Below are 56830 nucleotides of genomic sequence, written 5' to 3'. Positions count from 1 at the left end.
GCCGGGTAGTTCGCATCCAGCCCCATGACCGCAGTATGGGGCCGGGGCCAGAGGGCGTCTAGGAGCTCTGCGCCGTAGCGAGCCGCCGAGCGCCGCGCAGTAGGCGCAGAGCTCCTAGACGCCCTCTCAGGACGCGGCCAGGCCTCGCAGCTTGAGGTCGACGACGGTCGGCGCGTCGGCCTGCGAATGCTTGTCGCCGGCCGCGACGACGGTCGCGACCTCCTGGTCGATCTTGTCGAGGCGCTGGTCGATCTTGTCCAGCCGGCGCTGCATCAGGTCGACGAACTCCGCGTTCTCGACGACCCGGGCGCTGGTGATCCGCGAGTACTCCTGCGCGACCTGCGCGCGCTCGTCGGAGTGCGCCAGCCGCTCCACCAGCAACTGGTGACGGAACAGGAAGGCAGCGGCGATCGCGACCAGAACGGCCCCACCTGCGGCGGCCCGGAGAATCCAGGCATTCTGCGAGAAGAGCGCGACACTCACGCCCAGGCAGACAACGATCAGCAAACCGTTGGCGACGGTGAGAACTGTGGTCCTGGTTCGACGGCGGCTACCCCTGGAACCCATGGACCGCATGTTAGGGGGTCTTGTCGGGGTCCTCGGGCACACGACACGCACGTTCGAGCAACAATCCGGCCGTGACGACCAGCACTGAGACCACCGCCGCGGCACCGGCCATGATCACACGGTTACGAGGCCCCGAGGAGCCCATCGCCTGCAGGAAGCTTAACGCGAACCCTGCGTAAACACCGGTGCACAACGCGCCGACGAAGGCGCTCGCCTTCCCGATCATCAACAGGAAGACCGCGCGCGACGGTTCGATCCGTTCCCGGCGTACCTGGACCCGCTGGTGGGTGTTGCGGGCCGCGGCGAACAGCAGCGCGGCCAGGAACGCCCAGGCGATCAGCGTCAGCCAGGACACCGTGGGCGCGACACCCCCGCCGGCCTCGATCGCCTTCACCATCGTCAGGCCGACCGCGACCCCGAGGACGGCGATCGCGACCAGCAACCGCCGGGACGTCGGCCGCACCGAGCCCGGACGCGGCGGCTCCGGTTCGTCGCCGTTCCTGGGCGCCCGATCGGGCTCGGTACCGCCGGACACCACTACTGCAACTCGATGTCGAGCTTGGTCACGCCGTCGGTCCCGACCTTGGCGAGCAGGTCCGCGACCGGACCGTGGCCCGGCAGTACGGCGTCCCGCTCGATGTCGAGCCACGGCGCCAGTACGAACGCGCGCTCGTGCGCCCGCGGGTGCGGAATCGTCAGTTCCTCGGTCTCGATCGTCTTCTGCCCGTAGGTGATCAGGTCGACGTCGAGGGTCCGCGGCGCGCCCGGCACGCTGCGCTCCCGGCCGAACGCCTGCTCGACCGCGTGCGCACGCTCCAGCAACAGGTCGACGCCCAGCGTGGAATCGGCGAGCAGGACGATGTTCAGGTACGGACCGGACTCGTCCGGGCCGCCGACCGGCTGGGTCTCGTAGACCGGCGAGACATCGACCACCACGACGTCCGGGGTGTCCCGCAGTGCGTCGACCGCGCCCTGCAGATTCGCCTCACGGTCGCCGAGATTGCTGCCGAGCGACAGGATCACCTGGCGGATCGGCTTCAGGCCTCCGCTCAGGGTGTCCGCGTCGATGACGTGGGGACTAGGGGTCTCAGTCACGAGGATTCTCCGGCTCTGCGCTGCACGGTCAGGACAACGTCGTCGAACGGCACCGTGATCGGCGCCGAGGGTTTGTGGATGGTCACGGCCGTCGCTGTCACCCGGTGGTCGGCGAGACAGAGATCGGCGATGCGCTGGGCGAGGGTCTCGATCAGGTCCACCGGGTCGGTCTCGATCGCCTGGTGCACCTGCTCGGCCACCACCCCGTAGTTCACGGTGTCGGCCAGGTCGTCGGAAGCCGCAGCGGCCCGGGTGTCCAGCTCCAGCCGGACGTCCACGACGAACTCCTGTCCGTCGGCGCGCTCGTGATCGAACACCCCGTGGCGCCCGAACCCGCGGATGCCCCGGATCTCGATCACATCAGGAGGCGATACGGGACCGCTCATTCCGCCTCCTCCTGTCGGCCCCCAGACGACAGTACCGGTGAGGCATGGTGGATCCACAACCGCCAGCCGGAGGAAGTTCTGCGGAAAACGTTCGTGGCGAGCGCCTTTCCGCCCGCGAATCCGTCCTCCGGGGCGCCCTCACCCGACGACAGGACATTCTCCGTACACGTGACGTAGGCCACGTCTTCATCCACCCGCACCTGCACGTCGGTGAGGAAGAACTGGATGTACGGCGTGTTCGCGAAGATCATCGCCCAGGCCCGCATCATCTCGGCGTACCCGGAGATCGCCGCGTTCCCCGGATGGATGCAGACCGGATCGGGTTCCGGCAGCCAGACAGCCGCCATCAGGTCCAGGTCCCCGGCCTCGAACGCGTTGTAGAACGCGGTGTTGGCATTCAGTACGACGTCCTCGACCGTGGCGCCACGGGTACCGTCCTGCCGCGGTCCGTCCGTCATACAGTTCCCCATCTCTTGGCCACCCGGACCGCGTCCGCGCTCGGTGCCACCGCGTGCGCCCGGACACACCAGGCACCCGCGGCGGCGGCCAAGGCGGATACGGCCACGCTCGCGTCGTCTCGTCGTACGGCCGGTCTGGGTTCACCGGTCTGCTCGTCGGCGAGCAGCCTACCGAGGAACGTCTTCCGGGACGCACCGATCAGTAACGGTCTTTCCAGTACGGCGAATTCCCGCAACCGGCGCAGAATCTCCCAGTTGTGGTCCGCGTTCTTCGCGAAACCGAGGCCGGGGTCGAGAGCGACCCGGTTCAGGTCGATCCCCGCCTGGCGGATCACCTCGAGGCGTTCGCCGAGCTCGGCGATCACCTCGGCCACGACGTCGCCGTACTCCGCCTTGTTCTGCATGTCGATCGAGTGGCCGCGCCAGTGCATGCACAGGTACGGCGCTCCGCGCTCGGCGATCAGCGGGAGCATGTCCGGATCGGCCAGGCCGCCGGACACGTCGTTGATCATCGTGGCGCCGGCGTCCAGCACGAGCTCCGCGACCGGGGCCCGCATCGTGTCGACGGAGATGATCGCGCCTTCCGCGGCGAGAGCCTCGACGACCGGGATCACCCGGCGGAGCTCCTCCTCCTGCGACGGCCGGACGGCGCGCGGGCGGGTCGACTCACCGCCGACGTCCAGCAGGTCGGCGCCCTCGGCCAGCAGCTCCCGGCCGTGCTTGATCGCGGCACTCGGCTCGAACCACTCACCGCCGTCCGAGAACGAGTCCGGTGTCACGTTCACGACACCCATGACGAGGCACCGGTCCAGCACCGGCAACCCGTCCACGTGACCCCACGGCTCAGATCTCACCCACACACCGTAGTAGCCCCCACCCCCAAGTGGGCGGTTGGGCTCAGTTCGCGAGGATCAGGCGGGACTTCGTCGACTGCAGCGCCGGGGCGATCGGCTGGGCGTACGACTCGTTGGTCTGGCCGTACTTCTCCAGGCACTTCCCGTCGATCAGCGCCGCCCCGCTGGTGATGCCCTGCGCATAGTTCCCGGTCATGCTGGCGCCGCCGGAGTCACCCGTCTCGACGCAGGCGGTGTGCTGGAACAGCCCGCGGACGACGCGGTTGTTCCCGTAGTTCACCGTCACGTTCCGGGCGACGATCCGTCCGCAGGTCCAGCCGGTGCTCTTCCCCGACTTGCACAGCGTGGAGCCGACGGTGGCGTCCGCGATCCCCTTGACCGCGACGTTCCCGTTGCCCCAGCCCTCGACGTACCCCTGCTGGTCCCAGCCCTCGATCACGCCGACCGACCCGAAGTCGTGGCCCGGGAAGCTCGACGTGGACGTGTTGCCGAGGACGTACCCGTTGCGGGAGAACGACGGCCTGCCGGACGTGCAGTGCCCGGCGGTCAGGAAGATCCGGTTGCCTTTGCGGGTCTTGGCATTGAACCCGAGCGAGCACACGTACCCGGTGTTCTTGTCGACCTGTACGCCGCCGCGCAGGCTGAAATCGTCCGCGGTCGGCCGGACCGTCCCGGACACCTCGCGCAGCGTCACCCGCTCGCCGTTCGCCAGCGCGCGGGACAGGAACCGGTTGGTGATCGAGTCGTGCGCGCCGCGCTGCACCGAAACCACCACGGTCCCCGACATCGGGTCGACGTACCACGAGCGCACCTTGCCGGCGCTCGACGTGACCGCCAGCCGGTTCAGCTCGCCCTGTACGGCGTTCAGTTGCTTGGCGGTGAACTTGACCAGCCGCGGGACCGCGCCGATCCGGCGGACCAGGGCGGCCGTCGAGAGGTCCGACACCGCGACGATCAGCTCGCCGGAGTCGTCGTAGTAGCTGCCCACGACGCCCGAGTCGGTGCCGAGCTCCGACTCCAGGGTCTCCGCGACCAGCGGGTCCACCGCCGTCTTCGCGGCCTGCTTGTGGGGTGCGGTCTGGGATCCGGTCTTGTTCCGCGTGTCCGCGGTGGCCCAGTTCGCCGCGACCAGCCCGCCGGCCGTCAGGACGACGACCCCGGTAAGTGCGGCGCCGACCCGGAAACGCCCCGACATCCTGTCCTCCTCACACCGGCACCTGGTCCCCGTTGGCCAAGCACCACTACGGAAAGTAAACGCTCAGCGACAGAATGTCCATAGTGCTGGACTCTCAAACTTCAACGACCACAGCCCGCCCCGGGCTACGGGTGGGTCACCCAACGATCAGACTCATCGCCTCGGCGCGGGTCACAGGGTTGCGGAGCTGGCCCCGGACGGCCGAGGTGATCGTCTTGGCGCCCGGTTTCCGGACGCCGCGCATGGTCATGCACAGGTGCTCGCACTCGATCACCACGATCACGCCGCGCGGCTGCAGGATCTCGACCAGGGACTCGGCGACCTGCGTGGTCAGCCGCTCCTGGACCTGCGGGCGTTTCGCGTACACGTCGACCAGCCGGGCGAGTTTCGACAACCCGGTCACGCGGCCGTCCCGGCTCGGGATGTACCCGACGTGCGCGACCCCCGTGAACGGGACCAGGTGGTGCTCGCACAGGCTCCAGACCTCGATGTCCTTCACCAGGATCATCTCGTCGTGCTCGAGCGCGAACGTGGTCGTCAGCACGTCCTCGGCGCCCTGACCGAGCCCGGCCGTGATCTCGGCGTACGAGCGGGCCACCCGCGCCGGAGTGTCCCGCAAACCCTCGCGGTCCGGGTCCTCGCCGATCGCGTACAGCAGCTCGCGCACGGCCCGCTCGGCGCGCTCGTGGTCGAAGTTCGGTGACACCATCCCGGCACGCTACCCCGCAGGCGAACGAAAACGCCGCCACCCGGTCGGGTGGCGGCGTTCGTCGAGCTAGGTCCTGTCTGGTGATCCAGCGCCGTAGCGAGGAGGTGCTCGGTGCGGTGGCTCGGCGTGCGGGGGCGAAGGTCTCGATGCGGAGCATCGTGGCCTTTGCACCCGTGCGGCGAGGTGCCGTGCCGAGTGCCCCGCAGTAGGCGATGGATCGCCAGACAGGACCTTGGTCAGCTCACTGGTGGCTCGGCGGGGTCGGGCCGCTGCCGTAGTCCGGCGGGCGGATCGCCTCGTCCGGGCCGACGGAACCGCCCGGCAGCACGTCGTGCAGCGAACCGTTCTGCTCGGCGCGGCCCGGAACCGGCATCACCGGCGGCTGGTCGGACGGGACCCGGGTCGACGACCCGGTCCAGGCCGGCCGGCGCTCCTTCATGATCACCGGCTCGAAGACCCGGGCGATCTGGTGCTTGTCCAGGGTCTCCTTCTCCAGCAGCTCCTCGACCAGGTGGTCCAGGACGGCCCGGTTCTCGACCAGGATGTCGAAGGCCTCCTGGTGCGCGTTCAGGATCAGCTTGCCGACCTCCTCGTCGACCGCGGCCGCGATCTCCTCGGAGTAGTTCCGCTGGCTGCCCAGGTCGCGACCCAGGAACGGCTCGCCGTTGTCCTGACCGAACTTGATCGCCCCGAGCCGCTCGGTCATGCCGTACTGCGTGACCATCGCGCGGGCCAGTGCGGTGGCCTTCTCGATGTCGTTGCTGGCGCCCGTGGTCGGGTCGTGGAAGACCATCTCCTCGGCCGCGCGGCCGCCGAGCATGTAGGCCAGCTTGTCGAGCATCTCGGACCGGGTGGTCGAGTACTTGTCCTCGTCCGGCATCACCATCGTGTAGCCGAGCGCACGGCCACGCGGCAGGATCGTCACCTTCTGCACCGGGTCGGAGTGCGGCAGCGCCGCGGCGACCAGCGCGTGACCACCTTCGTGGTACGCGGTGAGCACCTTCTCCTTGTCCGACATCAGCCGGGTCCGGCGCTGCGGGCCGGCGATGACGCGGTCGATCGCCTCGTCCAGCATGTTGTTGTCGATCATCTGCAGGTTCGACCGGGCGGTCAGCAGGGCCGCCTCGTTCAGCACGTTGGCCAGGTCGGCACCGGTCATCCCCGGCGTCCGGCGGGCGACCGCGGTGAGGTCGACGTCCTGCGCCATCGGCTTGCCGCGCGCGTGCACCTTGAGGATCTTCTGCCGGCCGGGCATGTCCGGCGCGTCGACGGCGATCTGCCGGTCGAAGCGGCCGGGCCGCAGCAGCGCCGGGTCAAGGACGTCGGGCCGGTTGGTGGCCGCGATCAGGATCACGCCGCCGCGGACGTCGAAGCCGTCCATCTCGACCAGCAGCTGGTTCAGCGTCTGCTCGCGCTCGTCGTGACCGCCGCCGAGGCCTGCGCCGCGGTGCCGGCCGACGGCGTCGATCTCGTCGATGAACACGATCGCCGGGGCGTTCGTCTTGGCCTGCTCGAACAGGTCCCGGACCCGGGAGGCGCCGACACCGACGAACATCTCGACGAAGTCCGAACCGGAGATCGAGTAGAACGGCACGCCGGCCTCACCCGCGACCGCACGGGCCAGCAGGGTCTTACCGGTACCGGGCTGGCCGTAGAGCAGGACGCCCTTCGGGATCTTGGCGCCGACCGCCTGGAACTTGCCCGGCTCCTGCAGGAACTCCTTGATCTCCTGCAGCTCCTCGATCGCCTCGTCGACCCCCGCGACGTCGGCGAACGTGGTCTTCGGGGTGTCCTTGGTGACCAGCTTGGCCTTCGACTTGGCGAAGCTCATCACCCGCGACCCGCCGCCCTGCATGGAGTTCATCAAGAAGATGAACACCACGGCGATCAGCAGGAACGGGATCAGCGTGGAGAACACCTGGCCGATGAAGCTCGGCTTCGGGTTCTCGACGTCGTACCGCTCCACCTTGCCGCTGTCGTACAGCGACTGCAGGTCGTTGCCGAGGTTCTCCGCCTGGCCGTCGACCCAGTGCGCCCGGAGCTTGGTGCCGTCGGTCTTCTCGATCCGGATCTCCTGATCCGGGTCGATCAGCGTCACCGTCTTGATCGTCTTGTCGCTCGACGACTTGGCCTGCTGGATGAGCTGGACGACCTGGCCGGTGGGCTCGGTCTTGTAGCCGGTCGAGCCGGTCAGGAGCTGCCCGATCACCAGGACGCCCAGGAAGGCGACGACGATCCAGAACAGGGGTCCGCGGAAGATGCGCTTCACGTCCATGATCGAGGCCTAGGCCCCGTCCCTCCTAGCTCGGCAGGCCCGGGTATGGCGGGCTTGTGACGGTAATACCAGTCCAAGTGTCTCGTGTCGCACAAGACAACACAGCACGAGGGTCACCAAAGGACGGTACGACCCGTTGTACAGGCCGTCACCAAGTCTGCCCTGAAGCGCGGATCAGGAGTAGACGTGCGGGGCCAGAGTCGCCACGCAGCGCAGGTTCCGGTACTTCTCCGCGTAGTCCAGCCCGTACCCGACGACGAACTCGTCCGGCAGCTCCAGGCCGACGTACTTCACCGGGACCTGCATCTTCGCGGCGTCCGGCTTCACGAAGGCCGTGCACAGCTCCAGCGAGGCGGGCTTGCGTGACTCCAGGTTGCTGACCAGCCAGCTGAGCGTGAGGCCGGTGTCGATGATGTCCTCGACGATCAGCACGTGCCGGTTGGTGATGTCGGTGTCCAGGTCCTTCTGGATCCGCACCACACCCGACGACTTGGTCCCGGAGCCGTACGACGAGATGGCCATCCAGTCCATCTCCACGTGCCGGCTGAACGACCTGGCCAGGTCGGCCATCACCATCACCGCGCCGCGCAGGACGCCGACCAGCAGCAGGTCCTTGCCCTCGTAGTCGGCCTCGATCCGCGCTGCCAGCTCCCGCAGCTTCGCGAGGATCTGGTCCTCGGTGTAATGGATCTTGCTCAGGTCCTTCTCGATGTCCGCCGCATCCACGGCCCTCAGCCTGTCACATCCGGACCGAGGATGATGAATCCGCCGCTGCGGATCGCCCGGATGCCTTGCGGCAGATCGATCCAGCGCTGCCCGCGCCAGTCGGTCACGAGCGCGTCGACGGACGCCACGTGACCGGCGGTGAGGTCGGTGGCCCGGCAACCGGCTTCCAGGGCTGCCTGCCGCAGGACCCGCGTGCGGATCGCGGCGGGCTGCTCATCGAGTACGCCGATGTCGCTGCGGACCTGTCCCTCGGCGCGGCTCAGTGTGGTCTCCGCAACATCCGCAGCGAGCTGATCGAGCGCATCCGCGTCCGCCCGGAGCAGACCCGCCGTACGGGCCAGCGCCTCGACCACACCGGGCCCCAGCGCCTCCTCCAGCACCGGCAGTACTTCGTGCCGTACGCGGACCCGCGTGTACTGCGGATCGTCGTTGTGCGGGTCGTGCCACGGCCGCAACCCGGACGCGATACACGCAGCAGCCGTAGTGGCTCGCGGGACCTCCAGGAACGGCCGCCGCAGCAGCCCCACAGCCGGAGCCATCCCAGCCAGCGACCTGGCCCCCGAGCCACGCCCCAACCCGAGCAAAACGGTCTCAGCCTGGTCATCACGGGTGTGAGCGAGCAGTACGACGTCCGCCGCCAGCTCATCCGCCGCGTCCCGCAGAGCGTCGTACCGCGCCGTCCGCGCAGCGCCCTCCGGACCGCCCTCAGTGCCGACCTCGACCTCACGGACCTGCACGGGGTCCAGACCGAGCGTCTGGCACTGCTCGGCAGCAGTCGCCGCGACATGTCCCGAGTCGGCCTGCAGACCGTGGTCGACGACGACCGCACCGGCCCGTAGACCGAGCTTGGGCGCCTCGAAGGCGGTAGCGGCCGCCAGCGCGAGCGAGTCGGTTCCGCCGGAGCAGGCGACCAGGACGGTGGTGCCCCGCGGCAGCTCGCTCAGCGTCGCCCGGACCGCTTCCCGGGTGCGAGCGACGGCGGGGTGAAGTTTCCCCCGCCGCTCTCCCACCAGGCGCTCAGCCGTGGAGTCGGGCGACCCAGGCATCGGGGTTCGCGATCTCGTTCTTCGTCGGCAACGTGTTCGGACCGGTCCAGACCCGGTTGAAGCCCTCCATGCCGACCCGGTCGACCACCCGGCGGACGAACGCGGCACCGTCCTTGTACTGCCGCAGCTTCGCGTCCAGCCCGAGCAGCCGCTTCAGCAGCTGGTCCACCGGGTTGCCGCTCGCCCGCCGCGACGAGAACTTGGAGCGGATGGTGTCCACCGTCGGAATGACCGACGGCCCGACCCCGTCCATCACGAAGTCGGCATGACCTTCCAGCAACGACATGACCGCGGTCAGCCGGTCCAGCACGGCGCGCTGCTCCGGCGACTGCATCAGGTCCACCAGGCTCAGTTCGGCCTCACCGCGGACCGACCGCCCCAGCCGCTGCACGGCCTCGCGGAACATCGCGGCGTACGCCGAAGCGTCCAGCTCGGCCTGGTCGAGGAACAGGGCGATCTCTGACCGCAGGTGGTCCCGCAGCCACGGCACCGCGGTGAACTGCACCCGGTGCGTCTCCTCGTGCAGACACACCCACAGCCGGAAGTCCCGCGGTACGACGCCCAGCTCGGACTCGACCTGCATGACGTTGGGCGCCACCAGCAGCAGACGACCGGTCAGACCGGGACGGTCCGGGTCAGGCTGTGCGGGGTAGAACGGGTCGAACTGACCGAGCACCCGCGACGACAGGAACGCCAGCAGCGCGCCGGCCTCGATACCTGTCACCCGGGAGCCGACCGCGGAGGACAGGCCCGCAGTGCGGTCCGCCTTCTCGCGCAGCTTGTCCGCCAGCGGCTGCAGCACGGTCCGGAAGCCGTCCGCGTTCGCCTGAACCCAGCCGGGCCGGTCGACGATCATCACCGGCGCAGTGGCCGACGTGGCCTTCAGCCCGGTGAACTCGCGCACGTGCCCCTCGGAGTCAGCCGCGAACTGACGCAGCTCGGCGACCACCTGGTCCGCCTCCGCGCGGCTGACCGCAGGGCCGGGTCGGAGCAGTTTCCGCGCCACGCCGGTCGCCAGCTGCCAGTCGACCATCTCGGTCGTGGTCCCGCCTTCCGCCGTACTCATACAACGACCCTAGTGGTATGTCCCAACATGTGCCGCCTGATCAGCAGCCGCAGTTGGCCAGCGCAGCGGTGGCACGGTCCAGCGCGGCGCGGGCGTCGAGCGTCTTCGGGACCGGCACGCTGTCACTGGCGATCGCGAACACCAGGAGCGTGCCGGAGCGGTCACGGGCATATCCGGCCAGGCTGTGGACCCCTGTGAGCGTTCCGGTCTTCGCACGGACCAGTCCGGTCCCGGTGCCGGTACCAGCTGAGCTGAACCGCTCCCTGAGGCTCCCGTTGAAGCCGGCCACCGGCAGACCGCTCAGCAGGTGCCGCAGCTCCGGGTGGTCCTTCGACACGGCCACGCGGACCGCACCGGCGAGCAGGTCGAGCGGGACCTTGTTGCTGCGGGTCAGACCGCTGCCGTCGTAGATGCGGGCCTTGCTGACGTCCAGGCCGAGCTTGGTCAGCGTGGCCCGGAGACCCTTGACGCCACCCGCGTACGAGCCGCCGTTGCCGGTCGCGATGCCGACCTGCCGCAGGAGCACTTCGGCGCCGTCGTTGTCGCTGTGCAGGTTGACGTACTCGACGATCTGGCCGAGCGTCGGCGACTTGACCTGCGCCAGCGGCTTGGCGGCGGCGGGTGCCGCAGCAGCCTTGGCAGCACCCACCTTGATGCCGTACTGCGTCAGCAGCTTCTGGAACGACGTGGCCGCGGCCAGCGCCGGAGAGGTCGCCCGCTTGGCCATGCCCGGTGACAGGCGCCCCTCGTTGACCCAGAGCGCGGAGGTGGGAGCGGCGATGCCTTCGGGGACGTAGTTCGCCTCCCAGTTCGCGTTGATGGCCGGGCCGCTGAACAGCGAGGCGTCGTACCCGAGGGTCACGGAGGCGACGCCCTGTGCCTTCAAAGCCTTCGCCGTGCTCTGAGCGAGCGCCTGGAGGGTGGCACGGGCCGGGTAATCGCTCGCCTGCTGCACAGCAAGCAGCGGGTCGCCGCCGCCGACCAGCACGATCGACCCCTTGCCGGCGCTCACGACCTTGGTGGCGAACGTGTGGTCCGGGCCAAGCGTGGCGAGAGCGGAGACCGTGGTGAGCAGCTTCAAGGTGGAGGCAGGCGTGTACGGCGTGGCGGCACCGACCGAGAACACCGGCTTGCCGCGTGAGGCGTCGTACACGTAGATGCCGTGGTGCGGGCCGAGAGACGGGTCCTTGAGGATCGCCGCGAGCGCCGTACCGACGCCGGCCGCGGTCGGGGCAGCGCCCTCGGTGGTCGCCGGCGGCAGAACGGCCGGAGCCTGCTGGGTGCTCCGGTCAGCTGTCTGCACTGAACCGGGTACGGCGCGTGCGCTGCTCACCAGGCCGGCGCCCGTGCTTGTGCACAGCGCCGTGGCGAGGAGCGTGACGAATGCCGCACGGGCAGGTCGGGCCACCGGGCTGCTCCTGTCATTCGGTCGGTCGGAACCGTGACAGTATCTGCCGTATGGAGTTCGACGTCTTCATCGAGATCCCCAAGGGCACTCGCAACAAGTACGAGCTGGACCACAAGACGAACCGTCTGCGGCTGGACCGGACGCTGTTCACGGCGACCCAGTATCCGTCCGACTACGGGTTCATCGAGGACACCCTGGGCCAGGACGGCGACCCGCTGGACGCGCTCGTGCTGTTGCCGGAGCCGACGTTCCCGGGCTGCCTGATCCGCGCTCGCGCGATCGGCATGTTCCGGATGACCGACGAGAAGGGGCCGGACGACAAGGTCCTCTGCGTCCCGGCCGGCGACCCGCGGCAGGAGCACCTGCGCGACATCCACCACGTGCCGGAGTTCGACCGGCTGGAGATCCAGCACTTCTTCGAGGTCTACAAGGACCTCGAGCCCGGCAAGTCGGTCGAGGGCGCCACCTGGGTCGGCCGCGCCGACGCCGAGACCGAGATCACCGCCTCCTTCGCCCGCCTGAAGACCGAAGGCCACTAATCGCCTGATACGCGGCGGAGCAACGCGAGCAGCGTCTTGCGCTCCGCCGCGGTCAGCGGCTCCAGCAGGTCCGCCTCCGCGGCGCGGATCAGCTCGTCCATCGCGTCGAGCTGCCGCTCACCCGCCGGGGTGATCGCGACGATCTTCCGTCGCCGGTCGGCGGGATCGACCCGCCGCGCCAGGAACTTCAGCTCCTCGAGCTCGTCCAGCAGCGTCACCAGATCGCTGCGGTCGAACCCGATCCGGTCCGCGAGCGCCGCCTGCACGGCCTCACCGTCGTCCGCGAGACTCGCGAGCACGTGATAGTGCTGCGTCCGGACGCCGCCGTCGATCATGTGCTGCCGGACCAGCCGCTGGGCGTACTGACTCGACCGCCCGAGCGCGAACAGCACGTGGTCGGACAGCCGGTGGTTCGGCGACTTCTTCACCGCACCAACTCTATTGGCAAGGCCGCCGTGTCGAGTTATCGTGGGAATCTCCCATTATTTATACATCCCACAATATGGAGATCCCACCATGCGCGCAGTGCGCTTCCACCACCACGGCGGTCCCGACGTACTCCAGCTCGACGAGGTCGCCGTCCCCGAGCCCGCCGCCGGCCAGGTCCTGATCCAGGCCGAGGCGATCGGCGCCAACGCGATCGACACCGTCCTCCGTCGCGGCGGCTCCCCCTGGGACCGTCCGCTCCCCGGCACGCTCACGGGCGACGTCGTCGGCCGCGTCGTCAAACTCGGCCCCGGCACGCCGCCCGGCCTCCTCGGCCAACGGGTCAGCGCCCTGTCCGAGGACGCCTTCGCCGATTACGCGGTCGCCGACGCAGGCTTCCTCGCACCGGTCCCCGACGACGCCGACGCGGGCGAGGCGACGATGATGTCGATGACCGCCCCACTCGCCTATCGACTGCTCGAAACCGGCCAGGTCGCCCCCGGGAGCACCGTCCTGATCCAGTCCGCCGCCGGCACCGTCGGCCACCTCGCCGTCCAGCTGGCCCGCTCCTACGACCCGAAGACGATCATCGGTACGGCGTCCTCGGCGCAACGGCTCGACTTCATCCGCGAACTCGGCGCCGAGCCCGTCGACCTGACCGACCCCGCGTGGACGGCCCGCGTCCGCGAGCTCGCTCCCGACGGCGTCGACACCGTCCTCGACTCGGTCGGCGGCACCGTCTTCGACCAGGGTCTCGACCTGCTCGCACCGCTCGGCCGGATGATCACGTACGGCGCGATCACCACCGAGGTCCCGGTCGTCTCCGTACTCAAGCTGTTCGGCCTCAAGTCGGTCACCGGCGTCTCGCTCGGCGGCTGGCAGCAGACCCGCCCGGACGAGGCCCGCGCCGACATCGCCGAGGTCACCCGCCGCTGGCAGTCCGGCGAACTCCGCCCAGTCGTCCACGCCACCCACGCGCTCACCGACGTCGCCCGCATCCACGAAACCCTCGACGCCCGCGCCAACCTCGGCCGCCTCGTCGCGACCCCCGAATAGAATCATCGGGTGGAGCTTCGGCAGCTGCGGTACTTCGTGGGCGTGGCCGAGGAACTGCATTTCGGCAAGGCCGCCGAGCGCCTGTACATCTCCACCCCGACGCTCAGCCAGCAGATCAAGCAGCTCGAACGCGAGATCGGCACCGCCCTGCTGATCCGGCACAGCCGCGGCGTCGAACTCACCCCGGCCGGGCAGGTCCTGCTCGCCCGCGCCCGGGAAACCCTCCAGGCGGCCGGCCTGGCGCTGAAGGACACGCGCCGGGCCGCCGGCCTGGACGTGCCGGTGCTCCGCCTCGGCCTGCTCAACGGGATCCCCGGCCACCTCCCGGCAGCCCTCGAACAGCTCGCCACCGAACGCTTCCCGAACAGCACGGTCACCCTCGAGGCAGGCACCACGACCGACCAGCTCCGGATGCTCGACGCCGGCGAGATCGACCTCGGCCTGGTCCGCACCCCGCTGACGTTGCCACCGGCAATCACCTCGGAACACCTCGCCGACGAGGAGCTCGGCGTCCTGCTGACCGCGACCCACCCCCTTGCGGCCGCATCGGAACTCACACTCGACGATCTCACCGGCCTCGAGCTCATCTGGATCCCCCGCGCCGCCGCCCCCGAGTTCTACGACGACACGATCCGCCGGATCGGCAACGGCGTACGGCTGAGCGACATCAGCATGAGCCACTCCCAGCTCCGGTCAGCCCTCCTCGTTCGGCGCGATGCCTTCAGCCTCGGCTCCCGTCGCGCCGCCACGCCGGACATCGTCTGGCGACCGCTCGCGGGCCGCCCGCTGGTCGCACGGTACGCCGCCGTGTGGCGCACCGACTCGCACAACCCGGTACTCCAGGCGATGGTCGTTAGCCCCGGCCTAACGATCCTTAGGCAACAAGTCGTGGTGGACTGACGGCCTCGGTGGTTGGCTCGAAACGTCAACCACCGAAGGAGAAACTGTTGCCGGAACACGTCGTCATCGTCGGCGGAAGCTCAGGGATGGGCCGCGCCCTCGCCGCCGACCTCGTTGCCCAAGGCAGCGAGGTCACCGTCGCCGGCCGAACCCCGGCCAAACTCGACGCGGTCCGCCGAGAGCTCGGCGTACGGACCGTCGCCATGGACCTCGGACGCGAGCAGGACATCGAACGCCTCTTCGCGACCACGGGCAAGGTCAGCCACATCGTCACCACGGCCGCCGACGTCGGCGGCGCCTACCAGCCGATCGCGGCGTACGACGTGGGCTCGGCGCGCGCGGCCGTCGACTCCAAGCTGCTCGGTCCGCTGCTGCTCGCCAAACACGGCGCTCCGCTGCTCGAACCGGGCGGCTCGATCGTGTTCACCTCGGGGATCGCGGCGTACCGGCCGGGGCCGCGCGCCTCGTTGCTCGCGGCACTCAACGGCGCACTCGCCTCGCTGGCCGCGGCACTCGCGGTCGAACTCGCGCCGCTTCGGGTCAACGTCGTCTCACCCGGCTGGGTCGACACCCCGATCTGGCAGGACGTCGCCGGCGACGCGGCACCCGCGACACTGTCCGCGATGGCGGACCGCCTCCTGGTCGGCCGGATCGGCCGGCCCCAGGACATCGCCGCGGCGATCATCGCCCTACTGCGCAACGGTTTCATCACGGGCACCGTTCTGCACGCCGACGGCGGACACCGGCTGGCCTAGTGGTTCGCCCCCGGCAGCGGACCGTTGCCGGGGACAACTGTTTTCAGGGGCGGCCGAAGAAGTCCGGCGGTTCCCAGTAGTAGACGCTGTCGATCTGCACCGGCTTGCCGGTCCGCGGCGCGTGGATCATCCGGCCGTTGCCGAGGTACAGCGCGACGTGGTGGATGGTGCCCGGGTCGCTCGGGTTCAGCGACCAGAAGATCAGGTCACCGGGCCGCAGCTCGTCCTCGTCGATGTGCTGGATCTGCTCGTACTGCGCGACGCTGTAGTGCGGCAGCTGCACACCGGCCCGCGCCCAGGCGCCCTGGGTCAGTCCGGAGCAGTCCCACCGGCTCGGGCCGGTCCCGCCCCACAGGTACATGTCGCCGAGCTGCCGCATCGCGAACTCGATCGCCGCCGACGCGCCCTTCCGCGAGCTGTTGCCGTTGTCGTTGTCGTCGTTGTCACGGCTCGGGGTGGACGGCTTGTGCCGCTTCGGCGGGTTCTTCTTGCCCTTGTTCTGCTCGCGTTCTTCCTTCTCCTCGCGAGCCTGCTCCGCGGCCTCCCGGGCCCGCTCGGCCGCCTCAGCGCGGCGCTCCGCGGCCTCCCGGGCGGCGATCCGGCGCTTCAGCTCGGCGGCCTTCTTCGCGGCGATCGCAGCGGCGCGTTGCCGCGCAAGCTCCTCGAGCCCCTGCTGCCGCTGGGCGGCGACCTGCACCGAGATGTTCTGCAAGGTGGCGAGCTGCGCGATCGACTGCTTGCGCTGCACGCCGATCGCGGTCACGGCGGCCGACTGCGCGGCCTCCGCGGCCTCGGCCGCCTTCTTCGCCGCGGCCGCCTCGTCCGCGGCCTTCTTCACCTTCACGACCGCCTTGTCGGCCTGCACCTTGAACAGGTTCGTCATCACCTGGGTCGCGGTGAACCGCAGGTACGAGCCCTGCATCGCCGCCGACACCGAGTGCGCCGCGCCGGCCGAGTCGAGCAGTTGCTGCGGACCGTCCGCGGTGAACAGCGGCGCGATCTTCGCCACCTCGCCGCCGCCCTGGTACGACGCGGCGGCGAAGCGGCCGATCTGCTGCCGCTGCGCGGTCAGGGTCTTCTGCGCCTCGGCGGCCCGGGCCGCGGCGGCGGCCGCCTCGGCCTTGGCCTGCTGCAGGCGGTAGACGGCGCCGTTGTACGCCTCGTCGGCGATGCCGGACTGGATGCCGAGCTGCTCGAGCCGCGCGCCGGCGGCGGCCAGCTGACGCTCGATCGCGGCGACCTGGCCGGCCTTCGAGGCGGCGGCCTGCTTGGCGCGCTCGACGGCGGCCTTGGACGGAATCACCGGCGGCTTCGGCTTCGCGGCCTCGGCCGGGAGGGTGGGCACGGCCATGGCGCCGGCCAAGCAGATCGCGAGCACCCCGGAGAGCAGGGCCTTACCTGCTCGGCCGGTCTTCCCAGCACTCGTGATCCGCCCGCCGGACGTGGCCCTGGGGGGCGTCCGCATCGGGATCGTTCCTTCCGCCGGTCACGAACCCCTTCCCCAGGGTTCGTGAACTTTTGGTCCTCCTGGACCACATACGTGACACTAGTTGCCTGCAGCCCCATTGGGAACAGTTTTCACACAAGTATCTTTGTTTCACCCGTGTGTCGACTTGACAAACTACAAGCTTGTAATTCCGCGAAGCCGCAGGTCCGCGCACGAAAACGCCCCTCCGGCCGGGCCGGAGGGGCGTTGCGGTGAACTCGGTGATTCAACTGAGAACGAACGAGGCGACCACCGGCAAGTGGTCCGAGGCCGGCGTCATCGGTACGGCGGCCTTCGTCGGGCGCAGTTGCCGGCTGTGCAGCAGGTAATCGATGCGCTTGGTCGGGTTGTCGGCTTCGATCGTGTAGCCCGGACCGACACCGACCTCGGTCCAGGTGTCGTCGTACACCGAGGTCATGGTCTTGATCTCCGGCGCGTCCGCGGTCGCGTTCAGGTCGCCGACGAGCAGTGTCGCGGGGTGCGACTTGCCGAGCAGCTCGACCACCTTCTGGGCCTGCTCGAGGCGCTCGGCATTGTTGTTGTGCGTCAGGTGCGTGTTCGCGAACCGCAGCTCGGTGCCCTTCACGATGATGGTCGCCACCCCGAGGCCGCGCTGCTCACCGGCCGGGTAGCGGGGCAGGAGCGTGTTCTTGAAGTCCTGGATCGGGTACTTCGACAGCACCGCGGTCCCGTACTGGCGGCGCGGCTCGCCGGTGTTCAGCGGCGGCAGGTCGAGGTTGGCCGCGTACGCGTAGTGCATCCCGAGCCGGTTGGCGAACCAGGCCGGCTGGTCGACCCAGTTGCTGCGCTCGGACCAGTGCCGGTCCACCTCCTGCAAGCCGACCACGTCCGCGCCGGACTGCTCGATCAGGACGGCGATCCGCTCCAGGTCGAGGACGCCGTCGGTGCCCGCGCCGTGATGGATGTTGTAGGTCATGACGGTCAGCGGACGGTCGCGAAGACCGTCGTCGGGCCGAGCCGCGGCAACGGTCGGAACCACCATCAGCAACCCCACGAAGACGGTCAGCAATTTACGCATGCACTCATCTTTCCGGAAAACCGGCGACATCCGCACAACGAGCGAGTGTCGCCGGTCTGAACCGCAGATTCCCTCTTAGTGCACGAGCCGTCCGACTGCGCCCTTCGCGCCCGAGGCCCAGCAGCCCGCGTCGGCTCCGTGGCCGGCGCATTCGACGCTGTCGAAGCTGCCGTCGTAGAACTGCTTCCAGCTGCGGCCGCCGTCGAAGCTGACGTCGCTCCCGGACGGGCCGACCGCGACCACGGTCGTGGGCGACCACGGGACGAAGTGCGACCCGCTCCGGTAGCCCTTCGGTGCCTTGTCGGCCGGCACCAGCTTCCACGTGCGACCACCGTCAGACGTGACCGATGCGGCCTTCACCGCCTCGGTCGGCTTCTCGAAGTCACCGCCGACGGCAACGCCGAACAACGTGTTCCGGAACGCCAGGCTGAAGATTCCGGCCGCCGCACCGCTCGCCATCGGAGAGTCCGTGACCGTCCAGCGGCGGCCGCCGTCGACGGTCCGGAACACCCGCGGCCGATCGCCGCCACCGCTCGCGAACCACGCCGTACGACCGTGGCCGGCGACCAGGCAGGTGCCGCTCGCCGCGAACGCGAACTCACCGGCCAACGCCGCCGGCATGCCCGCGGTCGGCTGTACCTTCCAGGACTTTCCGCCGTCGGACGTGGCGACGATCCGGAACTTTCCGTCCACCGGATCGCTCAGCGCCAGGCCGTGCTTGTCGTCGTTGAAGGCGATGCAGTCGTAGAACGCGTTCGCGTCCGTGTTCCGGAACGTTTCCGTCCACGTCTTTCCGCCGTCCGCGGTGCGGTAGACCCGGGAGTCCTCGCCGGTCCCGATCGTCAGCGCGACCGCACGCCGCGCGTCGAACGCCTCGACATCGCGGAACTGCAGCGCCTCCGCACCGGGCGGACTGACGTTCCGCCAGTGCTTCCCGCCGTCGACCGTCCGCAGCACGGTCCCTGCGGACCCACCCACCCAGGCGACGTCCTTGCTGACCGCCGCCAGCCCACGGAACTGCGCCGTGGTCCCGGTCGGCGTCAGCTCCCACCGGTACGACGATCCGCCGTGAGCCTGGGCGGGCACGACCTGACCCATCAACAACAGACCTCCTGCCGCCAAAGCGGCCACACGCAGGATTCTCATGCGCCGCAATCTAACCTGCCGTGAGCTTGAAAGACTGTGCTCCGCTTCCATTGCAGGTGAATTGGACGAGTTGGGTGCTGTCGACGGTCGAGCTGTTGGGGACGGTCAGGCACTTCGTACTGAGCCGGCTGACGAAGTGGAAGTACCCGCCGCCTTCGGAGACGGCCTGCCACTGCTGGTTGTTGCCGTTGCTGTAGGTCCACAGCTGCAGGCCGGCGTTGTCCGCGGCGGACACACCGGTCACGTCGATCACCTTGGTGGCGTCGTTGCGGTTGTTGATCCGGGTGAAACCGCCGGACGTCGGCTGGAACTGGAACTGCTGCGCCTGCGTGCCGTTGCAGCTGTACTGCTGGATCACGGTTCCGTTGGCGGTGCCGGCCGCGCGGGCGTCGACGCACTTCCCGTTGGCCTTGTTCGCGACCGAGTACCACGACGTCGGCGACGGCTGATCGACCGGAGGCGTCGTACCGGCACCGCCCAGCCACCTCAGCGCGTCCATCATGAACTGGTTCTGCGCCGGGCTGTCGAAGGTCGACGAGAGCCGCGTATTGGTCTCGTAGTTCATCGCGTTGTGGCCGAAGTTCGCGTAGATCATCTTGTAGTTCTTGTTGGTCCAGATGATCGGGTAGTAGCCGCTGTACCAGGTCTGGTTCGGGTCGGTGCCGACCGGGAAGCTGGAGTTGTCGATCGACGCCAGGATCTGGATGTCGGGGTTGTTCCGCAGGTCGTTCTGCCAGCTGTACCACTCGCTGACCGACGACCGGAACGTCGCGCCGGTGTTCACCAGCGCCGGGTGCGAACGGTTCTCGGTCCGCAGCGTCACCGCGGTCGGCCCCCAGGTGTTGGACTGGAACCTCCCGGTGCCGAGCAGCGTGTTGTTGAACCACGGCCAGCCGCCGCTCGCGTCGTTGTACGCCGCGACGTGGAAGCCGAAGAACGCGCCGCCGTTGTCCAGGTAGGTCTTGAACCCGTTGCGCTGCGCGTCGGTGTGCGGCGAGTCGTCGAGGAACATCACCACCTGGTACTGCGACGCACTCAGGTTGTTGAGCTGATCCCAGTTGTTCGTGGCGGTGTAGGTGAACCCGTTCTGCGCGCCGAACTCCGGAAAGCGCTGGTTCGCTTCCTTCACGAAGTCGATGTGGGCGGCGTCAAAGGTTCCGCTGTAGAACGCGAGGACCTTGAAGGTGGCTTGTACCTGGGCCGCCGCGGTGCCGGTCAGACCGCTGACGAGGAGCACCAGGGCGAGCAGGAACGCGGGCAGGCGAAATCGATCGGAAAGCATGGGGGCGGACCTTTCCGTAAGAACGCTCTATAAATTTCAAGCCTTAAATTAACTCATGATCTAAAGCGGGTAAAGACTCCGCCGGTCCCGGAACCGAGCCCGAGATCTTGCCGTCGTCCCGCACCGCTGTCACCCTGAGCCACCGACCTGAAGAAGGAGCCGCCGATGAACGACTCCGCGCTGACCTCGGTCCTGCTGCCGGTCGCGCTCGCGATCATCATGTTCGGCCTCGGCCTGACGCTGACGGTCGCCGACTTCAGCCGGGTGCTCCGGATGCCCAAGGCTGTCCTGGTCGCGCTCGGGACCCAGGTGATCCTGCTGCCGGTGATCTGCTTCGGGCTGGTGAAGTTGTTCGACCTGGAGCCCGCGCACGCCGCCGGCATGATGCTGCTGGCCGCCTCCCCCGGCGGCACCACGGCGAACCTGTTCAGTCACCTGGCCGGCGGCGACGTCGCGCTCAACGTCTCACTGACCGCGGTGAACTCGGTGCTCGCGGTGGTCACGCTGCCGATCGTGGTCAACCTGTCCCTCGCCCATTTTCTCGGCGACGGCCAGATCGGCCTGCAGCCGCTGAAGATGCTGCAGGTGTTCGCGATCGTGCTGGTCCCGGTGGCCCTCGGGATGCTGGTGCGGAGCCGGCGGCCCGGGTTCGCGGAGCGGATGACGCGGCCGGTGAAGCTCGGCTCGATCATCGTCCTGGCCCTGGTGATCTTCGCCGCGATCTACACCGAGCGCGCCAATGTCCTCGACTACATCGCCGCCGTCGGCGTGGTCGCCGTACTGCTGAACATCCTCAGCCTCTTCTTCGGGTACGTCGTACCGAAGCTGGCCCGGTTGGGTGAGCGGCAGGCGATCGCGTGCTCGATGGAGATCGGCATCCACAACGCCACGCTCGCCCTCACGATCGCGCTCAGCCCGGCCCTGCTCGGTAGCAGCGAGATGTCGATCCCGGTCGCGGTCTACGGCATCGTGATGTTCTTTCCGACCGCCGCGTTCGCCTTCTACCTCAGCCGCCGGACGACGGGTCAGCGCGCCGGATCGAGCGTCTGACTTCCCAGCACCGCCAGCAACTCCAGCTTCTCCGCGCTCTCGCTGCCCGGCGTGGCGGTGAAGACGATCAGGGTCTGCTGCTCGTCGCGGTTGTCGATCAGCTCGCAGTACAGCTCCAGCTCGCCGACCACCGGATGCCGGAATCGTTTGGTCCGGCTGTGCGCGGTTACGACCTCGTGCGCGTCCCAGATCTCCCTGAACTCAGGGCTCAGCTTCTGCAACGCCCGCACGAGCGAGGCGGCGTACGACTTCGGCCCGTCGATGGTGGCGACTGTCCGCAGCATCGACACCTGCAACCGGCTGTGGGTGCTCAGCTCGGGTTCCGCATAGAGGGCCCGGGACTCCGGGTGCGCGAACCAGCGGTAGACCTCGCTGCGTTCCATACCTTCGAAATTGGTCAGCTCGCCCGCGAACGCGACGTGTGCCGGCGTCTGCGCGAGCACCTCGCCGCAGCGGTTGAGCAGCATCGCGGGGGTGTCGTGCAGCCGGTCCATGATCCGCAGCATGCCGGGGTCGACGTGGCACGCCCGCGTCGTGCGCGGCGGCGTACCGTGGCCGGCCAGCAGGAACAGGTGGTCGCGCTCCTCGAGCGTCAACCGGAGCGCCCGGGCGATCGCGCCGAGCATCTCGACCGACGGCTGCGGGCCGCGTCCGCCCTCGAGCCGGCTGTAGTAGTCCGCCGACATCGAGGCGAGCGCCGCGACCTCCTCACGGCGCAGACCCGGCGTACGGCGCCGGCGGCCGCGCGGCATCCCGACGTCTTCGGGCTGCAGAGCCTCGCGGCGTTTGCGCAGGAAGTCGGACAGGTCGGCGTAATCCATGGCTCCAGTGTCCACGTGTCGAGCCCGTTAACCACTGCTTGCCGAGCAGTGGCTGAGCGCAGCCTGGTTGCCCGCGGCATCCGGTTCCACGCTGGAGCCATGAGAACAACAGGCAACACGATCTTCATGACCGGCGGTACGTCGGGTATCGGCCTCGAGCTCGCCCGGCGGTTCCGCGACCTCGGCAACACCGTGATCATCAGCGGCCGGCGCCAGGACCTGCTCGACCGGATCGCGGCCGAGGACGGGATTCAGGGTGTCCCGCTCGACGTCGCCGACCCGGACTCGATCGCGGCCGCCTTCGCGCAGGTGACGAGTACCCACGACGTGAACGTACTGGTCACGATGGCCGGCATCATGCAGGTCGAGGACCTTCGCGATCCCGGGCACCTCGCCACCGCGGAGCAGACGATCGCGATCAACCTGCTCGGCACGATCCGCGCGGTCGCCACGTTCACGCCGTACCTGCTGAAGCAGACCGATCCGGTGATCCTGACCGTCTCGTCGGGTCTCGCGTCGGTGCCGCTGACCATCACGCCGACGTACAGCGCGACGAAGGCCGCGATCCACAGCTACACGCAGAGCCTGCGGATCCAGCTCGCGGACACCCCGATCCAGGTGATCGAGGTGGTCCCGCCCGCGGTCCAGACCTCGCTGATGAACCAGGAGAACGACGAGCACGCGATGCCGCTCGACGAGTACCTCGACGAGACGATGAACATCCTGCAGGAGCACCCCGACGCCGACGAGATCCTGGTCGACCGCGTCCACTTCCTCCGCCATGCCGAACGCGAGAACCGCTACGAGGCCGTCGTCGCGGCCCTCAACTCACTCGCCTAGAGCTTGTTCGATCCGCTCGACCTTGGCGGTCAGCTGGCCGGTGTAGCCCGGGCGGATGTCGGCCTTCAGGACCAGGCTGACCCGGGGCGATGCGGCGGCGACGGCCTCCACGGCCTGCTTCACCACCGCCATCACCTCGTCCCACTCGCCCTCGATGTTCGTGAACATCGCGTTGGTCTCGTTGGGAAGACCGGAGGCGCGGACGACGCGGACGGCGTCGGCCACCGCTTCGCTCACGCCCCCGGTCTCGTCACCGGCCGACGGGCTGATGCTGAATGCGACGATCATGCATCTAGGGTCCCACTGAAAACGGCCTCGGGGCGGTCGCGGTTTTCGTGCAGGTCCCAGTACAACGGGGCGATCTGCTCGGGCGTGGCCGTCGGGACGCCGTCAGGGGTGCCGCCGCGCGCGACGGCACCCTCGCCGATCCAGACGCTGATCGCCACGTGGCCGGCGTACACGCCGCTGCCGGCCAGCTCCTTGTTCAGGTTGATCACCCAGTTGCGCAGCGCCGCTGCGGCCGCGTTGATGTTGGCCAGCATCGGCACCGGGTCCACGGAGCCGCCGCCGGTGGTGAACAGCAGGGTCCCGGCGCCGGCCTCCCGCATGGCGGGCAGTATCGCCTGGGCGGCCGTGACGGCGCCGTAGAAGTTGTACTCGATCTGCGGCTGCAGGTTGTCCACGCTGACCTCCGAGGGAGCGGCCATGGTGATACCCGGCACCGGGGAATGCGGAGCCGGCGAGTACTCCAGAACGTCGATGCGGCCGAAGCGGGCCTTGGCCGCCTCAAGGGCATCCGTCAATGCGGCGCGGTCGAGGACATCGGCGGGAAACGCGGCGGCCTTGATGCCTTCCTGGCCGAGCTGATCGACCAGTGGTTCCAGCTTCTCCTGGGTCCGGGCGATGAGGGCGACGTCGAAGCCGCGGCGGCCGAAGGTGCGGGCGATGGCCAGCCCCATCCCGGGGCCGGCGCCGACGATGGCGAGAGTGGACACAGTCAGATCTCCAATTCCTACTTTTTGTGCGTAGCGCCATGATGGATCAGTAGGAAAGCCCGTACAAAAGGCACATCGCTGTGCGTGCCGGAGGGAAATGTGCGCCATGGACACCGCAGACAGACCCGCCGCAGGCCGAGGGCCGTGCGCCGCCATCCCCGCTGAGCAGATGGACTCCGTCCGGCAGATGCTGGACCGGATCGGCGACAAGTGGAGCATGCTGGTGATCGCCGTACTGGAGGCCGGTCCCTTGCGCTATACCGACCTGCAGCGCGAAGTCCCCGGAATCTCCCAGCGGATGCTCACCGTCACCGTGCGCCAACTGCAGCAGGACGGCTTGGTAACCCGGACCGCCTACGCGGAGGTGCCGCCGCGCGTGGAGTACGCCCTCACCCCCACGGGCCGCAGCCTCCACCACGTCGTCACGTCGCTGATCACCTGGGTCGCGGACCACCACAGCCAAATCCGCGAACACCGGACGCAGGTGGAAGACGCAGGTACTACCTAGGCGGAGGTGCGTGTCCCGGGCGCCGCCCGGCGTGTGACGGGCGGCGCCGGTGGGACGCTCAGCTGTCAGGCTCCTCTTCGGCGAGGCGTTCGGCGCCGGAGGTGGTGAGGAGGGCCTTCTCCTTGATGAACAGGACCGCGATCAGGGCGAGGACCGCGAACGGGACCGACATCATGAACAGGTCGGCGGTCGCCGCGCCGTACGCGTTCTCGACGATCGTCCGTACCTCCGGGGCCAGCTCGGCGATGTTCGGCACCGCGTTGCCGCCGCCGGACGAGGCGCCGCCCGGGTTCAGCGTCTCGGCGACGTTGTTCGCCAGGATCGCACCGAGCACGCTGACACCGATCGTGCCGCCCATGCTCCGGAAGAAGCTGACCGCGGACGTCGCCGCCCCCAGCTCCCGGGCCGGTACGTCGTTCTGCGCGGCGAGGACCAGGTTCTGCATCACCAGGCCGATGCCGACGCCGAGGACGATCATGAAGCTCCACAGCAGGTACTTCGAGGTGTGCGCGTCGATCGTGCCGAACAGCGCCAGCCCGATCGGCAGCAGCACGCTGCCGACGACCAGGTAGATCTTCCAGCGGCCGTACTTGGTGATCAGCCCACCGGCGATCGTGGACGCGACCATCATGCCGAGGATCAGCGGCAGGCTCATCAGGCCGGCCTTGGTCGGGGTGTAGCCCTGCGCGATCTGGAAGTACTGCGCGAGGAACACCGAGCCGCCGAACATCGCGACGCCGACCAGCGCGCTGGCGATGATCGACAGCGTCACCGTGCGGTTGCGGAACAGGTCCATCGGGATGATCGGCTCCGGGTGCCGGCGCTCGACCAGCACCGCAGCGACGAGCGCCACTACGGCGACCGCGACCAGTCCGAAGCTCCAACCGGAGACCCACTCGAACTTGTTGCCGGCGAACGAGGACCAGACCAGCAGCGTGCTCACGCCGCCCATGATCAGGACCGCGCCCCACCAGTCGATCTTCACCTCGCGGCGGACCGTCGGCAGCTTCAGCGTGCGCTGCAGCAGGACGATCGCCGCGAGCACGAACGGCACACCGACCAGGAAGCAGGCGCGCCAGCCGAGTGGCGAGTCGACGAGGAACCCGCCGAGCAGCGGTCCGCCGACGGTCGCCGACGCGAAGATCGCGCCGAAGATCCCGGAGTACCGGCCGAGCTCGCGCGGCGGGATGATGGCCGCCATCACGATCTGCACGAGCGCGGTCAGACCGCCGGCGCCGAGGCCCTGCAGGACGCGGCTGCCCAGCAGCACCTCGATGTTCGGCGCGAAACCGGCGACCAGCGAGCCGATCACGAAGAAGCCCAGCGACAGCTGGACCAGCAGCTTGTTGTTGTAGAGGTCGGCGAGCTTGCCCCACAACGGCACGGTGGCCGTCATCGTCAGCAGCTCGAGCGTGACGACCCAGGTGTACGACGACTGGCTCGCCCCCAGGTCGTGAATGATCCGCGGCAGTGCCGTCGACACCACGGTGCCGGCCAGGATCGCCACGAACATGCCCATCATCAGGCCGGAGATGGCCTGGATGGTCTGCCGCGGAGTAAGTGTCGTCGTCGGTTCGGTGATGCTGACCTCACCCACGGGTTCCGGAGTGGGTGACGAGGTCGTCGTCATGAGGTGCCTTTCTTCTGGTGGTCCGGCCCGAAGGCGGAGTCGATGCCTTGGGCAAGTAAATGGAAGGCTTCGTCGAGCAGGTCGCGGATCGGCCGTTCGGGAGCGGACTTGTGCAGCTCCATCACCACCCGGCAGGCGGCCCCGGCGGTGCTGACGATCAGCGCCGGCCGGAGTGATCCGGCCGGTTCGCCCATCCGCTCGGTGAGCGCGGCGGTCAGTTGACGCTCGTCGTCGAAGCTCGACAGCATCAGTTGGTAAAGCAGGGTCGGCGAGCTCATGATCAGCTCACCCCGGCGCGACAGCTGGCCGTCGCTCTCCAGATCCCGCAGTACGTCGTTGACGATGAACCACATCGTGGTCAGCGGCGACTCTTCGGCCGGCGCCGTCCGCATCCGCTCCAGGGCGCGCTCGAGATGCTCGGGGTTGCGCGCCAGGATCGCGTGCTCCTTGTGCGGGAAGTAGTTGAAGAAGGTCCGCACCGAGACGTCAGCCGCCTCCGCGATCTCCTCGACCGTGACGTGGTCGGGCCCCTTCTCCAGCGCGAGCCGCAACGCCGCATCAGCCAGCGCCGCCCGCGTCTGCAGCTTCTTACGCTCCCGCAACCCACCCGCAACCTGCTTCACGCATACCAGGCTACGAACAAACTTGCAGTCACTGCAAACAATTAAAGGCTGCAACTTTGCAGCCCTGCAGGTTCGCGCCATGCCGCAGCCGCCGCACGGTCGTGATCGGTCCTGATGCGATCGCGGCTCAACCGGCAGAGCCCCGCAGTCCCGACCGGCACGTTGGTGCACAGAACGCCCCAAACCGGTTTGGGGAGGGTCCGTGGCCGGGACCGGGGAGCACTACAGCCCATTTCGGGAAGGAAGAACTCCCCACACCAGCCGCGCCGGACCGCCAACTCGTTTTGTGCAGCAGATCCGCGCCGCCGCGCCCGATCGGCACGGATCCGGTGCACAAGACGCATCAAGCGGACCCGAGGCCCGCCACTCGAAGAAACCTCTTCAACGAACTACCGGCGCAGCACACTGGGGATCCACGCGGGTACGGCCCGGCAGTACTCCTCGTACTGCTGGCCGTACCGCGCACGCAGCACCGGCTCCTCGTACCAGCGCACGAACGACGCCATCACGCCCCAGGCGAGCACGCCGTACCCGAACACCCACCAGTCGAGGAAAACGACTGCCTGCCCGAAGATCGCCGCGACCACGCCGACGTACATCGGATTCCGCACGAACCGGTAGTCACCGCCGACCACCAGTTCCTCGGTAGGCGCGACCGGCGCCGGCGTACCCCGCCCCTCGCGGACGAACCGGACGAAGGCCCGCAGTACGACGAACGCACCGGCCGCGACGATCACGAAGCCCGGCCAGAACCGTGGCGCGGCCCAGCCGCTGAGCCACCACGGGAGGACGCCGGCGACCACGCAGGGGGCGGCGAAGAAGAAGGCTGTGCTTCCGAGGATGGCTTTGGGCATGGGGGTTCCTGTAGAATTAAGAGGCAGCCTCCGGCACGGTTCTCGTGTTCGGAGGCTTTTGTGTATGACGACTCTTCTCTACAAAGCCGCCGGTGACGTCCGTGGTGACGACATCCTGCCGCTCAGCCAGCTCCGTGTGCACTACCCCGACCTGTACGAGCTCCATTTCAAGAAGTACGCCGATCGCCCGCACCGGGCGAATGCCCCGGTGTACCCGCTCAACTGCACCTGGGCCGACGTGGTCTTCCTGTCCCCGGTGCACCCGGCCCCGATCTTCGAGGCCATGCACGAGTCCGGCCGGATCGGTCCGGTCGTGGTCGACTACTGGACGCTCGACGCCGAACTCCTCGACCCGGCGAACACCTGCATCCTGCTCAAACGCCATGACCCCGAACTCCGCCCGCAACCGCCCGAGGACTTCATCCCTTACACCCCCGGGGCAGCCGCCGCCCTGTCCACACCCTCCGAGCGCGCCCTGCACCGACTCCGCAACCTCAACGCCACCGAGCCCCTCTACCCCTGGGCCGACATCCCCCATATCCTGCACCGCGGCCCGATCCCACTCTCGGCGTTCCGCACCGCCACCGGCGCACCGGTCGCCGGCTGAACGCAACAAAGCCCAGGACACCAATGGCGTCCTGGGCTTTGTCAGGCAGTGTTACTCGCCGACCAGCTGGTCGTAGTGCGTGGTGACCGAAACGTGGCTCACACCGCCGTAGACCTCAGGGATCTTGCCGTACGACGTGATCGCGGTCGCGGTGCCGTTCGCCTTGCTCATGGCGTACTGGTAGCCGGAGTCCGTGTCGTGGTCGACGGCAACGATCAGCGAACCACCGCGGCTGCCGCAACCCTGGACGACCAGCGACTCGTACGCCGACCAGCCCGACGAGCGGATCAGCTTCATCACCGGCTTGGCCCCGGCCGCGACCGGGATGTGGGCGGTCCACAGCGCACCGGCGTTCGTGGTCATCAGCAGCGTGTCGTACGTCGCCGTCTCGCTGATCACCGTCATCGCCTTGAAGCTGCGGAAGCCCGGGATCGGGCCGAGGCCGCGGAAGCCGGTGCCGACCATCTGGTACCGGTACAGGCTGCCGTTGGTGTTCAGGCCGTACAGGTACGCGTGCCGTGGCGCCGCGACGCTGTAGTTCGACGTCGCGATCGACTTGAAGCTGGTCCACCCCGGCCCGACCTTCTTGAAGGTCGGCTTCCAGACACCGCTCTCGCTCAGGTACGTCGTGTGCCGGTACAGGTTCCCGCCCTGCAACAGCAGACCGTAGTAGTAGACCTGAGTGAAGGAGGCGTTCGTGGCGCCGTACCAGGTCGAGTTCGCGCGGGTGCCGACAAAGGTGAACGGCGTGTCCGAGGCGGACTGGATCGGCCGCCCGGGCATGCTCAGGATCTCCTGCGCGGTACCCGCGGCGGATGGCGCCATCACGTCGCTGACGCACGGCTCATCAGCGGCGGCCGACTTGATTGTGTTCGGCGTCATGGACGTGGCGAAGCGGTGCGGCTTCGGATCGGTCTGTCCGGTAGCGGCGGCCTGGGCAGAGCCGGCCGCCGCGGCGATCAGCCCGGCTCCGGCCAGTGCAAGCGCGAAGCGCTGCAGTTTCATACGGGTTCCCCTCTGGAAGCGTCTCGAAGAGTTCGAGTCCGCGCTGAACAGCGCCGAGCCCGCCAACAGTTGGCCGAGCCGGGCAGCAATGTGCACATCGTTGACACCCACCACGCCGTTACAGTCCGCTCGGTGAAATCTCAGATTCGACCCGGTGCACTGACAGGATTCAGCCATGGCGCGACCGTGGCTGATCGATCTGCCGACGTTCGCGGTGGACAACGTGCAGTGGGCCGCGGATCTCCTGCTGTCGTGGACGTTCCTGATGATTCCGCTCGCACTGCTGGCGTTCGCGCTCGACCGGATCCGCCTCGACCGCACCGCGCTGCGGCAGGGCCTGGTCGTCGTGGTCGTGGGCCTGTGCACCCTGCTGACGTACTACCTGGTGGGCGCACTCTCGGACCTCGGCAAGCCGCACCCCTGGATCGAATGGGGCGTTTCGGGCCTCCTGGTCGCCGGCCCGGCCCTCGCGGCCATCGCGATCGCGGCTCTGGCCCGCGGCGGACGAATCCCTACCGACGGCGTCGCACCGGTCTCCGGCCTTCTCGTCGGGGGCCTGATGGCCGGGTGCGCCGCGCTCTATCTCGTTCTGGACCGGGTCGCTCCCCAGCTGACCGAGCCCGGGGACGCGCCGGAAGAACCCGTACTGGTGGCGGGCCCCGCCGTCATCACTGTCGTGCTCGGTTTGCTGACCCTGACGTGGGCGATCCGTTCGCTCCGCCGAGCGGCAACCTTTCCGAGTTTGGTGGCAACTGGGGTGTGGAATGCCGGCTCGAGCTACCGAACGGATGGATATGAGGACAACGAGGCATGGCGCGGCGGAGCGGGCTGCCAAGCGCCGGCGGGGCATCGGGCTTCCGGTGGCTCTGCCGGCTGTCGGTGTCGTGGTCTGTCTGGCGGCCGCGCTGCTCATCGGAGGCGGCGCTGACGTCCGGCGTACCGCCGATGAGTCGGTTACGGCTGCCCCGGTCCTTTCCGGCTCGCCGGCCGTGGCGGCCGACGCCACGACGACACCGACGCAGGCGCGGGTCACGAGCCCGGCGCCATCACTCCGCCGTACTCCAACGGTGTCGGCCGCCGGCAAACCACCCGTCGCTTCTCGCAGCACGCCTGCCACCACCCCGCGCGCACCTTCCAGCACTCCGCGTGCGGAATCCATGGTGTCCACAGCGTCTTTGGCCGGGCGGATCAAGCCCGCCGTCCGCTACCGGGGCGTCGCGACCGCCTACGCGGCGGGTGACGGGAACGGTGCCTGTCTCTACGGCCCGGCTGGCGACCTCATGATCGCGGCGATGAACCATACCGACTACGAGTCAGCCAAGGCATGCGGAGCGTACGTGCGGGTCCGCGCCGCCAACGGCGCGGCCATCACGGTACGGATCGTCAACGAGTGCCCGCTGCCCTGCGCACCCGGGCAACTCGACCTCAGCCAGCAGGCGTTCTCCAGACTCGCCAACCTCTCCGTCGGCCGGCTCCCGATCACCTGGACGCTGCTGAGCCCCGCCACCCCTGGCACGCTCTCGATCCGGTACAAGACCGGCTCAAGTCAGTACTGGTGCGGCATCCAGGTGATCGGGCACCGCAACCCAGTGGCGACGCTCGAACTCCGGACCGCCAAGGGCTGGCGGAAGCTGAACCGCACCGGCTACAACTACTTCCTCGCCCCCGACGGCAACGGATGCGGCGGAGCGATCCGGGTCACCGACATCTACGGTGAGCGGCTGACCATCAACGGGATCGCCCTGAAACCGGACGTCGCGCACCCGGCCCGAGTCCAGTTCGCCCGACATTGACCGCTACGCTCGGCCCGATTGTCAACGCGAACGTCGCAAGGAGAGGTCAACCGCGGGAGATGCCGGTCGACGACGCGTCCGCGGAGTTCCACGACTTCTTCGAACGCCACTACGCCGAACTGGCGCGTCTCGCCCACCTCCTGACCGGCGAGAAGGACGTGGCCGACGACCTCGCCGCCGATGCGCTGGTCGCACTGTGGCAGCGCTGGGACCGGCTGCGGGCAGCGCAACACCCGGTCGCTTACGCCCGCGGCGTGGTAGCCAATCTGGCACGGGAATGGATCCGGAGCAGGGTCCGTGAGCGACGGCGGGTAGCGCTGTTCTGGTCCCGCAGTACGGAGGTGGTGGACGGGCCGGACGTTCCGGTCGTGCTCGACGTCCGGGCCGCGCTCGTCCGGCTTCCGTTCCGCAAGCGGGCGTGCGTGATCCTGCGTCACGCCCTCGACCTGTCGGAGAAGGACACCGCCGCGGCGCTGGGCATCTCGGTCGGTACGGTGAAAAGCCAGACCTCGAAGGCGATGGCCGAGCTGGAATCGTTGCTCGGCGCGGCAGCGGTCGGCGAACTTGCGGCAGGAAGGAGGAACCGGTGAACGAGGAGATCAGGCGACAGCTGCGCGAGGCCGCCGAGGCTCACGAGCCCAACCGCGCAAGGATTCTGGCGCGCGTGGAGCGCGGCGTGGCCGATCCCAGCCTGCGTCCCCGCACACCTTCGATCGCGAGGTCATGGCCCCGGGCGGCAGTCGTCGCTGTCATCGCCGCCGCCACTCTGGCGACCGGTGGTCTCGCCGCCGCTGTCGCCGCCATCGGCGGAGCTCCGACACCGCCGGCCACCGCACCGACGCACACAGTCCCGTCTCCCACCGCCACATCCCCGACCGCCACGTCAGCTCCGACCCCCTCAACCCGTACGACGACCACCGGCCCGGCCCCGACCACCACCTCGCGCAGCGCGCGGCCGACTCCGCCGGCCGACAGCCGGGTCAAGGACGGGCCGTTGTGGTCCGAGGGTTCGCTGGACGTGCACAGCAGCATCTATTGGGCCCAGAGCAACCTGATCCTCAAGACCACCGAGCCGCTCACCTCACTCACCGTGGAACTGCGCATCGCCCAGACCGGCGGCGTGCGGAGCACCGGTAACTGGCAGACCCTGCCGAGCGACGACTTCACCGTCACCGTTCAGGAGTCCGGCGACGTCCTGCTGTACCGGTGGGCCCTTAAGCCGGGCCGCACCGTGCCGACCGGACAGCACCAGTTCGCCGGCCAGTACAACCACGCCACCGGCATACGCAAGGTCAAGCACGACAGCTACCGTGCCCACGCCCAGAGCTCAGGTCGTTCCGCCGCGGTCTGGGGAGGGTTCGCCCCGCCCCGGTAAGGGACGGTCCCGCAGGTTCGTCGCCGGCCGCGAGAAATCCCGCGCCCGCGGCAACCTTTGCGGCGCCGGTGACCACTAGGGGGAGATCAGGCCGCCCCGTTGCCTGCATCCGTCTTCCTCCGGTGAAGGAGTACATCCCCCCATGGACAACCCCACGCGCCGCGGGCGATCCCGCGGCCGCTGGACCGCCGCCGGTCTGCTGGTCGGCGTGCCCGCCATCGCCGTACCGTCCCTGCTGTTCGCGCAGCAGGCCTCGCAGGCCGCGACGATCGACGGCAACGCCTACTATCAGCTGGTTTCCGTGCGCAGTGGCAGGGTTCTCGACGTCAACGGCTTCTCCACCGCCGACGGCGCGCGTATCCAGCAGTGGACCGACCAGCACACCGCCAACCAGCAGTGGAAGCTGAGGGCCACCGGCAACGGCTACTACGAGCTGGTGAACCGCAACAGCGGCAAAGTGCTCGGCACAGCGGGGGGTTCGACCGCCAACGCCGCCGCCACCGAGCAGCAGACCGACAGCTCGTCCACCTCCCAGGAGTGGAAGATCAGCGAGGTGAGCGGTTCCGACGCCGTCACCTTCGCCAACCGCAAGAGCGGCCAGTTCCTGGACGTCTTCGGAAACTCCACCGCCGAGGGCGCGGCCGTCATCCAGTTTCCCGGTACGGGCGGCGCCAACCAGCAATGGAAGCTGGTGAAGTCGGACCAGTCCGAGACTCCCGGCTCCGGCCCGTACACCTGGAAGAACGCCCAGGTGGTGGGCGGCGGATACGTCACCGGTCTGGTGTTCAACCCGCGCGAGAAGGGCCTGCTGTACGCGCGTACCGACATGGGCGGCGCCTACCGCTGGGACGCCGCCGCCGAGCAGTGGATCCCGCTGACCGACTGGGCCGGCGAACAGGACTGGAACCTACTGGGCATCGACGCCGTGGCCACCGACCCCGTCGACCCGGCCCGGCTCTACCTCGCGGCCGGCACCTACACCAACGACTGGGCCGGAAACGGCGCGATCCTGCGCTCCACCGACCGGGGTCGCAGCTTCCAACGCACCAATCTGCCCTTCAAGCTGGGCAGCAACGAGCCCGGCCGCGGGGCCGGCGAGCGGCTCGTGATCGACCCCGCGAACCACGGCACCCTGCTGCTGGGCACCCGCAAGAACGGCCTGTGGCGCAGCACCGACTACGGCGTCACCTGGAGTCAGGTTTCCTCGTTCCCCGTCAAGGATGGAGCGGGCAGCGGCGCGGGCATCTCCTTCGTGACGTACGGCTCGGCGGGCAGCAACACGGTCTACGTCGGGGTCAACGACAAGTCCACCTCCCTGTACCGGTCCACCGACGGCGGCAACAGCTGGCAGGCGGTCTCCGGGCGGCCCACCGGCCAGATGCCGCAGCACGGTGTGGTCTCCGGTGACGGTTCGCTGTACCTGACGTACAGCAACGACATCGGTCCCAACGACGTGACGGCAGGATCGGTGTGGAAGTACACGCCGTCCAGCGGCGCCTGGAAGAACATCTCCCCGTCGCAGGGCAACTACGGGTTCTCCGGCCTGGCCGTCGACCCGCAGAAGCCGTCCACGGTGATGGTCACCACCCTCGACCGCTGGTGGCCCCAGGACGAGCTCTACCGGACCACCGACGGCGGTACGACCTGGACGGCGCTGGCCGACAGGTCGGTGCGGGACGCCTCCGGCGCTCCGTACGTCGGTACCGGGAGCGGGCACTGGATGACCGCGCTGGCCATCGATCCTTTCGACTCCGGGCACGTGCTGTACGGCACCGGCAACGGTATCTGGCGCAGCAAGGACGCGAACGCCTCCGACAGCGGCGCGACCAGCCACTGGACCGCCGGCGCCCGGGGGCTGGAAGAGACCTCGCTGGCGGACGCGATCGCCCCTCCCGGCGGTGCCACCGTCATCACCTCGATGGGCGACCAAGGCGGCTTCCGCCACGACTCCCTGACCGAGGTGCCCGCCGGACGGCTGAAGAGCCCACTGATGAGCAACAGCACCGACATCGATTTCGCCCAGTCGGATCCCGCGGTGATGGTCCGCGTCGGTACTGGCGGCGCGCAGGACGGCGCCTACTCCACCGACGGCGGCAGCAGCTGGAACGGCTTCACGGCAGAGCCAGTGGGCAGCGCGAACAGCGGCCGTGTCGCGCTCGCGGCGGACGGCTCCACCATCGTATGGACCGAGGCCGGCCAAGCGCCGTACCGCTCGACAGACAAGGGAGCGAGCTGGTCGAAGGTCAGCGGCCTGGGCACCGACGCCGTGGTCGTCGCCGACCGCTCCTCAGCCGGCACCTTCTACTCACTCGCGGGCGGCAGGCTCTACGCCAGCGCCGACGGCGGCGCGACCTTCACCGCCCGCGCAAGCAACCTGCCTGCCGGCCGGCTCACTGCCGTTCCCGGCGTCGCAGGAGACCTGTGGATCTCCGGCGGCGGCAGGGGCCTGCTGCACTCCACCGACGGGGGCCGCAGCTTCACCGGGCTCGCCTCGGTGCAGTCCGCCTCCGCCCTCGGCTTCGGCAAGGCCGCGCCAGGCACGACGTACCAGGCCCTTTACCTGAGCGGCACTGTCCAGAACCTCACCGGAGTCTTCCGCTCCACCGACAAGGGCGCCACCTGGGTCCGCATCAACGACGACGCGCACCAGTGGGGCAGCATCGGCGGACCTGGCGTCATCACCGGTGACCCCGACACCTACGGCCGCGTCTACATCGGCACCAACGGACGCGGTCTGCTGTACGGCGACCCGTCCTGACCCCCTCCCCGTCAGCTCCGGGTCGGCCAGCAGGCTGACCCGGAGCTCACTAGGGTGGGCGCCGGATTCGAGGAGGACAATGTGGGACGCCTGATCGGGGTTTTGGTTGTGCTCGCCGTTGTGGGGCTGTGCTCCGTACCGGCGATCGCGGCGGGGAACGGCGACATCACGCCCGACATCCTGGCGAACCGAAGCGTCACCTTGACAGGTGACGCGGTGGTGAACGTGCCCGCCGGCACCACGACGTACGACGGGGTGATCCGCGGCGAAGGAACGCTGCGGATCACGGGCAGCGGCACCTTGATCCTCACCAAGGACAGCGACTTCTCGTTGCCCAAGGCAAGGCAACGGCAGGTGGTCCGGATCCTCGGCGGCAACCATCCGTACGTCGTGGTCACGCGCCACGACCCGCCGGCGATCGTCGTGGACCAGGGTGCGACGCTGCAGTACGGCGACGGCGGCGGCACCGGACTGATCGGCAGATTTCCGTACAGCACGCCCGGCTACCAGCTCAACCAGGACAACATCGAGGTGAACGGCACCCTGCGGTTGGCGCTGACCCGGTCCTTCAACCTCGGCACGATCAGCGGCTCCGGGCTGATCAGCCAGCCACGGTTCCTCTGGGGCACCCTTGATCTGGCCGGTACCAACCCGTTCTCGGGCGTGATCGACAACGGTACCCAGGCGTCCGCCGGCAAACCGGAGACCACGGTCGCGCTGCCGAACGCCCGGGCCATTCTCAACCAAGGCACCTGGACGATCGACACCCCGCTGGACCAGACCGTCACCATCCGGCAGAACTTCTACCAACGCGAGTACGGCAGCGACATCAACGTCCAGTCCCGCCCCGGCAGCACAGTGATCCTGACCGGCCAGTACAGCTACTCGGACCGTGGTGGCGACACCAATCCGTCACTGAGCGACCCCGCGATCAACTGGCGGAAGATCCCGCACAACCTGAACAAGCGCGGCACCAACATCAAGGGCGCCAACGTGCAGTGGGGTGACGGCAGCACGAACAAGATCTTCATGCCCGGCACCGCGGACACCGTCTACATCAACCTGCTGGCCGCGCGGTCCCGCTCCAAACTCACCTTCGCCTACAACGGCCCGGTCACGCTCGGCGCCCCGATCGGTGGCGGCGTGTTTCACGACACGCTGAAGTCGCCCGGCGCCGGTGACGTCGTGATCAAAGGGGTCCGTGGCAACGATGTGACGTTCGCCGCCGACCAGTACTACGACGGCTCGACGACGATCGAGAAGGGTGCGACGCTTCGCCTCGGAAGTGGACGGCCCGGCGGTGACGGCAGCCTGTTGACGAAGGCCGCGTTGTTCCGGGTCGTCAACGAGGGTTCGCTGGTGGTTCGCAACGCCGACAAGGCGATCACGCTGTCGAAGATCAGCGGGACCGGTTCGCTGACCCAGGCCGGCGCGGCGACGACTCGCCTCGCCGGGACACTGACCTACACCGGCACCACCACGATCTCGCGCGGAACTCTGGCGCTCACCGGCGGCAGCCTGACAGCCAGCAGCGCCGTCACGCTCACCAAGTCCGGCACCACGCTGGACCTGACCAAGGCGGGCAACCAGACCCTCCGAAACCTCAGCCAGGCCCCCGGCTCCACAGTCCGGTACGGCGATCGCGCGGTACTCGCCTTGAGCCGTCAGTCCACGCTCTTCGGCACCTTCCACGGCGGCCGGCTGCTCAATGCCGGCTCCGCCGGCGGGACGTTCACCGTCAAGGGCGATTTCGAGCAGACCCCCGACGGTCGGCTGCTCACCCGAGCGGACGGTACGCCGGTCCGCGTGTTCGGCCGGGTATCGCTGGCCGGAAAGCTCGACGTCACACCGCGAACCAAGCTCACCAACGAAACCCTGCTGATCGCCAACGACGGCACCGACCCGATCACCGGCGCCTTCACCAACCTCCCCGAAGGCACCCGGATCGCGGGCTACCAACTCACCTACAAGGGCGGCGACGGCAACGACGTCACGCTGAAACCGCTCAAAGCGAAAGCAGCCCCCGACCAGCCCACCGCGCACAACACGCCCCCAGCAACCACCGCCCCTGCGGCCAACGCCTCCTCCCTCCCAGCCGCTTTCGCAGCCGCAGCCGTCGTACTCCTCGCCATCATCTTGCTCGTGCTCCGCCTCCGCCGTCGCGCCTTTCAAGATCAGTAGATGCGTTCGGTGATCTGGTTCACTTTTGGACAGATACATAGCTTTACTATGTATATTGGTGGGTGTGAGCGCACCTGATCTGACAGAGCTCGGGGAAGACATCGTGGTCGCGTCGACGCGGTTGGCGCGGATGGCGACGCGGAACGTGAACACGCTGCCGCACGCCGCGATGCGGGTGCTGGGGCGGTTGGACGAGCTCGGGCAGGCCCGGATCAGCGAGCTGGCCAAGGCCGATCGGTGTTCGCAGCCGACCATGTCCAACCTGGTGCAACGCCTCGAGGAGCAGGGCTGGGTGCGCCGCGCCCAGGACCCGGCCGACTCGCGCGCCAGCCTGATCAGCCTCACCGACGCAGGTCTCGCCGAGCTGCGCAGCGCCCGCCACCAGGCCGGCGCCGCCTTGGCCGCGCACCTGAGTCAGCTCCCGGCAACCGACCTCACCACTCTGGAGGCCGCCGTCGCCATCGTCCACAAACTCCTCACCCTCGAACCGTTGGAGGACACGTCCCGGTGACCAAGTCGTCGTTCCTGAAGCAGCCCAAGTCCGTCTGGGCGGTCGCGTTCGCGTGCGTGATCGCTTTCATGGGCATCGGCCTGGTGGACCCGATCCTCAAGCCGATCGCCGAACAACTGCACGCGAGCCCGTCCCAGGTCTCGCTGCTGTTCACCAGCTACATGGCGGTCATCGGCGTCGCGATGCTGATCACCGGCGCGGTCTCCAGCCGGATCGGCGCCAAGCGCACGCTGCTGATCGGTCTGGCCGTCATCGTCGTGTTCAGCGCGCTGGCCGGCCTGTCCAGCAGCATCGGCATGATCGTCGCCTTCCGGGCCGGCTGGGGCCTGGGCAACGCGCTGTTCATTGCGACCGCGCTCGCCACGATCGTGAACTCGGCCGCCGGTTCGGTCGCCGAGGCGATCATCCTCTACGAGGCCGCCCTCGGCGTCGGCATCGCGGCCGGCCCGCTGGTCGGCGGCGAACTGGGCACGATCTCCTGGCGCGGCCCGTTCTTCGGCGTCGCCGTCCTGATGACGATCGCCCTCGCCGCCACCGCGTTCCTGCTCCCCGCATCGCCGCCGGAAGCACGCCGTACGTCGGTGCTCGAGCCGTTGAAGGCTCTGCGGCACAGGTCGCTCGCGACCGTGGCGGTCACCGCGTTGCTGTACAACTTCGGCTTCTTCACGCTGCTCGCGTTCACCCCGTTCCCACTGGCGATGTCGGCGCGTGAGATCGGGCTGATCTTCTTCGGCTGGGGGATCTGTCTCGCGTTCACCTCGGTGTTCGTGGCGCCGCGGCTGCAGCGCCGGTTCGGCACCCTCCCGGTGGCGATGACCGTGCTGCTGCTGTTCGGCGCGGACCTCGCGGTGATGGGTGTCTACGCACACCACAAGCCGGTGCTCGCGGCCGGCGTCATCGTGGCCGGCCTGTTCCTGGGCATCAACAACACGCTGATCACCGAGGCCGTGATGGCAGCCGCCCCGGTCGAACGCGGTACGGCGTCCGCGGCGTACTCCTTCGTCCGCTTCTCCGGCGGCGCGGTCGCACCGTGGCTGGCCGGCAAGCTCGGCGAGGAGGTCAACATCCAGCTCCCGTTCTACGTCGGCGCCTTCGCCGTACTCCTCGCGGTCGGCGTCCTCGCCACCGGCTGGAAGCCCCTCTCCCACCTCCGGGTCCCCACCACCCACTCCAAATCCGAAGCCGAAGCCCTCACCGCCGCCGACGCCTAACCAGCTCATGTGGTCATCCACGTTTCCTCGAGTCGTGGATTCCGGCGGGCAAACGGAACCTCGATGCACGACTCGACGTTCCGGGGGCCAACCAAACGCCACGACTCGGCGCGACCCGGACGAGCAGCGGGGCGTGGCACCCGAACCGGCGCCGGTGAACAGGAAATAACAGGTCTCCACCCACCACTTCCTGTCCCACGCACCCCGGAACCTCACCCTGAACGCCCACCAATCAACGGCTGCCCGCCAGGCGGCCGTGGCGTGCAAGGTCGACAGGTAGAGCACCAGCGAGACACCGTACGCACGAACACAATCACGCTCAGGTGCACTACCCAGCCACCCGACACGTCCTGTTCCAAATGCACAACCCCGCCCTTCACCGCACCTCCCCGGCCCACCCGGACGCGTGGCTCGCGTTCATCACCGACGATGAACGACCTGCGACGTTCAAGGTCGTGACGCTGGTGCAGTTCCTGCGGCCCGCCGGCCGGTTCTACTACAACCTGATCCGGCCGTTCCACCATGTCATTCTGCTCGGTATGTGCCGAGCCGGTGAGACGTGGCGCGAGCGGCAGTGAGCGTCGCCGCGACCCCCACGACCACCAGCGCCGCCGCGGAGATCAGTCCGAGCAGCCGCCACGGAATCGCCAACGCAGCAAGGCCGTAGGGCCCCGCCGCGATCCCGGCGAGCGCTGCCGCGGCGACCAACGATCCCATCAGTACGCCGACCACCACAACGGTCCCGGACTCCACGAGCGCGACCATCACGACCTGCGCCCGCGTCAGACCGGCCAGCCGGGACAAGGTGAACTCCTGCCGACGGTCGGCTGTCGACATCACGACCGCGTTGACGACGGCCACGGCGGTGAAGATCCCGGCCAAGCCCAGGAGCGCGGCGAACAGCCCCGAATTGCTGCGCTGCTGCGCCTCGCCACGCGCCTCCGCCCACTGCTCGACCGTCTGACCGTCCAGCGTCGCACCAGGCGCCAGCTTCACCAGCGTCTCGGTCCGCCCACCAGCCGGCAGCAGACTCCTCGGTACGAAGAAGTTCTCGCTCACATCGAGTGCCTCGGGCATGATCGCGACCACCTTCACCGCGATCGATCTGTTGCCCAGAGCAATCTTGAGAGTCGAGCCGAGCTTGTACCCCTCGGCCGCCATCCCCGGCCCGATCGCGATCGTCCGCCCGGTCAGCCGGTCCAGCGAGCCCTTCCGCGGCCGCAGCTTGTGGGTCTGCTGGTAGGCCGCCGGATCGATCCCGACCGCCTCTGAGTACAGCGTTTTCCGTCCCCGCGTCACAGCGATCGGTACGGCGGTCTGCGCCGAGGCCGCGACGATCCCCGGGCCCGGCCGGACGGCGTGATCGACCACGACATCCGCCGTGATCAACTGTTTCTGCTCGACACCGACCGCCTTCGCCAGCGACCCGAACGTGCCCCACAGCCCGATCACCAGACCGACGAGCACGATCAACGGCGCCGCGGTGGCCGCGCTCCGCCGTACCGCATGCAGGACCCCGGCCCGGGCGAGGTCCGCGATCAAGTTGCCCCGGACAACGATCGCGGGCAGCCGGCCCACTAGCGGTACGACGACTGGGCTCAGCTGGCTCAACGCCACGGACCCGCTGATCATCACGACGAGCCCGATCATCAGCCCGGCCACGAGATCCCGCGCCGCCTGCGCCACGATCACCAGCAGCACCGTGCCGACTGCAGCCGACAGCCCCCAGAACCACCGCCATCCCGTCATCACGCGCCGCGCCGCCTGCCCCTCGACGATCGCCTCGAGCGCACTGATTCGCGACGCCCGCCAAGCCGCGGCGAGTACGCCGGCCAACGCCGTACTCACGCCGACGATCATCGCCGCCCACACCGCTCCCTGATCCCAGGGCGCGTCGAACCACTCCGGCAGCATTCCCAGCCGAACGAGCAACCACGACTGCGCCCAGGTCGCCAGCACACCCAATGGCAGCCCGACCACACTGCCGGCGATCCCGAGTAGGCCGGCCTCGGTCACGACCATCAGACACAGGTAGCCGCGCTGCGCCCCGACGAGCCGCAGCAGTCCGAACTCCCGCCGCCGTTGCACCGTCATGAACCCGAACGTCGTACTCACGATGAACACACTCAGGAAAACGGCGAGCATGACCGACATTCCGAGCAGCGTCGCGGCCCCGACGTACCCCTCACGGACTTTGGCGCGCTCGTACGCCGACAGCGCCTGGGGTAACACCGGCCTGTCGGTCGCGGCCAGCATCTGTAGCCCGGACTGCACCAACCCGACCCCGAGCGCGACAGCGACCACTGCACCGGCGAACAGTTGCCACCTGGTCCGCAGCGCTCCGACAGACAACCTCAGCATGCACTCAGCCAACAGCCTGCGACTGCCGCAGGCCCTGGCCTCAGCACCCGGCCGTAGGTAGCTTGCGCGCTACTGCGCTGACAGCAGGAGGTTGATGGTGCTGTGGTTGGCGAGCCCGCCGAGCGCCCCAAGAGCCCGGAAGGTCAGGGTCACGTCGACGATCGTGGGCGAGTCGAGCCGGACCCGGAACGCCGCGTCCTGACGATGCTCACCGGTCAGCTCGTGATCCGGGAGCTCGAGGTGCAGCCCGTTGACCGGTTCCGCCTCGACCGCGAGCGGTCCGGTCACGAAGCCGTCGTTGACGACCGTCACGGCAACCGTGTGCCATTCGCCGGGCGTCAAGGTGCCGATCGGCGCGCCGCTGCGGGCCACGTTCACCCGGGCCTCCGGGTTGATGGTGACCGCGATCGGGGCGTCCGTCGTCACCGGCCCGCAGCAGCCGATCGCGGGTGCCTGGTGCGTCATCAGTCGACCTCGCATTCGTCGCCTCGCGAGCGGTACGCGGCCTGCGCCTCGTCGTACGCCTGCCGCGCGGCGTCCCGCTCGCTCTCCCGGATGAACCCGGACTTCACCTTCCACAGCTGGTCGACGGAGTCGTGCAGCCATTGGGCGCTGCGGCGTGACGCCCGGATCGGCCGGCCGTCGACCTCGACGAAAATCGGCTGCGTGTGCACACTGCGCAGGATCCGCAGCGCGATCCAGGACGAGCGCTCTATCGGCACGTCGAAGGAAACTTGCTGCTCGGTGCCGTCGGCAACCAATTCCTGGGTTGCCACCGGAACGCCGTTCAGCACGACCTCCAGCAGGACTTTCCGGGACGTTCCGATCCGCGCGCGTTCGAGATGCCAGCCCACCGGTGCGCTGTACATCAGTCGCCCCGGCGGCGGTGGCGGCGGCTCCTCGGGCAGCCACGCGGCGACAGTCGCGCTGACCTGTACCGGGCCCGGCCCGTCCATCGAATGTTCGCGGCTGACGTCACCGTCGACGGCCAGGCCGAACACGTGGCTGCGGCCGTCACCGAAGTACGACGCGCTCTCCCGCAGACCGGTGTTCCACGCCTCGATCGCCTGTGGCCCGGTCGGCGGCTCGGCCAGTCGCACGTACGTCCGCCCGATGCCCGGGCCGTCGTCGTAGATGCACGGGTAGTCGGTCTCGCCGAGCATCAGGGTGCGGTAGCCGACGCTCAGCAGGTGGTACCAGATGTTCAGCTCGGCCGCGGGCGCGAACTGCGTACCGCACTGGAAGTCGGCGACCCCGAGCGGTACGTCGACGACGATCTCGTTGGAGCCGATGCCCTGGAACGACGGGACGATGTAGTTCGGGAGTTCCTCGGTGCCGACGCCCAGCCCGCTTCCACAGTGCGCGTAGCCGACCAGCGCCCCTTGTTCCTTGGCCCAGCGCAGCACCGGAACGTTCCAGGACGGCCAGTCCTCGATCAGTGCCGTTCCGGGGTAGTCCTGGTCGGTGAGGCCGAGCAGGATCAGATGGCCGGAATGACTGGACGGAAACCCGGAAACTTCCACGTCGTACCGCAGGGTGCTCTCCGCGTCGCGATCCGTCGGCTGCGGGGTCCAGGTCATGCCCTGCGCAGCCTGCATCGGCGGGTCTTCGAGGTCGGCCGGCGGGCTGATCGCCGCACCGCTGAAGAACTGTTTCTGGTGGTAGTAGCAAGGCGCCCAGGTGAGCACGCTGCCGAGCCAGAGGCCCTCGCCGCGGACGTGCCGGATCATCGTTTCCGGCGTGACGCCTTCGCTCGGAATGTTGTAGTGCGAGCAGCCGCCGGCGTGGATGTGCGGGTCGCCCGAGTAGTAGCCGCGGGCCGCCGGATCCACCCAGCGGTCGAGCACGACCGGAATTTCCGCCGTTTCCGCGTCGACGTCGGCTGTGGTCAGCACCGGCCGGTACTCGGGCCCGCGGATCGCGGTGACCTCGTACCGGCCCGCGGGCAGCCGGATCATCTCGCCGGTCGCCCGGTACACGTGTTCGTGGAAGAACATGTCCGGCGCCAGCCGCATCGCCTTCGACGGGTACGTCCGTCCTTGTGCGTCCCGGACCGTGATCGCGGCCATGCAGCTGCGCCCGTCCGGTTCGCGGACGTCGATCCGGATCTCGGGCGCCGGAGCGCAGTCGAACTCGAACGAGGCGGCGTACTGGCCCAACTCGAAGTTCGTGCGCTGGTAGGCCAGCCCCTGCGGCGTCCGGCTCAGACTGTGATGGTTGTGCACGTCCTCGGCGACCAGCATCACCCCGCCCGAGCGGACACCGCCGTCACGGCTGTAGAGGCTGATGACCCTGTACTCGATCTCGAGGCCGGACAGCTCATCCGGCCCGGCGAGCTTCGCGTCCAGCCACGCGTTCTTGATCCGCGGTACGACGGTCAGCGTGTCGGCCAACGCGATCCGCGCGGAGTGGCTGTGGAAGTCGATCAGCCCGTACACGCCGCCGTTCCCCGTGCTCAGGTTGGCCTCGAGCCGATGCGGATTGGACACCCGCACCAGGAAGCTGCGCCACCCGTGCTGGACAAGGCGCGGCGGCGCGGCGCCGGCCGTGGACAGCGCGGACCCGCGCTCGTCGATCGCCACGTCCACCAGGACGAACGGCCGCAGCAGGGTCTCGAGCTGAGTACGCCGCTCCGCTTCGCTCAGCGAACTGCTCTCCAGCTTGGACAGCTGGGTGACCACATCGGCGGGCAGCGGATCGCCGAGGTCCTGCAGTTTCCGCATGGCGCGGACCGCGGACGCGAACAGTGGCTGGACTGGGGGTTCTGACACCGAGGACCTCCCTGTTGGCGAGTTCCCTGGCGACCCTACTCGGCGCCGCCTACCTCAGCACCTCCAATAACGCGGCGACGTCGGCCTGGTCCAGGTCGCGGGCGCCGATCAGCGCCTGCATCAAGAGGCCGTCCAGCGCGGCCACCAACAGCCTCGCCTTCTGAGGATCCGCGGTGAACGCTCTGGCGATCTCGGTCAGCGGCTCCAACCACGCCCCGGCCGTCTCCCGCAGGTCGGGCCGCCGAGCCGCGTACAGGTACAACTCGTAGAGCGCCAGCGTCCGGCCGCGTCGCCGTACGACGCTGTGCTCGATCAGCCGTGCCAACTCGTCGGCCGGTCGTGCGCCCAGCTCGCTCCCGCGACCGTGCAGCTCGACGGCGAGATCGTCCGCGGCCGATTGCAGCGCCGCGACCAGGAGATCGTCCAGTGTCGGAAAGTGATAGGTGATCGAGGCGACCGACACATCGGCTACCGCGGCCACCGCACGATGGCTCACACCTGCGACTCCGTCGCGTTCGATCACGGTCAAGGTCGCCGCGAGCAACTGGCTCCGGCGCTGCTCGCCGCGCACTCGGCGCCCGTCCACACCCCGCCTGACCTGCACGAACAGCAAACTATCAGGACGTCCGTACGGATTGATTTTGCTGCCCGGAATCGCGGGATCCAGCGTTTTCCGCGACTTAGGCTCGGATTTCGTGGCCCCTGAACTGACGACAGCGATGCGGCGCGCCCTGAAGCGCGCGGACGACGGCAAGACCCTCGACCCGGTGGAGGTGGAGGTGCTGCTCGGCGCGAGCGGCGACGCGCTGACCGCGCTGATGACCACCGCGGCCCGGGTCCGCGACCAAGGACTGGCCGACGCCGGCCGGTCGGGGATCATCACGTACTCGAAGAAGGTCTTCATCCCGCTGACGCGGCTGTGCCGGGACCGCTGCCACTACTGCACGTTCGCGACCACGCCGGGCCGGGTGCACGCGCCGTACCTGTCGCCCGACGAGGTGCTGGAGATCGCGCGGCAGGGCGCGGCGCTGGGCTGCAAGGAGGCGCTGTTCACGCTCGGCGATGCGCCCGAGGAGCGGTGGGACGCCGCGCGGCAGTGGCTCGACGAGGCCGGATACGACAGCACGCTCGACTACGTCCGGGCGATGGCGATCCGGGTACTCGAGGAGACCGGTCTGCTGCCGCACCTGAACCCCGGCGTGATGTCGTGGCAGGACCTGCAGCGGCTGAAGCCGGTCGCGCCGAGCATGGGGATGATGCTCGAGACCACCTCGCGGCGGCTGTTCGAGGAGAAGGGCCAGCCGCACTTCGGGTCGCCGGACAAGGACCCGGCGGTCCGGCTCCGGGTGCTCGAGGACGCCGGGCGGTCGAACGTGCCGTTCACGACCGGGCTGCTGATCGGCATCGGGGAAACGCTGCCGGAACGTTCCGACTCGATCTTCGCGTTGCGGAAAATCGCCCGGCAGTACAACGGCATCCAGGAAGTCATCATTCAGGGATTCCGGGTGAAGCCGGACACTGCGATGCGCAACGACGCCGACGTTCCGCTGGACGAGTGGCTGGCCGCGATCGCGGTGACGCGGATCGTGCTCGGGCCGCGGGTCCGGGTCCAGGCGCCGCCGAACCTGGTCGACCTCGCCGAGTGCCGCGCGCTCCTCGACGCGGGCGTGGACGACTTCGGCGGGGTCTCGCCGCTGACGCCCGACCATGTGAACCCCGAGCGGCCGTGGCCGCAGATCGACGACCTCGCGAAGGTGACCGCCGACGCCGGGTTCGAGTTGCGCGAGCGGCTCACCGCGCACCCGGAGTACCTGCGGGAGCCCTGGCTCGACCCGCGCCTGATCTCACACGTCGAGGCGCTGGTCGACCCCGCGACCGGTCTGGCCAACGAAGCCGCGATGCCGGTCGGCCTTCCCTGGCAGGAGCCCGACGGCGGCTGGGACAGCGTGGGCCGCACCGACCTCCACACCGCGATCGACACCGAAGGCCGCCGCACCGAAACCCGCTCCGACTTCGACGCCGCCTACGGCGACTGGGACGTGCTGCGCGAGGACGTCGCGGCCCGCCGCGCCGCCGAGTCTGCCGGTGATGCCACCGCGTCCACCTCCCCCGAGCGGATCGCTGCCGACGTGAAGGCGGCCCTCGCGGCCGCCGAACGGGATCCGGCCGGCCTGTCCGACGCTCAAGCGCTCACCTTGATGACCGCCACCGGGCCGGCGCTGGATCAGCTTGCGCGGATCGCCGACGACCTGCGGAAGGCGACGGTCGGGGACGACGTCACCTATGTCGTGAACCGGAACATCAACTTCACCAATGTCTGCTACACCGGGTGCCGGTTCTGCGCGTTCGCCCAGCGGCGGACCGACGCCGACGCCTACTCGCTGTCGATGGACGAGGTCGGTCAGCGCGCCGAGGAGGCATGGGTGATCGGCGCGACCGAGGTGTGCATGCAGGGCGGTATCCACCCCGACCTGCCCGGTACGGCGTACGCCGACCTGGTCCGCGCGGTCAAGGACCGGGTCCCGGAAATGCACGTCCACGCGTACTCGCCGATGGAGGTCGTGAACGGCTCGGTCCGCACCGGCCTGTCGATCGAGGAGTTCCTGATCTCGGTGAAGGAGGCCGGGCTGGACAGCATCCCGGGCACCGCGGCCGAGATCCTCGACGACGACGTCCGCTGGATCCTCACCAAGGGAAAGTTGCCGACGGCAAGCTGGATCGAGGTGATCAGCACCGCGCACAAGGTCGGCCTGCCGTCCAGCTCGACGATGATGTACGGCCACGTCGACGCGCCGCACCACTGGGTCCAGCACCTGCGCACGATCGCCGCGGTGCAGGACGAGACCGGTGGCTTCACCGAGTTCGTGCTGCTGCCGTTCATCCACCAGAACTCGCCGATCTACCTGGCCGGCGTCGCCCGCCCGGGCCCGACGTACGACGAGAACCGGGCGGTGCACGCGATGGCGCGGATCATGCTGCACGGCCGGATCGACAACATCCAGTGCTCGTGGGTGAAGCTCGGCGTGGACGGTTGCGTCGCCGTCCTGAACGGCGGCGTGAACGACATCGGCGGCACGCTGATGGAGGAGACCATCAGCCGGATGGCCGGCTCCAAGCACGGCAGCCGCAAGTCGATCGCCGAACTCACCGCAATGGCCACCGCCGCCGGCCGCCCGGCCCGCCAGCGCACCACGACATACGGCGACGTCCCGGCCCGCCCGGCAACCGAACTGGAACTCGCCTGACGCTCCTCCCTCCTGGAGCGCCAGGCAACTGTCACTTGACCGGGTCGAGGTCGACGGCCCGGTTACGGCGCTTGCTACCGACCCGGTGCCCGAGCGCGACCAGGAGGTTGCCGACGACGTAGATGCCGGCGGTGACGATGAGGTACCCGAACGGCCAGGCGTTCGGGTCCGCCGGGAACGCCTGTGTGCGGTCGCCGACCCAGCTGCGCATCAGGTAGACCAACTGGAACGTGAAGCAGTAGCCGAAGATCGCGACGTACGCGACGTAGGCGGACAGCCGGTTCCGCAGGAAGAAGCCGAGCGGAAAGGCGAACAGGACGGTGGCGATGGCGATCACGGGAATCCCCTCCTCGAGTAGTAGCTGATCCCCTCACAATCGCCTCGCCCGGCAGCCTCCCACATCGGTGCTGTCGCCGGACTTGAGTCATGGCCGGCCTCTAAGTGCTGACACTGGTGCGCGAACGGCTGCCCGCGGTCATCATGTGGTTGTGCTCCGGCCTCGGCTTCTGGTCCTTGCCGCGACGGCCGTGTTCGTCGCGGCCGCCGCCGTACGCGCGGTACTCGCCTACGGCGCTCCTTCGATCGACTCACCGAGCTACTGGCCACTGACGACAGCCCTGTTACTACCGGCGCTGCTGCTCGGCTGGCTGGTCGTCGTTCGGGTGCCGGCGAGTCCGATCGGGCCCGCGCTGACGCTGACGGCCACGACGCCCGCGCTGGTCTTCCTGGCCGAGGACTGGGGCGCAACAGCGCAGACCTCGACGCCCTGGCCAGCAGCTTCGGCTGTGGGTGCGGTCGCGGTCGGCGCGTGGCCCTGGCTCTTCGTCGGCTTCGTCACGTTGGTGCTGCTGTTCCCGGACGGTTTGCTGCCGGGACGTCGGTGGCGGTGGATCGGCGCGGCGATGCCGGTCTCGGCCGTGCTGGTGACGTACGTCGTCGGGCGCGAAGGCCCCCTCACCCCGGTGCCGGTGATCCTGATCGTGGTCGCCTTCGGCGGGTTCCTCGCGACCTTGCTCGCCGCCGCGTCCAGCCTGGTCGTGCGGTACCGCCGCGGCGATCGGCTCACCCGGGAACGGTTGCGCTGGTTGATGGCCGCGGCGATTTCCGTGCCGATCCTGCTCGGCGCGAGCTGGCTGGCGACCGCGCTGGGTATCCCTGGAACCCTTGCCTACACGTGGTTCCTGGTCGCAATGCTGATTCTGGTTCCTGGTGCGATCGCCGTCGCGATCCTGCGGCATGACCTGTTCGACATCGACCGGCTGCTCGGTACGACCGTCAGCTGGGTCGTCACCAGTCTGATCTCGGCGGGCGTCTTCGCGACTGTCGTCCTGCTGGTCGGCGGCTACTTCCCCGATCGGATCGGCGTCACGACCGCTGCCTTCGTCACCGCGCTCGTCCTGCTTCCGCTGTACCACTGGATTCACCGCACGATCGGGAGGCTGGTCGACCCGGACCGGACTGTCGCGCTGGCCCGGATCCGGGCCTTCGTCCGGCAGGTCCGTGACGGGGAGGCCGAGCCGGAGCAGATCGAGTTCGTCCTGCGTTCCGCGCTCGACGACCCCGACCTGCGGGTCCTGCTACGTCGCCCGGGCACGGAACTCGTCGTACCGGAGGACGCGATCGCGTTGCAGACCGGCGATTCCGTGGTCGGCGCATTGATCCTCGGTACGACGTCTGCGCGCCGGGTCCGGCGAGCGCGCGAAGCGGTCGTGGAGGCCCGGCTGCCGATCGAGGTCAGCCGGTTGCGGCTGGAGCTCCGGGAAGCCCTGGCCGAGGTCCGATCCAGTAGGTCCCGGCTGATGGACGAGGTCAACGCGGAACGGCAGCGGCTGGAGCGTGATCTGCACGACGGCGCGCAGCAGCGGCTGATCGCGATCGGGATGCGGCTGAGGTCGGTGCAGTACCAGTTGTCTCCCGGCGTACCTGCCTACCGGGAGCTCGACGAGGTGGTGGAAACGCTCGAGCACGCTGTCGCGGAGCTCCGGCGGATCGCGCACGGCGTACGGCCGAGTCGGCTCGACGACGGTCTCGCCGTCGCACTGCGGGAGCTGGTCGCGGACAGCACACTGCCGGTCGATCTCGTCGTACCCGAGCTGGCGGTCGGTGAAAGTGCGGCGACGACGGTGTACTTCACGGTCGGCGAGGCGATCGCGAACGCGCTCAAGCACGCGCGGGCGACCCGGATCTCGATCTCGGTCGGCGTGACCGATCAGATCCTGCGGGCCGTGGTGCGGGACGACGGCGTCGGCGGGGCCAAGGAGGGGTTCGGGCTGACGTCGCTGCGGGACCGGGTCGCGGCGGCGGGCGGGGAGTTCACGGTCGAGAGCCCACCCGGGGCCGGGACCTCGATCACCGTGGAGGTCCCGTGCGCATCGTAATCGGCGAGGATTCCGCCTTGTTCCGTGAGGGTCTGAGCCGGCTGCTGACCGAGAACGGCCACGACGTCGCCGGTACGGCGGAGACCGCGGACGCACTCGTCGACGTCGTACGGGCGGTGGATCCGGACCTGACGATCATCGACGTACGGATGCCGCCGACGATGACCGACGACGGTGCGCGGGCGGCCGTCGCACTGCGCGCGGAGCGGCCGGACCGCCCGATCCTGATGTTGTCGCAGCACATCGAGACGCGGCACGTGGTCGGGCTCGTCGGCACCGGCGGGTTCGGCTACCTGCTCAAGGACCGGGTGCTGCGCGTCGGCGACTTCCTGGACGCGATGCGTCGGGTGGTGGACGGCGGATCGGCGCTCGATCCGGCGATCGTCGCCGCCCTGGTGACGCCGACGCGCGCCGACGACCCGCTGGCCGCGTTGTCCGCACGGGAACGCGAGGTGCTGGCGCTGGTCGCCGAAGGGCGCTCGAACGGCGCGATCGCCGTCCAGCTGGTGCTCGCCGAGCGGACTGTCGAGAGTCATATGCGGAGCATCTTCCAGAAGCTGCGCATCGACGAGGCGCCGGACACCCATCGCCGCGTCCTGGCTGTCCTGACCCAGCTTCGCCAATGAGCGCAGGAAGTCTTGACGAGTGGTTAGTTGTTGCAGAAGGCAACATCTGTACGGAAAGTGAGGGAATTTTTACTGAGCGTTGCTTACTTCAAAGGCAATGCAAATGTTTGAACCGGAGGATTCCCGGTACGCGGGCCGCGTGACAACGTTCTCTTGTCGGCGGCGGACGGGTCGCCGGCACTAGGTCCAGGTGGATTTCGCAGTACTCCCGTCCGCGACCGGACTGTACCTCCCCTGCCGGCCACGGAATGAGACGCGGGACCGCCCTCCTTCGGGCCACTTGCCCTCTCGGGGCAACAGCAGGACGCCGGCCGTGTCGGTGGGGTGTTGGTCGCCAGTGAGGTGGCGACCAACACCCGGCACGGTCGGCGTTTCTTACTGAAGACCGCCTCGCTGTACTGGTGCTGCTGGGGACCAGTACAGCGAGGCGGTTCTCTTGTGCGGCCTAGTACGGATACGTGTCGTCGCGCCGGGTCGGGTCCAGGTCCCACAGGGAGAACTGGACGATCTTGTGGGACTCCTCGCCGCCGCCCGGGATCAGCCCGAACGACTCGTACTCCTTCGAGCCCAGTCCGTCGAGGTAACAGAGCAGCTCGAACGCCGACTGCGCGTCCTCGATGTCGTCGATCACTTCGTCGTTCTGCGCTTCGTCCGCGCGGCTCCGCACGTACCGCACGAAGGCATCCGGATCGGTCACCACGTAGTCGTACCGCGCCTGATAGCTGAGCCGGAGCCCGTTCTCCGGCAGCAGCGGCTCCTCCAGCTCCTCGAGATCGTCCAGGGCGCCACCCTCGACGATCTCCCGGTAGTCCGCCGGGTCGTCGAAGTCGTCCGGCCCCAGCGGCAGGTCGTCCAGTTCGTCGGGGTCGTACGAGTCGATCCCGAGGAAGATGTCGCCCCAGCCTCGTTCGTGCACGGCGTCCGCGAGCGCCCGGGCCTGGACCCGGACGTTCTCGATCGCGCCGGTGGCCCGCAGGTCGTGCAGGTCCAGAGCGTCAGCCTGCTCCAGCAGGACCCGGGCGAGTTCACGGGCGGCCTCGGCAGCCGACGCGGGTTCGATCGACTCACTCATGCTGTGACGGTACAACCATGGGCACCTCCGTTGCCGAGCCCGGTACTCCGAAGGCGTCGACGAGCTCCACCGCGGCCGGACGGACGACCGCGCACAGCTCGTTGGTGAGCGCGGTGATCGCCTTCGACCGCCCAGGTGAGAGCCGTCCGTGCTCGAGATACCACGCACGCTCCGCCTCGATCGTCGCCAGTGCGTGCAGGTCGTACACGTCCTGCAACTGCGGCCGGATCTCGTCGGGCGCGTTCCGCACAGCGGTCTGGAACGCCTCGAGAACGATCCGGTCCACATGCGCCCGGCCGGCCGCGATCACGTGGTCCTGGCACCGGTTGAACACGTCGAACGGATCGTCGCCGGCATCGATCCCGCCCTTCAGTCGCCGCGCCACTCCCGACAGCATGTGCTGCTCCCGGAACCGGAGCAGCCCGGAGTGGTACGCGTCGTCCCGTAGGCCGGCATCGGGATCGGCCGCATCACTCCGATTCGGTACGGCGTCCCGCAGTCGCTCGATCAGCGGACGCAACGCGGCCTTCTCGACCGCGATCTCCACCGCCTGCGCCGCGACGAACCGCGCCGTACCCAACGGGTCGAGCTTGCCGAACGACTCGCGGTAGTCCGTCAGCAAACCTTTCGCCACCAGCTGCAGCAGCACGGTGTTGTCGCCCTCGAAGGTGGTGAACACGTCGGTGTCCGCCTTCAGTGTCGCCAGCCTGTTCTCGGCCAGGTAGCCCGCGCCGCCGCAGGCCTCCCGGCACATCTGGATCGTCTCGGTCGCATGCCACGTCCCGAGCGCCTTCGTCCCGGCCGCCTGCGCCTCCAGCGCGCGCCGGTCGTGCTCGTCCCGGTCGTCGTTGAACACCCGGGCGAACTCGTCCACCAGCTCGGCCTGCGCGAAGTGCAGTGCATACGTCCGCGCGAGCAGCGGCAGCAGCCGGCGTTGATGCATCCGGTAGTCGAGCAGGATCGCCTCCTCGTCGCTTCCCGGAGCACCGAACTGGCGCCGCTGATCGCCGTACCTGATCGCGATCGTCAGCGCCACCTTGCTCGCGTTGATCGCCGCGCCGCCGACCGACACCCGACCCTGCACGAGCGTGCCGAGCATCGTGAAGAACCGGCGGTCCGGGTTCTCGATGGCGCTGCTGTAGTTGCCGCCCGCATCGACCTGGGCGTAGCGGTCGAGCAGTGCCTCCCGCGGCACCCGGACCTGGTCGAAGACGATCCGTCCGTTGTCGACACCGTTCAGCCCGAGCTTCGGCCCGCAGTCCGACAGCGTCACGCCCGGGAGCGCCGCACCGTCCGCATCCCGGATCGGCACGAGCAGGCAGTGCACGCCGTGGCTCTCGCCGCCGACGACCAGCTGCGCGAACACGGCCGCCATCCGCCCATGACGTGCCGCGTTGCCGATGTAGTCCTTCCGCGCCGCCGCCGACGGCGTGTGCACGACGAACTCTCCCGCCGCCTCGTCGTACGTCGCCGTCGTACCGAGGGCCTGCACGTTCGACCCGTGACCGGTCTCGGTCATCGCGAAGCAGCCGAGCAGCCGGCCGCTGATCGCATCGGCCAGATATCGCTCGTGATGTTTCTCGGTCCCGAGATGCAGGATCGCGCCGGCGAACAGGCCGAACTGCACACCGGCCTTGACCATCAGCGACAGGTCGCCGAACGCCAGCGTCTCGAACGCCGCGATGAACCCGCCCAGGTCCGCCTCGCCACCGTACTCCTTCGGGTAGCCCCGCGCGGGCAGCCCGTCCGCGGCCGACTGCAGCAGCAGGTCGAGGATCCGGTCCCGATACTCGTCGTGCGGCAGCCGCACCGCCAGGTCACCCAGGTCGGCGTGCGCGGCCAGCCCTGCCCGCACGACGTCCCGCGCCGCCTTGTGCGGCCCGTCCAAGTAGTCCCGCATCGCCGATTCGCTCATGCCCTATAACTTACGAGGAATCGCCGCTACTTTCCGTCACCGCTTCGCGACTGTGGAAAAGCTGGCATCAATCCGCATCTGCGGCGATAGGATGTCTCTCGTGCCGAACTTGCGGATCAGTGAGGCGGCCGCGCTCCTGGGGGTCAGTGACGACACGGTGCGTCGCTGGATCGATCAGGGCCGGTTGCGGTCGAAGCAGGAGAACGGCCGGATGGCCGTCGACGGGCAGGCGCTGGCCGCGTTCGCCCAGGAGCTGGCGGACTCACCGGAGCCCGGCCACACCGCCGCGGCGTCGGCGCGCAACCGGATGCGGGGGATCGTCACCCGGGTGCTCAAGGACGGTGTGATGGCCCAGGTCGAGATGCAGGCCGGACCGTTCCGCGTCGTGTCGCTGATGAGTCGTGAGGCCGCCGACGAGCTCGGTCTGGAGCCCGGCGTGGTGGCCGTCGCCTCCATCAAGTCGACCCATGTCGTCGTCGAGATTCCGGAGGCCTGATGTTCCGCCGTACCGCGTTCGCCGCCCTTGCCGCTGTCGCGGCGCTCGCGCTGGCCGGATGCGGCGACGATACGCCGGCGTCATCATCTCCGTCGAAGAGCTCGCCGGCAGTCTCAGGTGCGGTGAACGTGTTCGCCGCCGCCTCGCTGACCGGCACGTTCACCCAGCTGGGCAAGGACTTCGAGGCCGCCCACCCCGGCGTGAGGGTGACCTTCAACTTCGCCGGCAGCTCCGCCCTCGCCAAGCAGATCAACTCGGGTGCGCCCGCGGACGTCTTCGCGTCGGCCGCGCCGAAGAACATGGACGACGTCACGGACAAGGGCACCCCGACGAACTTCGTGAAGAACACGCTGGAGATCGCCGTCCCGAAGGGCAACCCGGGCAAGATCACCGGGATCAAGGACTTCGCGGACAAGAACAAGAAGATCGCGATCTGCGCCGCGCAGGTGCCGTGCGGCGCGGCGGCCGCGAAGGTGTTCGCGGCGCTCGGCATCACGGCGCAGCCGGACAGCCTCGAGCAGGACGTGAAGGCGGCCCTCACCAAGGTCAGCCTCGGTGAGGTCGACGCGGCCCTGGTGTACAAGACCGACGTACTCTCCGCCAAGGACAAGGTCGAGGGCATCGAGTTCCCGGAGTCGAGCAAGGCTGTCAACGAGTACCCGATCGCCACGCTGACCAAGGCTCCGAACCCGGACGGCGCCAAGGCGTTCGTAGACTACGTACTATCGGACAAGGGCAAAGCAGTCCTGAGCGCAGCGGGCTTCGACGCGCCGTGACGCGTCGCAGCAGGAGCACGAACGGGCGACTGCCCCTCGTACTCCTGCTGCCTGCTCTGCTCGGGTTGGCGTTCCTGCTCGTCCCTTTGGTCGGTCTGCTGATCAAGGCGCCCTGGTCGACGTTGCCGGGGCGTCTGTTCAGTGCCGACGTATGGCAGGCGCTGCGGCTGTCACTAGTGTGCGCGACCGCAGCTACTGCGCTGTGCCTGCTACTAGGTGTCCCGTTGGCGTGGCTGCTCGCCCGTGGTGGGTTGCCGGGCCGGAGTGTGATCCGGGCGTTCGTGACGGTGCCGCTGGTACTGCCGCCGGTGGTTGGCGGCGTCGCGTTGTTGCTGGTACTCGGGCGACGCGGTCTGGTCGGTCAACACCTCGATACTTGGTTTGGCATCTCTCTACCGTTCACAACGGCCGGTGTGATCGTTGCAGAAGCCTTTGTGGCTATGCCGTTCCTGGTGATCTCTGTTGAAGGCGCACTGCGTGCCGCTGACCCCCGCTACGAGGAGGCGGCCGCAACACTCGGTGCCGGACGGTGGCTGACGTTCCGGCGCGTGACACTGCCTTCGATCGCACCTGGCGTTGTTGCCGGGACAGTGCTCTGCTGGGCGCGCGCACTGGGCGAGTTCGGCGCCACCATCACGTTCGCCGGCAACTTCCCCGGCCGTACGACGACCATGCCGCTGGCCGTGTACCTGGCGTTGGAGACCGATCCCGACGTGGCCGTCGTACTGAGCCTCGTGCTTCTACTGGTGTCTGTCGTCGTACTGGCGTCTCTGCGCGAGCGCTGGATCGGTGGACTCCGTTGACTCTGTACGCCGATGTGCAGGTCAGCCGTGGCTCTTTCGAGCTCGCACTGGACCTGACTGTCGAGCCAGGCGAGGTTGTCGCGCTACTCGGCCCCAACGGTGCCGGCAAGACCACTGCGCTGCGTGCCATCGCCGGACTGCTCGCGTTGGACCGTGGACGCATCGCCCTGGACTCCACGGTCTGGGACGAGCCACCGCGCACCTTTCGTACGCCGGACCGCCGGCCGATCGGTGTGGTGTTCCAGGACTACCTGCTGTTCAACCACCTGAGCTGCCTGGAGAACGTGGCCTTCGGCCTTCGCGCCCGCGGTGTAGAAAAGCAGACCGCCCGCCTGGAGGCCGCACGCTGGCTGGAAACAGTCGGCTTGTCGGAGTACGCCCGTACTCGCCCCCGCGCGCTGTCCGGTGGACAAGCCCAACGCGTGGCCCTGGCCCGAGCACTGACCACCGACCCCGAACTTCTGCTGCTGGACGAACCGCTGGCCGCGCTGGATGCCGGCACCACCCTTCACGTGCGGGCCGAACTGGGCCAGCACCTCAACCGCTTCGAAGGACGCACCCTGCTGGTCACTCACGACCCGCTGGACGCCATGGTCCTGGCCGACCGCCTGGTCATCATCGAGAACGGCCAGGTGGTCCAGGAAGGCAAACCCACCGAGGTGGCCCACCGCCCCCGCACCGACTACGTAGCTCAGCTGGTCGGCCTCAACCTCTACCGCGGCGACGCCTCAGGCACCGCAGTCAGACTGCCAGAGGGCGGCACGATCACCCTTGCCGAACCAGCCACCGGCCCGGTCCACGTAGCCTTCCCGCCCACCGCCGTCAGTCTCTACGTAGAGCCCCCGTCCGGCAGCCCCCGCAACACCTGGCCCGCCGTGGTCACGGGCATCGAACAGCACGCCCACACAGTCCGCGTCCGCCTCGACGCCTCCCCCGCCGGCCCAGCCGACCTCCTCGCCGACATCACCCCCGCCGCGGTAGCCGACCTCCACCTGACCCCCGGTCAACCCCTCCACACCACCCTCAAAGCCACCGAGGTCCACACCTACCCGGTCTAACCACCCCGCAGTCGGGCCGGCGAACAAGTCGCACGGCCGGCGAACAAGCAATTTCGGCTCTTGTGACTGACACGAAGAAGAACGTGACACGCTGCTCGGAACGTGGTTGGGGTGGGCTGGCGTCAGGTTGGGATGGGGTCGAAGCGGACGGTC

The 56830-nt window shown here is 68.8% G+C and carries 57 protein-coding genes (1 of these 57 cut by a window edge); 24 read left to right on the top strand and 33 right to left on the bottom strand.

Annotation, left to right across the window (positions count from 1 at the left end):
* From E0H50_RS41455 to dacB, 14 genes are all read right to left on the bottom strand, one after another.
* Window positions 1–26, bottom strand: partial view of a hypothetical protein gene (locus tag E0H50_RS41455; protein WP_131296668.1) — the 5' end (the start) only. Its footprint begins 370 nt before the window's first position; 26 of the gene's 396 nt are visible here — the first part of the coding sequence; the start codon lies at window positions 24–26; its stop codon lies off the left edge, out of view.
* 100 nt (window positions 27–126) lie between these two features.
* A complete protein-coding gene (locus tag E0H50_RS41450; protein ID WP_131296666.1) occupies window positions 127–567 on the bottom strand; it encodes a hypothetical protein in 441 nt (146 codons plus the stop codon).
* A 10-nt stretch (window positions 568–577) separates the two neighbouring features.
* Window positions 578–1102: a DUF3180 domain-containing protein gene (locus E0H50_RS41445; protein ID WP_238151698.1), complete on the bottom strand. Its 525-nt coding sequence runs from the start codon at window positions 1100–1102 to the stop codon at window positions 578–580.
* Window positions 1103–1104: 2 nt separating this feature from the next.
* Window positions 1105–1662, bottom strand: coding sequence for a 2-amino-4-hydroxy-6-hydroxymethyldihydropteridine diphosphokinase (gene folK / locus E0H50_RS41440; RefSeq protein ID WP_131296663.1), 558 nt, complete (start codon window positions 1660–1662; stop codon window positions 1105–1107).
* Window positions 1659–2048, bottom strand: coding sequence for a dihydroneopterin aldolase (gene folB / locus E0H50_RS41435; protein WP_131296661.1), 390 nt, complete (start codon window positions 2046–2048; stop codon window positions 1659–1661). Before folB ends, folK begins: the two co-directional genes overlap by 4 nt.
* Window positions 2045–2506, bottom strand: coding sequence for a nuclear transport factor 2 family protein (locus tag E0H50_RS41430; protein WP_131296659.1), 462 nt, complete (start codon window positions 2504–2506; stop codon window positions 2045–2047). Before E0H50_RS41430 ends, folB begins: the two co-directional genes overlap by 4 nt.
* Entirely contained in the window at window positions 2503–3300 is a 798-nt protein-coding gene (gene folP, locus E0H50_RS41425; protein WP_131296682.1) for a dihydropteroate synthase, read from the bottom strand. The genes E0H50_RS41430 and folP overlap by 4 nt, the downstream gene beginning before the upstream one ends.
* 103 nt (window positions 3301–3403) lie before the next feature.
* Window positions 3404–4555: a S1 family peptidase gene (locus E0H50_RS41420; protein ID WP_131296657.1), complete on the bottom strand. Its 1152-nt coding sequence runs from the start codon at window positions 4553–4555 to the stop codon at window positions 3404–3406.
* Between the two features lie 136 nt (window positions 4556–4691).
* Window positions 4692–5264, bottom strand: coding sequence for a GTP cyclohydrolase I FolE (folE, locus tag E0H50_RS41415; RefSeq protein ID WP_131296655.1), 573 nt, complete (start codon window positions 5262–5264; stop codon window positions 4692–4694).
* 241 nt (window positions 5265–5505) lie between these two features.
* Complete coding sequence (gene ftsH / locus E0H50_RS41410) at window positions 5506–7539, bottom strand: ATP-dependent zinc metalloprotease FtsH (RefSeq protein ID WP_131296653.1); 2034 nt, start codon at window positions 7537–7539, stop codon at window positions 5506–5508.
* 174 nt (window positions 7540–7713) lie between these two features.
* Complete coding sequence (gene hpt / locus E0H50_RS41405) at window positions 7714–8265, bottom strand: hypoxanthine phosphoribosyltransferase (RefSeq protein WP_131296652.1); 552 nt, start codon at window positions 8263–8265, stop codon at window positions 7714–7716.
* A gap of 5 nt (window positions 8266–8270) precedes the next feature.
* Entirely contained in the window at window positions 8271–9275 is a 1005-nt protein-coding gene (gene tilS / locus E0H50_RS41400; protein WP_337590397.1) for a tRNA lysidine(34) synthetase TilS, read from the bottom strand.
* A gap of 7 nt (window positions 9276–9282) precedes the next feature.
* Complete coding sequence (locus tag E0H50_RS41395) at window positions 9283–10377, bottom strand: zinc-dependent metalloprotease (protein ID WP_131296650.1); 1095 nt, start codon at window positions 10375–10377, stop codon at window positions 9283–9285.
* A 40-nt stretch (window positions 10378–10417) separates the two neighbouring features.
* A complete protein-coding gene (gene dacB / locus E0H50_RS41390) occupies window positions 10418–11785 on the bottom strand; it encodes a D-alanyl-D-alanine carboxypeptidase/D-alanyl-D-alanine endopeptidase (RefSeq protein WP_131296649.1) in 1368 nt (455 codons plus the stop codon).
* Between the two features lie 50 nt (window positions 11786–11835).
* On the opposite strand from dacB, the gene E0H50_RS41385 reads away from it, so the two are divergent.
* Window positions 11836–12324 (top strand): inorganic diphosphatase, encoded by a 489-nt coding sequence (locus E0H50_RS41385; RefSeq protein ID WP_130384966.1) that lies wholly within the window; start codon window positions 11836–11838, stop codon window positions 12322–12324.
* Here E0H50_RS41385 and E0H50_RS41380 read toward each other — a convergent pair.
* A complete protein-coding gene (locus tag E0H50_RS41380; RefSeq protein WP_131296648.1) occupies window positions 12321–12752 on the bottom strand; it encodes a MarR family winged helix-turn-helix transcriptional regulator in 432 nt (143 codons plus the stop codon). The two genes, E0H50_RS41385 and E0H50_RS41380, sit on opposite strands and share 4 nt — an antisense overlap.
* 88 nt (window positions 12753–12840) lie before the next feature.
* Here E0H50_RS41380 and E0H50_RS41375 point away from each other — a divergent pair, with 88 nt between their 5' ends.
* The 3 genes from E0H50_RS41375 to E0H50_RS41365 are packed head-to-tail and all read left to right on the top strand — an operon-like array spanning window position 12841 to window position 15461.
* Window positions 12841–13806, top strand: a complete 966-nt coding sequence (locus E0H50_RS41375) for a quinone oxidoreductase family protein (RefSeq protein WP_131296647.1) — start codon at window positions 12841–12843, stop codon at window positions 13804–13806.
* A 9-nt stretch (window positions 13807–13815) separates the two neighbouring features.
* Window positions 13816–14706, top strand: coding sequence for a LysR family transcriptional regulator (locus E0H50_RS41370; RefSeq protein ID WP_131296646.1), 891 nt, complete (start codon window positions 13816–13818; stop codon window positions 14704–14706).
* A gap of 47 nt (window positions 14707–14753) precedes the next feature.
* Window positions 14754–15461: an SDR family oxidoreductase gene (locus E0H50_RS41365; protein WP_202868568.1), complete on the top strand. Its 708-nt coding sequence runs from the start codon at window positions 14754–14756 to the stop codon at window positions 15459–15461.
* Between the two features lie 43 nt (window positions 15462–15504).
* Here the strand turns inward: E0H50_RS41365 and E0H50_RS41360 are convergent, their stop codons facing one another.
* The 4 genes from E0H50_RS41360 to E0H50_RS41345 all read right to left on the bottom strand — a co-directional run bounded on the left by E0H50_RS41360 (window position 15505) and on the right by E0H50_RS41345 (window position 20414).
* The gene (locus E0H50_RS41360) at window positions 15505–16926 is read right to left on the bottom strand and encodes a C40 family peptidase (protein ID WP_131296645.1); all 1422 of its coding nucleotides are present in this window, start codon (window positions 16924–16926) and stop codon (window positions 15505–15507) included.
* Between the two features lie 247 nt (window positions 16927–17173).
* Window positions 17174–17986, bottom strand: coding sequence for an endonuclease/exonuclease/phosphatase family protein (locus E0H50_RS41355; RefSeq protein ID WP_131296644.1), 813 nt, complete (start codon window positions 17984–17986; stop codon window positions 17174–17176).
* Window positions 17987–18061: 75 nt separating this feature from the next.
* Window positions 18062–19132: a WD40/YVTN/BNR-like repeat-containing protein gene (locus tag E0H50_RS41350; RefSeq protein WP_131296643.1), complete on the bottom strand. Its 1071-nt coding sequence runs from the start codon at window positions 19130–19132 to the stop codon at window positions 18062–18064.
* A gap of 10 nt (window positions 19133–19142) precedes the next feature.
* Window positions 19143–20414, bottom strand: coding sequence for a ThuA domain-containing protein (locus tag E0H50_RS41345; protein WP_131296642.1), 1272 nt, complete (start codon window positions 20412–20414; stop codon window positions 19143–19145).
* A gap of 165 nt (window positions 20415–20579) precedes the next feature.
* Between E0H50_RS41345 and E0H50_RS41340 the strand changes: the two genes are divergently transcribed.
* Entirely contained in the window at window positions 20580–21464 is an 885-nt protein-coding gene (locus E0H50_RS41340; protein WP_131296641.1) for a bile acid:sodium symporter family protein, read from the top strand.
* Here E0H50_RS41340 and E0H50_RS41335 read toward each other — a convergent pair.
* Complete coding sequence (locus E0H50_RS41335; RefSeq protein WP_131296640.1) at window positions 21440–22285, bottom strand: helix-turn-helix transcriptional regulator; 846 nt, start codon at window positions 22283–22285, stop codon at window positions 21440–21442. The two genes, E0H50_RS41340 and E0H50_RS41335, sit on opposite strands and share 25 nt — an antisense overlap.
* A gap of 99 nt (window positions 22286–22384) precedes the next feature.
* Between E0H50_RS41335 and E0H50_RS41330 the strand changes: the two genes are divergently transcribed.
* Window positions 22385–23125, top strand: coding sequence for an SDR family oxidoreductase (locus E0H50_RS41330; RefSeq protein WP_131296639.1), 741 nt, complete (start codon window positions 22385–22387; stop codon window positions 23123–23125).
* Here the strand turns inward: E0H50_RS41330 and E0H50_RS41325 are convergent.
* Together E0H50_RS41325 and E0H50_RS41320 are read right to left on the bottom strand one after the other, a co-directional pair.
* Window positions 23114–23413: a thiamine-binding protein gene (locus E0H50_RS41325; protein ID WP_131296638.1), complete on the bottom strand. Its 300-nt coding sequence runs from the start codon at window positions 23411–23413 to the stop codon at window positions 23114–23116. The genes E0H50_RS41330 and E0H50_RS41325 overlap by 12 nt on opposite strands.
* On the bottom strand, window positions 23410–24120 hold the full coding sequence (locus E0H50_RS41320) for an SDR family NAD(P)-dependent oxidoreductase (protein ID WP_131296637.1): 711 nt from the start codon (window positions 24118–24120) through the stop codon (window positions 23410–23412). The genes E0H50_RS41325 and E0H50_RS41320 overlap by 4 nt, the downstream gene beginning before the upstream one ends.
* Before the next feature lie 169 nt (window positions 24121–24289).
* Here E0H50_RS41320 and E0H50_RS41315 point away from each other — a divergent pair, with 169 nt between their 5' ends.
* Window positions 24290–24628, top strand: a complete 339-nt coding sequence (locus E0H50_RS41315; RefSeq protein WP_238151697.1) for a winged helix-turn-helix transcriptional regulator — start codon at window positions 24290–24292, stop codon at window positions 24626–24628.
* A gap of 58 nt (window positions 24629–24686) precedes the next feature.
* On the opposite strand, the gene E0H50_RS41310 is transcribed toward E0H50_RS41315, so the two are convergent.
* The 3 genes from E0H50_RS41310 to E0H50_RS41300 all read right to left on the bottom strand — a co-directional run bounded on the left by E0H50_RS41310 (window position 24687) and on the right by E0H50_RS41300 (window position 27735).
* Window positions 24687–26258, bottom strand: a complete 1572-nt coding sequence (locus E0H50_RS41310; RefSeq protein WP_131296635.1) for an MDR family MFS transporter — start codon at window positions 26256–26258, stop codon at window positions 24687–24689.
* On the bottom strand, window positions 26255–26881 hold the full coding sequence (locus E0H50_RS41305) for a TetR family transcriptional regulator (RefSeq protein WP_238151696.1): 627 nt from the start codon (window positions 26879–26881) through the stop codon (window positions 26255–26257). The genes E0H50_RS41310 and E0H50_RS41305 overlap by 4 nt, the downstream gene beginning before the upstream one ends.
* A 389-nt stretch (window positions 26882–27270) precedes the next feature.
* A complete protein-coding gene (locus E0H50_RS41300; RefSeq protein ID WP_131296633.1) occupies window positions 27271–27735 on the bottom strand; it encodes a methyltransferase family protein in 465 nt (154 codons plus the stop codon).
* A gap of 64 nt (window positions 27736–27799) precedes the next feature.
* On the opposite strand from E0H50_RS41300, the gene E0H50_RS41295 reads away from it, so the two are divergent.
* The gene (locus E0H50_RS41295; protein WP_131296632.1) at window positions 27800–28342 is read left to right on the top strand and encodes a hypothetical protein; all 543 of its coding nucleotides are present in this window, start codon (window positions 27800–27802) and stop codon (window positions 28340–28342) included.
* Window positions 28343–28393: 51 nt separating this feature from the next.
* Here E0H50_RS41295 and E0H50_RS41290 read toward each other — a convergent pair whose 3' ends face one another.
* Entirely contained in the window at window positions 28394–29347 is a 954-nt protein-coding gene (locus tag E0H50_RS41290; protein WP_131296631.1) for a hypothetical protein, read from the bottom strand.
* A 175-nt stretch (window positions 29348–29522) separates the two neighbouring features.
* On the opposite strand from E0H50_RS41290, the gene E0H50_RS44130 reads away from it, so the two are divergent.
* The 9 genes from E0H50_RS44130 to E0H50_RS41250 all read left to right on the top strand — a co-directional run bounded on the left by E0H50_RS44130 (window position 29523) and on the right by E0H50_RS41250 (window position 39754).
* Complete coding sequence (locus tag E0H50_RS44130) at window positions 29523–30275, top strand: hypothetical protein (RefSeq protein ID WP_238151693.1); 753 nt, start codon at window positions 29523–29525, stop codon at window positions 30273–30275.
* 232 nt (window positions 30276–30507) lie between these two features.
* Window positions 30508–31140, top strand: coding sequence for an expansin EXLX1 family cellulose-binding protein (locus E0H50_RS44125; RefSeq protein ID WP_238151692.1), 633 nt, complete (start codon window positions 30508–30510; stop codon window positions 31138–31140).
* Between the two features lie 59 nt (window positions 31141–31199).
* Window positions 31200–31730: a SigE family RNA polymerase sigma factor gene (locus tag E0H50_RS41280; RefSeq protein WP_131296629.1), complete on the top strand. Its 531-nt coding sequence runs from the start codon at window positions 31200–31202 to the stop codon at window positions 31728–31730.
* A complete protein-coding gene (locus E0H50_RS41275) occupies window positions 31727–32515 on the top strand; it encodes a hypothetical protein (protein ID WP_131296628.1) in 789 nt (262 codons plus the stop codon). Before E0H50_RS41280 ends, E0H50_RS41275 begins: the two co-directional genes overlap by 4 nt.
* Window positions 32516–32657: 142 nt before the next feature.
* On the top strand, window positions 32658–35273 hold the full coding sequence (locus E0H50_RS41270) for an RICIN domain-containing protein (protein WP_131296627.1): 2616 nt from the start codon (window positions 32658–32660) through the stop codon (window positions 35271–35273).
* Between the two features lie 81 nt (window positions 35274–35354).
* Window positions 35355–37454 carry a hypothetical protein gene (locus E0H50_RS41265; RefSeq protein ID WP_202868566.1) on the top strand — a complete coding sequence of 700 codons (2100 nt, stop codon included), beginning with the start codon at window positions 35355–35357 and terminating at the stop codon, window positions 37452–37454.
* 64 nt (window positions 37455–37518) lie between these two features.
* Entirely contained in the window at window positions 37519–37965 is a 447-nt protein-coding gene (locus E0H50_RS41260) for a MarR family winged helix-turn-helix transcriptional regulator (protein ID WP_131296626.1), read from the top strand.
* Window positions 37962–39176: an MFS transporter gene (locus tag E0H50_RS41255; protein WP_238151691.1), complete on the top strand. Its 1215-nt coding sequence runs from the start codon at window positions 37962–37964 to the stop codon at window positions 39174–39176. The genes E0H50_RS41260 and E0H50_RS41255 overlap by 4 nt, the downstream gene beginning before the upstream one ends.
* Window positions 39177–39535: 359 nt before the next feature.
* Complete coding sequence (locus E0H50_RS41250) at window positions 39536–39754, top strand: DUF2867 domain-containing protein (RefSeq protein WP_131296625.1); 219 nt, start codon at window positions 39536–39538, stop codon at window positions 39752–39754.
* Here the strand turns inward: E0H50_RS41250 and E0H50_RS41245 are convergent.
* The 4 genes from E0H50_RS41245 to E0H50_RS41230 all read right to left on the bottom strand — a co-directional run bounded on the left by E0H50_RS41245 (window position 39702) and on the right by E0H50_RS41230 (window position 44912).
* A complete protein-coding gene (locus E0H50_RS41245; RefSeq protein WP_131296624.1) occupies window positions 39702–41537 on the bottom strand; it encodes an ABC transporter permease in 1836 nt (611 codons plus the stop codon). The two genes, E0H50_RS41250 and E0H50_RS41245, sit on opposite strands and share 53 nt — an antisense overlap.
* A 69-nt stretch (window positions 41538–41606) precedes the next feature.
* Complete coding sequence (locus E0H50_RS41240) at window positions 41607–42002, bottom strand: hypothetical protein (protein WP_131296623.1); 396 nt, start codon at window positions 42000–42002, stop codon at window positions 41607–41609.
* Window positions 42002–44308: a CehA/McbA family metallohydrolase gene (locus tag E0H50_RS41235; RefSeq protein ID WP_131296622.1), complete on the bottom strand. Its 2307-nt coding sequence runs from the start codon at window positions 44306–44308 to the stop codon at window positions 42002–42004. The genes E0H50_RS41240 and E0H50_RS41235 overlap by 1 nt, the downstream gene beginning before the upstream one ends.
* Window positions 44309–44357: 49 nt before the next feature.
* Window positions 44358–44912 (bottom strand): TetR/AcrR family transcriptional regulator, encoded by a 555-nt coding sequence (locus E0H50_RS41230; RefSeq protein WP_238151690.1) that lies wholly within the window; start codon window positions 44910–44912, stop codon window positions 44358–44360.
* Between the two features lie 115 nt (window positions 44913–45027).
* Between E0H50_RS41230 and E0H50_RS41225 the strand changes: the two genes are divergently transcribed.
* Complete coding sequence (locus E0H50_RS41225) at window positions 45028–47553, top strand: bifunctional FO biosynthesis protein CofGH (RefSeq protein ID WP_131296673.1); 2526 nt, start codon at window positions 45028–45030, stop codon at window positions 47551–47553.
* Between the two features lie 31 nt (window positions 47554–47584).
* Here the strand turns inward: E0H50_RS41225 and E0H50_RS41220 are convergent, their stop codons facing one another.
* Window positions 47585–47890, bottom strand: a complete 306-nt coding sequence (locus E0H50_RS41220; RefSeq protein ID WP_131296621.1) for a hypothetical protein — start codon at window positions 47888–47890, stop codon at window positions 47585–47587.
* 151 nt (window positions 47891–48041) lie between these two features.
* On the opposite strand from E0H50_RS41220, the gene E0H50_RS41215 reads away from it, so the two are divergent.
* Both E0H50_RS41215 and E0H50_RS41210 read left to right on the top strand, forming a co-directional pair.
* Window positions 48042–49931, top strand: a complete 1890-nt coding sequence (locus E0H50_RS41215; RefSeq protein WP_131296620.1) for a sensor histidine kinase — start codon at window positions 48042–48044, stop codon at window positions 49929–49931.
* Window positions 49919–50557 (top strand): response regulator transcription factor, encoded by a 639-nt coding sequence (locus tag E0H50_RS41210; protein ID WP_131296619.1) that lies wholly within the window; start codon window positions 49919–49921, stop codon window positions 50555–50557. Before E0H50_RS41215 ends, E0H50_RS41210 begins: the two co-directional genes overlap by 13 nt.
* Before the next feature lie 445 nt (window positions 50558–51002).
* Here the strand turns inward: E0H50_RS41210 and E0H50_RS41205 are convergent, their stop codons facing one another.
* Both E0H50_RS41205 and E0H50_RS41200 read right to left on the bottom strand, forming a co-directional pair.
* Window positions 51003–51629 (bottom strand): hypothetical protein, encoded by a 627-nt coding sequence (locus E0H50_RS41205; RefSeq protein WP_131296618.1) that lies wholly within the window; start codon window positions 51627–51629, stop codon window positions 51003–51005.
* A complete protein-coding gene (locus tag E0H50_RS41200; RefSeq protein ID WP_131296617.1) occupies window positions 51622–53544 on the bottom strand; it encodes an acyl-CoA dehydrogenase family protein in 1923 nt (640 codons plus the stop codon). The genes E0H50_RS41205 and E0H50_RS41200 overlap by 8 nt, the downstream gene beginning before the upstream one ends.
* A gap of 91 nt (window positions 53545–53635) precedes the next feature.
* On the opposite strand from E0H50_RS41200, the gene E0H50_RS41195 reads away from it, so the two are divergent.
* The 4 genes from E0H50_RS41195 to E0H50_RS41180 are packed head-to-tail and all read left to right on the top strand — an operon-like array spanning window position 53636 to window position 56677.
* Window positions 53636–54040: a TOBE domain-containing protein gene (locus E0H50_RS41195; RefSeq protein ID WP_238151689.1), complete on the top strand. Its 405-nt coding sequence runs from the start codon at window positions 53636–53638 to the stop codon at window positions 54038–54040.
* Complete coding sequence (gene modA / locus E0H50_RS41190; protein WP_131296615.1) at window positions 54040–54816, top strand: molybdate ABC transporter substrate-binding protein; 777 nt, start codon at window positions 54040–54042, stop codon at window positions 54814–54816. Before E0H50_RS41195 ends, modA begins: the two co-directional genes overlap by 1 nt.
* On the top strand, window positions 54813–55619 hold the full coding sequence (gene modB / locus E0H50_RS41185) for a molybdate ABC transporter permease subunit (RefSeq protein WP_238151688.1): 807 nt from the start codon (window positions 54813–54815) through the stop codon (window positions 55617–55619). The genes modA and modB overlap by 4 nt, the downstream gene beginning before the upstream one ends.
* Complete coding sequence (locus E0H50_RS41180) at window positions 55616–56677, top strand: ABC transporter ATP-binding protein (RefSeq protein ID WP_131296613.1); 1062 nt, start codon at window positions 55616–55618, stop codon at window positions 56675–56677. The genes modB and E0H50_RS41180 overlap by 4 nt, the downstream gene beginning before the upstream one ends.
* Window positions 56678–56830 lie beyond the last annotated feature (153 nt).

Origin of the sequence: Kribbella sindirgiensis, assembly GCF_004331435.1 — a bacterium.
GTDB classification, from domain to species: Bacteria; Actinomycetota; Actinomycetes; order Propionibacteriales; family Kribbellaceae; genus Kribbella; species Kribbella sindirgiensis.
Note: the sequence above shows the minus strand (reverse complement) of the source record. Positions and strands in the feature narration are given on the sequence as shown.

Coding starts and splice junctions, on each gene's coding strand:
- E0H50_RS41300 (WP_131296633.1), bottom strand. CDS start 27,735: ATGCCCAAAGCCATCCTCGGAAGCACAGCCTTCTTCTTCGCCGCCCCC.
- E0H50_RS41245 (WP_131296624.1), bottom strand. CDS start 41,537: ATGCTGAGGTTGTCTGTCGGAGCGCTGCGGACCAGGTGGCAACTGTTC.
- E0H50_RS44130 (WP_238151693.1), top strand. CDS start 29,523: ATGGCGCGACCGTGGCTGATCGATCTGCCGACGTTCGCGGTGGACAAC.
- E0H50_RS41340 (WP_131296641.1), top strand. CDS start 20,580: ATGAACGACTCCGCGCTGACCTCGGTCCTGCTGCCGGTCGCGCTCGCG.
- E0H50_RS41250 (WP_131296625.1), top strand. CDS start 39,536: ATGCACAACCCCGCCCTTCACCGCACCTCCCCGGCCCACCCGGACGCG.
- modA (WP_131296615.1), top strand. CDS start 54,040: ATGTTCCGCCGTACCGCGTTCGCCGCCCTTGCCGCTGTCGCGGCGCTC.
- E0H50_RS41310 (WP_131296635.1), bottom strand. CDS start 26,258: ATGACGACGACCTCGTCACCCACTCCGGAACCCGTGGGTGAGGTCAGC.
- E0H50_RS41420 (WP_131296657.1), bottom strand. CDS start 4,555: ATGTCGGGGCGTTTCCGGGTCGGCGCCGCACTTACCGGGGTCGTCGTC.
- E0H50_RS41225 (WP_131296673.1), top strand. CDS start 45,028: ATGCGGCGCGCCCTGAAGCGCGCGGACGACGGCAAGACCCTCGACCCG.
- E0H50_RS41335 (WP_131296640.1), bottom strand. CDS start 22,285: ATGGATTACGCCGACCTGTCCGACTTCCTGCGCAAACGCCGCGAGGCT.
- E0H50_RS41270 (WP_131296627.1), top strand. CDS start 32,658: ATGGACAACCCCACGCGCCGCGGGCGATCCCGCGGCCGCTGGACCGCC.
- E0H50_RS41375 (WP_131296647.1), top strand. CDS start 12,841: ATGCGCGCAGTGCGCTTCCACCACCACGGCGGTCCCGACGTACTCCAG.
- E0H50_RS41360 (WP_131296645.1), bottom strand. CDS start 16,926: ATGCGGACGCCCCCCAGGGCCACGTCCGGCGGGCGGATCACGAGTGCT.
- E0H50_RS41330 (WP_131296639.1), top strand. CDS start 22,385: ATGAGAACAACAGGCAACACGATCTTCATGACCGGCGGTACGTCGGGT.
- E0H50_RS41240 (WP_131296623.1), bottom strand. CDS start 42,002: ATGACGCACCAGGCACCCGCGATCGGCTGCTGCGGGCCGGTGACGACG.
- E0H50_RS41200 (WP_131296617.1), bottom strand. CDS start 53,544: ATGAGCGAATCGGCGATGCGGGACTACTTGGACGGGCCGCACAAGGCG.
- E0H50_RS41345 (WP_131296642.1), bottom strand. CDS start 20,414: ATGCTTTCCGATCGATTTCGCCTGCCCGCGTTCCTGCTCGCCCTGGTG.
- E0H50_RS41315 (WP_238151697.1), top strand. CDS start 24,290: ATGGACTCCGTCCGGCAGATGCTGGACCGGATCGGCGACAAGTGGAGC.
- E0H50_RS41195 (WP_238151689.1), top strand. CDS start 53,636: ATGTCTCTCGTGCCGAACTTGCGGATCAGTGAGGCGGCCGCGCTCCTG.
- folP (WP_131296682.1), bottom strand. CDS start 3,300: ATGGGTGTCGTGAACGTGACACCGGACTCGTTCTCGGACGGCGGTGAG.
- E0H50_RS41450 (WP_131296666.1), bottom strand. CDS start 567: ATGGGTTCCAGGGGTAGCCGCCGTCGAACCAGGACCACAGTTCTCACC.
- E0H50_RS41350 (WP_131296643.1), bottom strand. CDS start 19,132: ATGAGAATCCTGCGTGTGGCCGCTTTGGCGGCAGGAGGTCTGTTGTTG.
- folE (WP_131296655.1), bottom strand. CDS start 5,264: ATGGTGTCACCGAACTTCGACCACGAGCGCGCCGAGCGGGCCGTGCGC.
- E0H50_RS41295 (WP_131296632.1), top strand. CDS start 27,800: ATGACGACTCTTCTCTACAAAGCCGCCGGTGACGTCCGTGGTGACGAC.
- E0H50_RS41205 (WP_131296618.1), bottom strand. CDS start 51,629: ATGAGTGAGTCGATCGAACCCGCGTCGGCTGCCGAGGCCGCCCGTGAA.
- E0H50_RS41325 (WP_131296638.1), bottom strand. CDS start 23,413: ATGATCGTCGCATTCAGCATCAGCCCGTCGGCCGGTGACGAGACCGGG.
- E0H50_RS41355 (WP_131296644.1), bottom strand. CDS start 17,986: ATGCGTAAATTGCTGACCGTCTTCGTGGGGTTGCTGATGGTGGTTCCG.
- ftsH (WP_131296653.1), bottom strand. CDS start 7,539: ATGGACGTGAAGCGCATCTTCCGCGGACCCCTGTTCTGGATCGTCGTC.
- E0H50_RS41385 (WP_130384966.1), top strand. CDS start 11,836: ATGGAGTTCGACGTCTTCATCGAGATCCCCAAGGGCACTCGCAACAAG.
- folB (WP_131296661.1), bottom strand. CDS start 2,048: ATGAGCGGTCCCGTATCGCCTCCTGATGTGATCGAGATCCGGGGCATC.
- E0H50_RS41395 (WP_131296650.1), bottom strand. CDS start 10,377: ATGAGTACGGCGGAAGGCGGGACCACGACCGAGATGGTCGACTGGCAG.
- E0H50_RS41280 (WP_131296629.1), top strand. CDS start 31,200: ATGCCGGTCGACGACGCGTCCGCGGAGTTCCACGACTTCTTCGAACGC.
- E0H50_RS41290 (WP_131296631.1), bottom strand. CDS start 29,347: ATGAAACTGCAGCGCTTCGCGCTTGCACTGGCCGGAGCCGGGCTGATC.
- E0H50_RS41430 (WP_131296659.1), bottom strand. CDS start 2,506: ATGACGGACGGACCGCGGCAGGACGGTACCCGTGGCGCCACGGTCGAG.